Genomic DNA, 55,573 nt, shown 5'->3' on the forward strand with positions numbered 1-55,573 from the left:
CCTGGCGACGACTCCGCAGTGAGGGCCCGTCCCGGCTGGCCTGGTGCTGGTTCCTCATCGCCCTGTTCGCCTCGCTCGGCGCCAACGTCGCCACCGCCGGATTCCTCGACCTGGCCGACCCACCCGCCCTGCTCCGCCTCGGCATCGCCGGATGGCCCGCGCTCGCCTTCCTCGGCGGAACCCTCCTCGCGCACTCCGGGAACCACCGGATCCCGGATGCCTCGGCACCCGCCGCGGCCCCGGAACCCGATCTCGCCGACGACCGCGAACCGGCCCCCGAACCCATGCCGGACCCGGAGCCCGCCCCGGCCCCGTTGGAGGAGCCGCCGGCGCTTCCGCCCGCCGACCCTCCGCCCGCGGTTCCCGCCGTCCTCATCGACCACGCCCGCAAGGTCGCCGCCGACTACCGCGACCGCACCGGCGCCCCGATCGACACCGACACCCTGCGCGCCCGACTCGGCGTCCCGCCCCATCTCGCCGCCGCCATCGCCGCCCAGCTCGCCTGACCCGGAAGGAGAACCATCCGCAATGCCAGCCCGCGACCACTTCCACTCCGTGATGCGGATCGGCCCCGTGCAGATCGGCACCCACCGTGACCGCCACGGCCAGACCAAGTACGCCGCCGTCTGCACCGCCGACCGCTGCGGCTGGTCCGCCGACTACTCCAGCCAGAGTGCCGCCCAGCTCGCCGCCCGCACCCATCGCTGCCGCGTCCGCTAGGAGACACCGCCGTGCAGGTCCCCCTCTGGTTCGCCCTCGCCGTCGTCGGCTACCTCGGCGTCAAGTTCCTCCACCCGCCCTGGTGGCTCGTCGCCGTCCTCCTCCTCGGCGGATACCTCCTCGCCGACAGCGTCCTGGCCCCCGCCATCGACACCGCCCTCAGCAAGTAGCCACGAAGGGAGAACCGCCATGCTCCGCCCGAAGATCCCCACCATGCCCAGCCCGACCGGACTCATCACCCCGCCCACCGTCGTCGAGCCCACCACCGTGGTCCAGCACCACCCGACGCCCGCCCCTGCGCCGACCGCGTCGACCCGCCCGACGATCCAGCTCACCCCCGGCGCAGCCCTCGCCCTGGTGGGCGCTGGTACGGCCGTGGTCCTGGTCGTCGGCGCCGTCCTGGTCTCGATGCTCCTGGCCGTCGCCGTCACCGGGGCGTCCGTCGCCGTCTGCGCCGTGGTGATCCGCTCGCTCATCTCCTCGCAGCACCGCCGCTGATCGGTCCCAGGGGCGACGCACAAGCCGCCAAGCACGCCGCCGCTCCTGGGGCCGGGTTCCGTCAGCCAACCGCCATCGCCAAGGAGCAACGCCATGGACTTGCACATAGCCGCGAGCATCGTGCCGTTACTGGGCTGGGCCGTGCACGGCGGCATCCTCACCCGCCGTCTCGCCTGCGCCCGCCGCGACCCGCTCACCGGCCTGCACACCCGCGCCGGATGGACCGCCCGCGCCGAACACCTCATCCGCCGGCACCCGAACGCGGCCGTGCTCCTGGTCGACCTCGACCACTTCAAGACCTTGAACGACACCCACGGCCACGCCGCCGGGGACGCCGCCCTCGTCGCCACCGCCGACCGGCTGCGCGCCTGGTGCGGACACAACGGCACCGCTGGCCGCCTGGGCGGGGACGAATTCGTCGCCGTGATCCGGGACCTGGCCGCCGTCGACCTCGACGCGCTCACGGCAGCGCTGCACCGGCCGCTGCCCTATGACGGGACGTCTCTCCCGCTGGCCGCCTCAGTCGGCGTCGGCCCTGTCGCGGAGCTGCCGGTGCCCCTCCTGACGGACGCCCTCGCCGCTGCCGACGCCGCCATGTACGCGGCCAAGGGTCGCACCCGCCGGGGCTCCCACAGCACTCGCTGAGAGGCCACCGGGTGGCGCACAAGCCGCCAAGCACGCCGCCACCCGGGGCCGTTCCTTCCAACCGCAATCGAAAGGAACCACCATCATGGCCCACCACAGCTCGCCCCCGCCGAGGATCTGCCCGGCCTGCGACGGCTTCGCCTCCGTCGCCGTCACCCTCGGCGGCCGCGACCACCGTGGTCACCTGCGCACCATCACCGCCCACTGCCCGGCCTGCGACGGCCTCGGCGTCACCCGCACCCGCCCCGACCGGGAGGGCGCCCGTGCCTGAGCAGCTGCTCGACCGTGCCACCCTCGGCGACCTGCTGAGGGTGGCTTCGGCCTCTGACTACCACCGCTGGCACGAGCAGATCCGCCGCACCGGCGGCTGTGCCGACCCCATCCACCTGACCGGCTGGGTCCTGCACAAGGACAAGACGACCGGCGAGACCCTGCACCACTACTCCACCGAGGGCGAACCGGGCGGGCGACTCCGCCTCGCCTGCGGCAACCGCCGAGCCTCCCGCTGCCCCTCCTGCGCCTGGACGTACGCGGGCGACACCTACCACCTCATACGCGCCGGGCTCGCCGGGGACGACCGCCGCGACATCCCTGCCACCGTCCGCGACCATCCCCGCGTCTTCGCCACCCTCACCGCCCCCTCATTCGGCCGCGTGCACAACCGCCCGGACCGGGGCGTCTGCCGATGCGGCACCCGCCACACCCCCGAAGATCCCGCCCTGGGCACGGCCCTCGACCCGGAGACGTACGACTACGCGGGCACGGTGCTGTTCAACAATCACGCCGGACAGCTCTGGCAACGCTTCACCAACCGGCTCCGCCGTGAAGTCGCCGCCCGCGCCGGCCTCTCCCAGCGGGAGTTGAAGGAGTCGGCCCGGCTGTCGTACGGCAAGGTCGCGGAGTTCCAGAAGCGGGGTGCGCTGCACTTCCATGCCGTGATCCGCCTCGACGGACCGGACGGCCCTGGATCCCCGCCGCCGACCTGGGCCACGGTCGATCTCCTCTCCGACGCGATCCGGGCCGCTGCCGTGCACTCCTACACCTCGGTCTCCGTCCCGGCCGTCGCCGACCAACCGGCCCGGACCTTCCGCTGGGGCCGACAGCTCGACGTCCGGCCGATCAAGTCCTTCGGGGACGGCTCCGACATCACGGAACAGGCCGTCGCCTCCTACGTCGCCAAGTACGCCACCAAGGCCGCCGAGAACACGGGCACCCTAGACCGCCGCATCGGTGAGCTGTCCGAACTCGACCGTCACGGCGTCCCGGACCACACCCGACGCCTCATCGAGGCGTGCAAGCTACTCGACCCGCTGTACCCGGACCGGCGCCTGTGGGCCTGGGCTCACATGCTCGGTTTCCGCGGCCACTTCTCCTCCAAGTCCCGCCGCTACTCCACCACCCTCGGCGCCCTCCGGCAGGCCCGCGCCGACTACCGCGCCGCACAGGAACACGCCGCCCTCGGCCTCGACGACCAGGAGCCGGACACCGTCCTGGTCCTCGCCGACTGGCAGTACGCGGGCCATGGCCACACGCCCGGCGAATCCGTCCTGGCCGCCACCATCGCCCGCGGCCTCCAACTCAACCGCCAAACCGCTCGCGAAGCCCTGCAAGACCTGGCTCTGGAAGGAGTCGCCGCATGACCGTCCGCACCCTTCCGGAGCGGTACTTGACCCCGGCTGACGTCGCCGAGCTGCTCGGCGTTCCGGTCGAGACGCTGTACCAGTGGCGGCGGAAGCGCATAGGCCCTCCGGCCTTCCGGGTCGGCCGGCATCTTCGCTACGACCCCGTACGGCTTCGCCAGTGGGTCGACGGTCTGACCGAGGTGGCCGCCTGATGGCTGGGCACGTGCAGGATCGCTGGTACAAGACCGAGACAGGCCCGGACGGCAAGCCGGTGAAGGTGAAGACGGACCGCTACGGCAGCGGCCTCCGCTACCGGGCCCGGTACGTCGGGCCGGACGGCACCGAGAAGAGCCGGTCCTTCCCCGACCGCCAGAAGCGCCGGGCGGAAGAGTGGCTGGCCGAGACGGCCGCCGACATGTCCCGTGGCCAGTACGTCGACCCCAAGGCCGCCCGCATCACCTTCCAGCAGTACGCGGAACGCTGGATCGCCGGGCAGACGACCGACCTGAACACCCGTATCGGAGTGGAAACCCGGCTCCGCCTGCACGCCTTCCCTCGCATCGGGGCGCGTCCGCTTGGGTCCTTCCGCCCGGTCCACATCCGCGAGTTCGTGCGCGACCTGGAGAACGACTCGATAGGCGGCACCTACGCCCGCAACATCTACGCCAACGTCCGCGCGGTGCTGTCGGCCGCCGTGGATGACGGCCACCTCGCCCGGAACCCGTGCTCGGCAGCGTCTGTCCGCCCACCGGCCGTCTCGACTGCCCGGGTCGTGCCCTGGCTCCCCTCCCAAGTGCTCGCGGTCCGCGACGCCCTGCCCGAGCGCTACCGTGCCATGGTCGACGTGGGAAGCGGCTGCGGCCTCCGACAGGGCGAGATCATCGGCCTGGCCGAAGACGCCTTGCAGCTCGACAGCGACACCCTGCGAGTCACCACTCAGGTCAAGCTGATCCGTGGCGTCGCGGTCTTCGCCCCGCCCAAGGGCAACAAGGAGCGTGACGTGCCGCTGCCGTCCTCGGTCGCCTCGGCGCTGCGCCGGCACATGGATCGCTACCCGCCCGTGGCCATCAAGCTGCCGTGGGGCAGGCCGGACGGCCCGCTCACCGAACGGCGCCTGATCTTCACGAACACGATCGGCGGGATCGTCTGGCGGAGCAACTTCAACGTTCACGAGTGGAAGCGCGCCCTCGCCGCGGCCGGCCTCATCCCGACGCCGGAACCCGGCAAGCCGTACGCCTCAGCTCGGCAGCACGGGATGCACGCCCTTCGCCACTTCTACGCCTCGGTCCTCCTGGACGCGGGCGAGAGCATCAAGGCCGTGAGCGAATACCTGGGGCACGCCGACCCGGCGATGACGCTGCGGGTGTATGCCCACCTGATGCCCAGCAGCAGCGAACGAGCCCGCCGTGCCCTGGACGACGTCTTCGCTACGGCCCGGGAGCCCTGACGGCCCAGAGACGGCCCACCGGGTACGAGACGGCCCCCTGCTGGCGGAAAACCCGCTGGTAGGGGGCTTCTTCATGCCTGTAGGAGATCAGTTCTCCGGGTGCAGGCATAACCCATCCAGTGTGGCAGATCAACTGCGCCGGCCCAGCACTGATCGAGGACGCCGTGATCAGCGCCTTGTAAGCCCGGTGGCACGGGTGTACAACGACGTCGTGACGACTCAACCGACACGGGCGATGTGGTGGGCCGAATTGGCGGTCTTTCTCGCCGCGGCAGCAGCGACCCTCACGCTGATCATGTTCCTGTTGTCGCTGGCGGCCGGGCACCACCCGGTCTCCCTCGGCGTTGGGCCCTCATCCGTACTGCTCGCCCTGTCCGTCGGTGCCGGCATCTTCGGCAGCGGCAGGTTCAGGGCTTGGGGGCTGCGCCGCCGGGCTGCGTCCCTCGCCAGGAGATCTTGAAAACCGCGTCATGCCGGATCGCCTCGGCGTGACAGCCTCCCTACTGTCCCGCGTGCTCCAGCCGGTCCTTGAGGAGTTGCTCGTTGCGGGGCAGTTCCTTGCGGACCTGGGGGCGTACGACGAGCGGGACGAGGACCTTGCCTACGCCGTGGCCCTCGAAGTCGACCTCGATCGTCACGTGGGAGCGCCGTCCCTCGTCGAACGGCTCGACCTCGCCGTGCACCCGGGCCCGTACGGGGCCGTCGACACCCCGCATGCCCCAGCTGTGCGGCGGGTCGTACTCCGTGACCTCCATGGTCATCGGCATGACCCGGCGGCCGATGTGCCGGGTGACCCGCATCCGGGAGCCGACGGCGACGGGCCCCTCGTCGAGGCGTTCCGCGGACACGGCGCTCAGCTGCCACTCCGGCAGCCGCGGGGTGTCCATGACGTAGTCGTAGACGTCTTCGGGACGCCGGTCGACATCGATGGTCTGTCGAATGCTGGACATGATGCCCCCTTTGCTGCGTACACCTGAATCGTCCCACTTGGTGACGCCGCAGGCACCCCCGCACAAACGCCAGTGAGCCCCCGCCGGTCATCGGACGGGAGCTCACCACAGAAGCCGCAAAGGCTTTGGGAATTACAAAAGCCGTATCGCCTCAGCCGGACCCGACGAAGAGCACCAGCAGCAGCCACACCACCGGGGCCGTGGGCAGCAGCGAGTCCAGCCGGTCCATGATGCCGCCGTGCCCCGGCAGCAACGTGCCCATGTCCTTGATGCCCAGGTCCCGCTTGATCATGGACTCGCCGAGGTCGCCCAGCGTGGCAGTGACCGCGACCGCGAGGCCGAGCACCAGGCCCTGCCACCAGGCGCCGTCGTCGATGAGGAACTGCATGCACAGCGCGCCCACGACCATGGCGAAGGAGACCGCGCCGAGCAGACCCTCGCGGGTCTTGCCGGGGCTGATGCGCGGGGCCAGCTTGTGCCGGCCGAAGCGCCAGCCGACCGCATAGGCACCGGTGTCGCTGACGACCGTGAGCAGCAGGAAGGTGAGCACCCGCTGCGGCCCGTCGTCCGCCGTCAGCATCATCGCGACGAACGTCGCCAGGAACGGCACGTAGAACGCCGCGAAGACGCCCGCCGTGACGTCCCGGAGGTAGTTCTCGGGCGGTTCCGTCATGCGCCACACCAGCACCGCCAGTGCCGTGAGCCCCATGGCGACCCAGGCGCCCTCGGCGCCCCGGACGTACCCGGTGACGACCATCGCGGCGCCGCCGAGCGCGAGCGGCACGAGGGGCGCCCGGATGCCCTTGCGTTCGTCCAGCCGCTTGGTCAGCTCCCACAGGCCCACCACGACGGCGACCGCGACCACGCCGACGAACACGGCCTTGACGACGAACAGCGACGCGACGATCACCGTGCCGAGCCCGACCCCGACCCCTATCGCGGCACTCAGGTCGCGACCCGCGCTCTTCTTCTGCGGCTTGGGTGCCGGCTCTGCGGCGTCGGGCATGGGCTCCGGCTTCGTCTCGTTTCGGACCGGGGAGCCGCTCAGCGGAGCAGCCCCCCGGTCGTCATCCTGGTTTCCGCCGTAATCGGCTACGTCGGGCACGATGGGCATGGGGCGAGTCTGAGGCGCTTCATGCGCATCGTATGCGGGACCCGCCGGGGCGGCTCCCTGGACGTGCCCATGGCCAGGGCCGTGGGCACGTCCATGGCCAGGGCTCTGGGCGTGCCCACGGCCGTGCCCTTGGTCGGTGGGCCCCCAGTAACCGGCCTGCGGCGGCGCCCCCCAGGAAGAGTCGTTCATCAGACCTCGAGCAGCTCCGCTTCCTTGTGCTTCAGGAGCTCGTCCACCTGCGCCACGTACTTGTGGGTGGTGTCGTCGAGCTCCTTCTCCGCACGGCGGCCCTCGTCCTCGCCGATCTCGCCGTCCTTGATCAGCTTGTCGATGGCGTCCTTGGCCTTGCGGCGCACGGAGCGGATGGAGACCTTGGCGTCCTCACCCTTGCTCTTGGCGACCTTGATGTACTCACGGCGGCGCTCCTCGGTCAGCTCGGGGAACACCACCCGGATGATGTTGCCGTCGTTGCTCGGGTTGACGCCGAGGTCCGAGTCGCGGATCGCCTGCTCGATGTTGCGCAGCGCGCTCTTGTCGAACGGGGTCACCACGGCCATGCGCGGCTCGGGCACCGAGAACGAGGCCAGCTGGTTGATCGGGGTCGGCGCGCCGTAGTACTCGGCCACGATCTTGTTGAACATCGCCGGGTGCGCACGGCCGGTGCGGATCGCGGCGAAGTCCTCCTTGGCGACCACGACGGCCTTCTCCATCTTCTCCTCGGCCTCGAGGAGGGTCTCTTCGATCACCACTTGCTCCTGCGTGTCTTGAGTAGGCCCGGCTGCGGTTCCATGTGGGGCGGCGGCCGGCTGCGTCGCGTCTTCTTCCTGCACGGTTCCCGACCGGCGGGACATTGTCCATCCCCCGGCCCGGCTCCGTCCCGTCCGTCCCCCGGACGGGGTTGTTCTCGGGTCTCAGTCCCTGCTGCCGGGGTCCCCCACCAGCGTGCCGATCTTCTCACCCTTGACAGCGCGCCCGATGTTGCCCTCCGCCAGCAGCTCGAAGACCACGATCGGGAGCTTGTTGTCGCGGCACAGCGTCACGGCCGTGGCGTCGGCGACCTTCAGATCGCGCGTGATGACCTCGCCGTAGCCGAGGTGGTCGAACTTCACCGCGTCCGGGTTGGTCTTCGGGTCGGAGTCGTAGACCCCGTCCACGCCGTTCTTGCCCATCAGCAGCGCCTCCGCGTCGATCTCCAGGGCGCGCTGGGCGGCGGTGGTGTCGGTGGAGAAGTACGGCATGCCCATACCGGCACCGAAGATGACCACGCGGCCCTTCTCCAAGTGCCGCACGGCGCGCAGCGGGATGTACGGCTCGGCGACCTGGCCCATGGTGATGGCGGTCTGCACCCGGCAGTCCACCCCCACCTTCTCCAGGAAGTCCTGGAGGGCCAGGCAGTTCATGACGGTGCCGAGCATGCCCATGTAGTCGGAGCGGGCCCGGTCCATGCCGCGCTGCTGGAGCTCGGCACCGCGGAAGAAGTTGCCGCCGCCGATGACGACCGCGATCTGCGCACCGTCACGCACGACGGCCGCGATCTCGCGGGCGATCTTGTGCACCACGTCGGGGTCGACGCCCAGGCCCCCACCGCCGGAGAAGGCCTCTCCGGACAGCTTCAGCAGAAACCGGCCGCGCACTTTGCCGTCGTCGCTCTTCTGGGCCTTGGTGGTCATGGGGGATCCCGCCTCTTTCACGTGTTGCACATACGAAGAAGGCCATTGCCGGTGGGGCGTGGTTCGCATCCCATACGGCAATGGCCTCCTCGTCAGATCTGCTGTCGTCCGCCACCCCTGTGACGGCGTACCGGGACGACTGCTGCCGACCCTATCGGGGCCGGGCGTCGATCGCGGTACGGACTCAGATGCCGACCTTGATGCGCGAGAAGCGCTTCAGGGTGACACCGGCCTCGTCCAGCACCTTCTGGACGGACTTCTTGTTGTCGAGCGCGTAGGGCTGGCCGAGCAGCGTGGCGTCCTTGAAGAAGCCGTTGAGGCGACCCTCGACGATCTTCGGCAGGGCGGCCTCGGGCTTGCCCTCGGCGCGGGTGGTCTCCTCGGCGACGCGGCGCTCGGACTCGACGACCTCGGCCGGCACGTCCTCCTTGGAGAGGTACTTCGGCGCGAAGGCGGCGATGTGCTGGGCGACGCCCTTGGCGATCTCCGCGTTCGGCTTGTCCAGCTCGACGAGGACACCGATCTGCGGGGGCAGGTCGGGCATCGTGCGGTGCATGTACGCCGTCACGTAGCCGTCGGCGAACTGGGCGAAGCGGTCCAGGACGATCTTCTCGCCCAGGTTGGCGTTGGCCTCGTCCACGAACGCCTGGACGGTCTTGCCGGCCTCGATCTCGGAGGCGAGCAGGGCCTCGAGGTCGGCCGGGGAGGTCTTGGCGACGTGCTCGGCGATGGCCGTGGCCACGGCCTGGAACTTCTCGCCCTTGGCGACGAAGTCCGTCTCGCACTTCAGCTCGACGATGACGCCGGAGGAGTTGTCGTCGGCGATGATCGACACGACGGCGCCGTTCTCGGCGGAACGGCCCTCGCGCTTCGCGACGCCCTTCTGGCCCTTGATGCGGAGCGCCTCGACGGCCTTCTCGACGTTGCCCTCGGCCTCGTCCAGCGCCTTCTTGCAGTCCATCATGCCGGCGCCCGTGAGCTCACGGAGCTTCTTGACGTCGGCGGCGGTGTAGTTCGCCATGAGTCTGTGAATCTCTCTCGAAGTCTGGAAGATCGAAGATCTGCGGTGCGCTCCCCATGGAGACGGGGAGTCCTGTCCGGCCGCTGACCTACGGGTGAACGGCGGGAGCGGACTTCACACCGCGCCGGAGCGCCGGTGATGCAGTACCGCTCCCGCCGTCAACTCGGACTGACGGGTCAGGCCTGCTCGGCCTCGGCGGCCGTCTCGCCCTCGGCCGGCTTCTCGGCCTCGGCCTCGGCGGCGGGGGCGGCCTCGGCGGCCGGAGCAGCCTCGGCGGCCGGAGCGGCCTCAGCGGCGGGGGCAGCCTCGTCGGCCTTCTTCTCGCCCTCGAGCAGGTCGCGCTCCCACTCGGCCAGCGGCTCGCCCGCGGCCTTCTCGCCCTTGCCCTCGGTGGCGACACCGCTGCGGGCGATGAGGCCCTCGGCGACGGCGTCGGCGATGACGCGGGTGAGCAGGGTGACGGAGCGGATCGCGTCGTCGTTGCCCGGGATCTTGTAGTCGACCTCGTCGGGGTCGCAGTTGGTGTCGAGGATCGCGACGACCGGGATGTTCAGCTTCCGGGCCTCACCAACGGCGATGTGCTCCTTCTTGGTGTCCACGATCCAGACGGCGCTGGGCACCTTCTGCATCTCGCGGATACCACCGAGGGTCTTCTCCAGCTTGGCCTTCTCGCGCGAGAGCACGAGAAGCTCCTTCTTGGTCAGACCGGACGCGGCGACGTCCTCGAAGTCGATCTGCTCGAGCTCCTTGAGGCGCTGCAGACGCTTGTAGACGGTCGAGAAGTTGGTGAGCATGCCGCCCAGCCAGCGCTGGTTGACGTAGGGCATGCCGACGCGGGTGGCCTGCTCGGCGATGGCCTCCTGCGCCTGCTTCTTCGTGCCGACGAACATGACCGTGCCGCCGTGGGCGACGGTCTCCTTGACGAACTCGTAGGCGCGGTCGATGTACGACAGCGACTGGAGCAGGTCGATGATGTAGATGCCGTTGCGCTCCGTGAAGATGAAGCGCTTCATCTTCGGGTTCCAACGACGGGTCTGGTGACCGAAGTGGACGCCGCTCTCCAGCAGCTCCCGCATCGTGACGACGGCCATGGCCGTATCTCCTTGTGCTTCTCGGTTGTGCCGCGGATGCCGGATGGCCTCCGCGCCTGACGCCCACTGCGCGCCGTGCCACGAGGGACCGAGGGGCGCTGATACGGCCCGTTGCCGGGGTGCGTATCGGGGCGTGCGAAGTCGACCCGGTGACCCGGATCGCCACCAGAAGTGTACGGGACCCGCGGGGCACCGGGTGACGCCGTTGTCCACAACCGGGCGGCGGTCCACAGCCACGGCCGCTGACGGGCAGTGGTCCGGGACGCTTTCCGCATGCGAGCGAAGCGATGTGTGCGCGTGTGTGCGCGGCTGGTCCTGCTGCTGGTCGTGACGGTGACGGCCCTGCTGGCCCCACCGCCGCCCCTGTTCGCGGCCGGTGCCGCCCCACCCGTCCCGGATGCCGCCGTCCCGGCGGTGGGACGCGTGTGGCCGGTGGGGTTACGCCCCCGGGTCCTCCGCGGCTGGGAACCCCCGGCGTCGGCCTACGGCCCCGGCCATCGCGGCGTGGACCTGGCGGCAGCCCCCGGGACGCCGGTGCGGGCGGTGGCGGCGGGCCGGGTGGCGTTCGCCGGCAGGGTGGCCGGCAAGGGAGTCGTCTCGGTGGATCTCACGGGGACGGGCGATCCACTCTTGCGGACGACGTACGAACCGGTGACGGCATCCGTGGAGGAAGGCCAGGAGGTCGAACCGGGCGAGGTGATCGGGAGGGTGGACGCGCGGGGCTCGCACTGCACGACCACGTGCGTGCACTGGGGCCTGCGGCGGGACCGGACCTACCTGAACCCGCTGTCGCTCCTACCGCCCTGGCTCCTGCTCAGGGGCCCGTCGAGGCTCCTGCCGGTCTACGGGACTGCTTAGCCGCGGACAGTGGCAGTCGTGCCGCTCGGGCGATGGGTTCCCCCTGCTCGCGCGCAGCCGGGAGTTTGGTGGAGGGCGGGCGCAGCGGCACCCCGCTCCGCCGGGCTGCGCACTCACCTCCCCGGGCACCACTGCCGCTCAGCCCCGCACACCCCGCAGAGCCATACTCACCGCCGCGTCCGCGATGGCGCCCGGCTCCTCCGCGGCCCCCAGCTCGATCCGCCGCACCGCCGCGTCCACGATCCCCTGGACCAACATCGCCGCCAGCCGAGGCCGCTCATGCCCCATCTCGTCCAGCGCCTCGACGATCATCGCGACCAGACCGCCGTGCGCCGCCCGGATCTTCTCCCGGGCCCCGGCGTCCAGCTCACTCGCCGAGATCGCCACCACGGCCCGATGCCGCCGGTCCCCCACCAGCTCCAGCTGCTGCCGCACATACGCCTCGACCTTGGCCTCGGCCGTCCCCGCCCGCTCCATCGCCGCCGACACGTCCGCCGCCCAGACGGGAAAGTCGACCTCGCACAGCTCCTCGACCACGGCCGCCCGTGACCGGAAGTACTCGTAGACGGACGACCGCGCGAGCCCCGTCCGCTCGGCGAGGGCCGGGAAGGTCAGCGCCTCCGTACCGCCCTCGGACAACAAGGAACGAGCCGCGTCCAGCAGGGCGGCTCGCTGCATCGACCGGTGCTCGGCCACGGAGGCCGCTCGAATCCTTGGCACGTCAACCACTCTACGGACGCGCCGGGCCCGGCGGGAGTGGCTTCCGCCCACCCGTCGCCATCCGGCCAGGTCAGCGGCCGAAGCTCGCCAGTTTCGCCCTCAGCTGGAGCACCGACTTGGTGTGGATCTGGCTGACCCGGCTCTCGGTCACGCCCAGCACGTTCCCGATCTCGGCAAGGGTGAGTCCCTCGTAGTAGTACAGCGTGACCACGGTCTTCTCGCGCTCGGGCAGCGTGTTGATCGCCCGCGCGAGGAACCGGCGGAGCTCCCGGTCCTCGGCGACCTCCACGGGGTTGTCGGCGGCGGTGTCCTCCAGCGTGTCCATGACGCTCAGGCCGTCGCCGCCCTCGGCCCCGCAGTGCAGCAGCTCCTCCAGAGCCACCACGTTGGCCAGCGACAACTGGCTGAACACCGCGTGGAGTTCCTCCACCGCGATGCCCATCTCGGAGGCCACCTCGCTCTCGCTCGGCGTCCGCCGCAGCCGGGCCTCCAGCGTGGCGTACGCGCGCTCCACATTGCGCGCCTTCTGCCGCACGGACCGGGGGATCCAGTCCAGGGCCCGAAGCTCGTCGATCATCGCGCCCCGGATCCGGGTGATCGCGTACGTCTCGAACTTGATCTCGCGGTCGATGTCGAACTTCTCGATCGCGTCGATCAACCCGAACACCCCGGAGGAGACGAAGTCCGCCTGCTCGACGTTGGACGGCAGGCCCACGCTGACCCGGCCGGCGACGTACTTCACGAGCGGCGAGTAGTGCAGGATCAGCTGCTCCCGCAGCCGCTCGTCCCCCGTCGCCTTGTACGACCGCCACAGCTCGTCGAGCGTCGAGGGAGCGGGCGGCCGCACGCTGCCACCGTCACGGGCGGCTGGGGGGATCGCCGCCCGGTCGGACCCGGAGGTGTGCTGGGGCATTCGTCGCCTTGTGCCGTTCTGCTGCGGAGTGGTGCTGCTGGGGTGGGCTGTCTGTCTGATGTCGAGTTGCCTGTCCGTGTCGGGATCCTCGTGAGCGTAGCGTGACTGGGGTGTCGCGGTGCGCGAAGGACGGAGGGCAGGGCGGGCGCAGATACGTTCCGGAGGGCGTCCCACCGGGTCGGCGAGCTCGCTCGGTGTGATCACCGGAGGACCCCAACTGGGGGAATTTCCAAGGCGTGTCGGGGTTCCCCCGGACGGCCGAACCGGCGCGGTCAGCATGGCTCCGGACCGCCGCGGACCGACACCATCGCCTGGCGTGTCAACTTCCAGCCGTCGCCGTGTCGTTCGACGTAACCGAGTGCCCGGAGTTCGTACAGTCTCGCGATCGCGTCGTCCTGTGCGGTCTGCGCGCGGCGCGCGATCTCGTCCGGCCGGGCCGCCCGGCCGCCCGGCAGGGCGGCGAGCACCTGCCGGGTGGCCGGTGCCAGCAGGTCCCGGGGCAGGACGGGGCCGCGCCGGTCGGGGGCCAGCTGTCCGATGTCGCCGACCAGCTCGACGACGTCCGCGGCGTCGGTGACCAGGGCGGCCTCGCCGCGCAGCAGCTCGTGCACCCCGGCGGACAGCCCGCTGGTGGCCGGGCCCGGTACGCCCATGGTGTACCGGCCGAGGCGCTGTGCCGCCCGTGCCGTGACCAGGGAGCCGCTGCGGTGGGCGGCCTCGACGACCACGGTGCCGCGGGTGAGTGCCGCGATCACCCGGTTGCGCAGGATGAACCGGCTGGGTGTCGGGTGATCGCCGGGCGGCAGCTCGCCGATGACCAGTCCCTGGTCGGCGATTCTGCTGATCAGCTGGGTGTGTCCGCGCGGGTAGGGGCGGTCGACGCCGCAGGCGAGGACGGCGACGGTGGCGCCGCCCGCGCCGAGGGCGCCGCGGTGGGCGGCGCCGTCGACTCCGTAGGCGCCGCCGGACACCACGACCCAGCCCTGCTCGGCGAGGCCGGCGGCGAGGGTGGCCGCCATGTGCGCCCCGTACTCGGTGCAGGCGCGGGCGCCGACGACGGCCACCGACCTCAGCGCCCACATCCGCAGACTGGCCCGCCCCCGCACCCACAGCCCCAGCGGCCGGGCGTCCCCGAGATCATCGAGCTGCCCGGGCCACTCCGCGTCGCCGGGGCGGACGAACCGCACCCCGGCTTCCCGGGCGACGGCGAGGTCCGCACGCGGCCGGGCCACCTCGGCCCTCGCCAGCAGGCCCTGCCACCGCTTCCCGCCCACCCCGGCCAGGGGCAGTCCGCCCTCCGCCAGCCGCCGGGCCACCTCCCGCACCCCGTGCTCCCGCACCCACCGCCCACCGATCTCGTCACCGGGCTCGATGACACGGGTGAGGAAGACCCGGGCGAACAGCTCCTCGTCCGGTTCGTCGGCGACGCTCATGTCAGCGCCCCGATGGCCATCGGGACGCCCCTCGGGACGCCGGTGCGCAGCTGGAGCGCGAGGGCGACGTCCGTCGCGTCGGGCCGGTCGTGGCCGACGAGATCGGCGATCGTCCAGGCCACGCGCAGGACGCGGTCGAGGCCGCGGGCGGTCAGGACGCCTCGCTCCAGGTTCCGCTCGGCCTCGTCCATCGCCCCGGGCGCGGCGTACCAGCGGCTGCGCAGCTCGCGGCCGGGGACCTCGCTGTTCGTCCGCCACGGAGTGCCGGCGAGGCGCTCCGTGGCCCGCTCCCGGGCCGCCCGTACCCGGTCGGCGACCGTCGCGGTGGACTCGCCCCGCGCGCCGGAGGAGGTCAGCTCGGTGCGGGTGACGCGGTCGACTTCCACGCGCAGGTCGACCCGGTCGAGCAGCGGGCCGGAGAGCCGGGCCTGGTAGCGGCGGACCGCCGAGGGCGGACACTCGCACAGGTCGTCCCGCTGCGAGAACCGGCCGCAGGGGCACGGGTTGGCCGCGAGCACCATCAGGAACTTCGCCGGGAAGCGGACCACTCCCGCACTGCGCGCGATGACGACATGCCCCGCCTCCAGCGGCTGGCGCAGGGCGTCCAGGGCCTGGCTGTTGAACTCGGGGGTCTCGTCCAGGAAGAGGACTCCCCGGTGGGACAGCGACACCGCGCCGGGCCGCGCGATGCCCGGGCCGCCGCCGACGAGGGCCTGCATGGTGGCCGAGTGGTGCGGGGCGCAGTACGGGGCGACGTCGATCAGGGGCTTGCCCGGGGGCAGCAGGCCCGCCACCGAGTGGACCGCGGTGACCTCCAGTGACTCCTGCCGGCCGAGCCGGGGCAGGATGGCGGGCAGCCGCTCCGCGAGCATCGTCTTGCCGGCGCCGGGAGGCCCTTCCAGGAACAGGTGGTGTCCGCCCGCGGCGGCCACCTCCACCGCTGTGCGTGCGGAGGTCTGCCCGACGACGTCCGCCAGGTCATGGCCGGGCTCGTGCTGGGCCGCGCCGACGCTGTGCATGCCCGTGGCGGCGCCCGTGCCCGGCATGCGCAGGCCGGCCAGGAGCGGATCCGGGCGGCCCTGCTCGTCCGGATCCTCGTCGGGCACGGGTTCGTCGGCCAGGATGGCGATCAGCTGGCGCAGGCTCCGGACGCCCAGTACGGACACCCCGGGCACGAGGGACGCCTCGGCGGCGGCACACTCCGGCACCACCACCTGCTCGTACCCGGCATCCGCCGCCGCCAGCACCGCCGGCAACACCCCCCGCACCGGCCGCACCCGCCCGTCCAGCCCCAGTTCGCCGATCATCACGATGTCGGCGAGGACCCGGGGATCGATGCGCTCCGCCGCGCCGAGGACCGCTGCCGCGACGGCCAGGTCGAAGCCGCTGCCGGACTTGGGGACGGAGGCCGGGCTCAGGCCGACCGTGAGTTTCTTCTGGGGCCAGGCCGCGCCCGAGTTGACGACCGCGGCACGCACCCGGTCCCGGCTCTCCGTCAGGCTCTTGTCGGGCAGTCCCACCAGCGTGAACGCCGCGACGCCCGGCTCCAGGTCGGCCTGGACCTCGACGACCACGCCCTCGACGCCCACCAGCGCCACCGAACACGTACGGGCGAATCCCATCAGGCCACCCCTCGCACATGCTCGACCACGGCCGCGCCGCGGGCCGGCAGCAGGACCCCTACCACGTCGATGCGGACCCCTCCGGGCGGTGCGCCCCCGTGTGTCTGGATCCACCGCTCGGCGAGGTCCCGCAGCCGCTCCGCCTTCTGTGGGGTCACGGCGGCCATCGGATGCTCGAAGGGACCCTCCCTGCGGGTCTTCACCTCGCAGACGACCAGGACGTCCCCGTCCCTGGCCACGATGTCGATCTCACCGGCCCGGCCCGAGCGCCAGTTGCGCTCCAGGACCGTCAGTCCGGTCTCCGCCAGCCGCCGGGCCGCCAGAGTCTCTCCGTACCTGCCCATCGCACTGCGTGCGTTCATGTCGGCACCACCTCCGGCGCCAACGATCACGCAGCCGTCCCCACGAAGTGGATCTTGGTGGACAGCTCAGCGGCTGTGGAAAACTCCGTCACCCTTCCAGGTGAAGGTCACCCGATGTCACCCGCTCGGCAGTTCGAGATCGCTCTTGTTCAGCTCCTCGATGTTCACGTCCTTGAACGTCAGGACCCGGACCTGCTTCACGAACCGCGCCGGCCGGTACATGTCCCACACCCAGGCGTCCGCCATGGACACCTCAAAGAACACCTCACCCTGGACCGAGTGCACCTGCATCTCGTAGTCGTTGGTCAGGTAGAAGCGCCGCTCGGTCTCGATCACGTATTTGAACAGACCGACGACATCGCGGTACTCCCGGTAGAGCTTCAGCTCCATCTCGGTCTCGTACTTCTCGAGGTCCTCGGCGCTCATGGCATGTTCCCCTTCAGCCGTGCGATCCCACCATTGTGCGCCAGTCCCGTGTGCCCCTAGACGATTTCCGGGTCAAGGATCACGGGCCTGGCCGGGGGACCTTCGTCGAGCAGCGTGCGCAGCAGCCCGGCGAGTCTCGTCGGATACACCGTCTCATGTGCCCGGCAAAGTTCCGGACACGTCCACCAGCGCGCTCCGGCGACACTGCGCCGCTCCAGCTCGGTCAGCCCCACGGCCTCGACCGCCGTTCGGTCCGTCCGAGCCAGGTAGTACCACTCGTCCTGGTCCCAGCGGCGGCCCGCGAACGGGAACGAGCACATCCGCCGCCACAGCACCGGGCCCAGCTCGACCTCGGTGATGCCCGTCTCCTCGGCGAGTTCCCGCAGGGCGGCCTCTTCACGGGTCTCCTCGCCCTCCACACCGCCGCCCGGGGTGAACCACCAGTCGTCGGCCGGATCGTCCGGCTCGTGCCCGTGCAGCAGCAGGATGCGGTCCCGCGGGTCGAGCAGCACGACCCGGGCGACCTTGCGCAGCCCGCCCTCGTAGGTGTCCTGGCCCGCCCCCACGGCCTCAGCGGACACCTGCGGGCTCCGCGCTCGCTCGCCGGGCCCGGGACGCGCCCGCACGCTTGGCGACGGGACCGTAGGCGCCCCCGCCCAGGACGAGCACGGCGCCGGCGATCACCAGGGCGGTGATCGTCCGAAGCGGGCCGGGCGAGGACAGGGTGCCGAGCGCCTCGAAGCCGGTGGGCCGCTCCAGCATGCCCTTCATGGGCCAGACGACCGAGTCGACACGGGCGTCCACGGCGGAGCGTGCCACCGTGCCGCTGGCGGCGTCGGTCAGGTGGGCGGTGGAGTCCACGGAGTTGCCACGCTCGTCACCGAGCAGGAAGAGACGGCCCTTGGGGACGGTCACGGTCGGGAAGTTGCTCATCTCCGCCGGTGTGCCCTTGGGCAGGTACGTCTCGTCGATCTCCTTGCCGTTGACCTTCAGCTTGCCGTCCTGGCAGCAGGAGACCGTGTCGCCGCCGACGGCGACCACACGCTTGACCATCGGGGCGTTGGCCCAGGTGGCGTCCTTGAAGACGACGACGTCACCGCGGCGCACCTCGCCACCGTCGACGCGCTGCGCCAGGATCCGGTCGCCCGCGTCGATCGTCGGGGTCATCGAACTGGTGGGGACCGTGTACGGCCGGTAGACCACCGCTCCCCAGGCGAAACCCCCGAGGAACAGCACAAGGCCCAGTGCGACGGCCAGCCCGGACAACCGCTGTCCGGTCCGGCTGCCCACCGGGCCCGAGCCTGTGCCACCGCTGCGCGGGGCCGTGTGCGTCATGCTCTCGCCACCCATGGGTCCGCACCCTACCCGGGGGTACCGACCGGGGTCAGCCCACCGTCGGGATCACTGCTTCCTGCGGCGCCACAGCACCACCGGCACCACACCCAGCAGCGCCAGCCCCGGCGGCGCCAGCGCCGGACCGACCGCGTTGAGACCGGCCTGGTCGAAGGTGTCCGGCACCGGCAGGTTGTCCCAGCGGTTGATCGGCCAGGCGATGACGATGGCCCGGCCGACGACGTCCTTCACCGGGACCATGCCGTGGTGCTCGTCCGACTGGTTGTAGCGGGAGTCCCGGGAGTTCTGCCGGTGGTCGCCCATGACCCAGATGTAGCCCTTGGGAACCTTTACCTTGAATTGACCGCCCTGGTCGTCCACGCTGCACGGCGTGTTGCCCGCGTAGACGTACGACCGCTCGTCCAGCGCCTTGCCGTTGACCGTCAGCGGGCCCGTGCCCTTGCACTCGACCGTGTCGCCGCCGACGCCGACGACCCGCTTGATGAGGTCCTTCTCCTCCGCGGACGGCATGAGGCCGATCCAGCTGAGGAACGTCTGCAAGGCGTTCGGATCCGCTGTCGGCTCGCCCGCCAGCCAGTTGTCCGGGTCGTGGAAGACGACGACCTCGCCGCGCTCGGGCTCGGAGCCGAACCAGGGGGTCAGCTTGTCGACCAGGACACGGTCGCCCTGCTGGAGGGTGTTCTGCATCGAGTCGGAGGGGATGGAGAACGCCTGCACCAGGAAGGTCTTGATCAGCAACGCGAGCACCAGCGCGATGCCGATCAGGATAGGCAGCTCCTTCCAGAAGGAGCGTTGCTTCTTCGGCGTCCTGGCCGTGCCTCCCGGCCCCTCGCCCTCGGCTGTGCTGTGCTCGCCTGTCACCCTGTCGTCCTCGGCTGCCCCGGAGTCATTCCCGGAGGTCACGGCGCTGTCCGCGGCCGGGACGGCGGATTGCGCGGGGCGTCCGCGGTGCTCCTCGCCGTCGTGTCCGGACCGTGCGCCAACCGCCACATCCCCCACGCCAACTCCTCACTCTGTGCCGCCGCCTGCCCCACACACGACGCAGGCCCACCACTCCCATAACGAGCGGGAGTTCCGCAGGGGTCGGGAGCTGGATCGTTCCGTTCGAATCGTCGGAGGCAACCCTATGCGACAGTTCGGCAGCGGCGGTCGACCCGGGGGCCGAGTCGGACACCGAGGCGTAGGTGTTCGGTTCCTCCAGGGTGCTCCAGTGCCCGAAGGGCCAGGCGATGACCATGGCGCGGCCGACGACCTCTTCCTCGGAGACGGTGCCGCCGTAGTCGGTGTCCTGGTGGGCGCGGGAGTCCGCGGAGTTGTTCCGGTGGTCGCCCATCACCCACAGCCGGCCCGGGGGGACGGTGATGTCGAACGGCGTGTCGGACGGGGCGTTGCCGGGGTAGAGGTAGTCCTCGTTCAGCGGGATGCCGTTGACGGTCACGCGCCCCTGGGTGTCGCAGCACTTGACGCGGTCTCCGCCGACGCCGACGACCCGCTTGATGAGGTCCTTCTCGTTGTCGGACGGCAGCAGGCCGATGAAGGTGAGCCCTTCCTTGACCTGCTTGATGACGATGGGGTCGTCCTTCGGAAGGCTGGTCTGCTCGTCCTGGAGCCAGCCGCCGGGGTCCTTGAAGACGACGACGTCCCCGCGCTGCGGCTTGGAACCGAACCACGGGGTGAGCTTGTCGACCAGGACGCGGTCGCCGATCTGGATCGTCTGCTCCATGGAGCCGGACGGGATGACGAAGGCCTGGACGAGGAACGTCTTCAGCACGAGCGCGATGAGGACGGCGACGCCCACGAGGAGCGGTATCTCCTTGACGGCACCGCGCCTGCGGCGCCGCTTGACCTTCTTCTGGAGCTTGCGCCGCTCGGCGCGCGTACGGCCGCTGGACGGACCGGCGGCGCGCCGGGCGCCGGTGGGCAGCAGGTTTTCGGCGGGGCCGGCGGGGACGCCGCGCGGTTTGCCGCGGTTACCCATGGGCGCCCGCCCTTCCGGCGGCGGCAGCGGGCACGCGCGCGTAGGCGTCGGGGCGGTGCAGACGGGTGGCGTGACCGAAGGGCCAGACGATCCAGTCGGCGCGGCCGATCACCTCGTCGACCGGGATCATGCCGCCGCCGGGCGAGCCGAGGTGGTCGCGGGAGTCGCTGGAGTCGGCGCGGTGGTCGCCGAGGAGGAACAGCGTGCCGACGGGCACGACGACGTCGAAGGGCACGGTGGAGGGGCTGTCGCCGGGGTACAGGAAGCCCGACTCGTCGACCGGCCGGCCGTTCACCTGGATCCTCCCCTCCTCGTCGCAGCAGACCACGTGGTCTCCCCCCACGCCGACAACGCGTTTGATGTAGTCCGCGTGCCCGAAGTACCCGGTCCCGTCGAACACGACGATGTCTCCCCGCTGCGGCTCGGCTCCGAAACGGTACGCCAACTTATTTACGAGAACCCGGTCCCCGATCCTCAATCCCTGTTCCATGGATCCGCTGGGGATCTGGAACGGCCGCAGCACGAACGTGCTGAGCAGCAGCAGGAAGAGCAGGCAGGCCAGCAGCGTCAGAGTGATCCGGCCGCCCGGGACCCACTCGGTGACACGCGACAACGCGAAACGCGACCGTTCCTCCGGCCGTCCGGGCTCCGAGGCGTCCTCGGAGTCGGTAGGGCGGGAGGAGCGGTCGCGCTCCGTCGGCTGAGCTTCGGTGTCCATCGGAGCCAGATGCTATCCGGCCCCGATGTGAACTCCGGAGAGCGCTCAGTTCTCGCGCTTCTCCTTGATCTTCGCGGCCTTGCCGCGCAGCTCGCGCAGGTAGTACAGCTTGGCGCGGCGGACGTCACCCTTGGTGACGAGCTCGATCTTCTCCACGATCGGGGTGTGCACCGGGAAGGTGCGCTCGACGCCGACGGAGAAGGAGACCTTGCGGACCGTGAAGGTCTCGCGGACGCCGGCACCCTGGCGGCGGATCACCACACCCTTGAACTGCTGCACACGGGAGCGGTTGCCCTCGATGACGCGGACGTGCACGTTGACCGTGTCGCCCGGGCGGAAGGCGGGGACGTCGCTGCGCAGCGACGCGGAGTCGACGGTGTCGAGCAGGTGAGACATTTCGTCTGCTTTCCTCGCTGATGCCACAGGTCATCAACGGAAACTAGGTGTTCTGGATCAGGGCTGTGCGGGTCGGAGCGGGCGTCGTCTCCCCCTGTGGCAGGGGCGCGCGCCGGACGGACGCACAACAGCTGGCTATTCTTCCACGCCGTCGGTCCTGCGCCAAAATCGGCCGTACGGCTCCCCCTCGGGGTCCGGTTCCCAGCCCAGGATGGACAGCATCTCGCGGTCCTTCTTGTCGAAGGCCTTGGGGTCGCACCGCTCGATGAGGTCGGGCCGGTGGGCCGTCGTGCGCTTCAGGGCCTCGTCGCGCCGCCAGCGGGCGATCTTCCCGTGGTGGCCGCTGAGGAGCACATCGGGGATGTCCCGGCCGCGCCACTCGGGCGGCTTGGTGTAGACGGGACCTTCCAGCAGGCTCGCCATGGCGCCGGGCGCGAAGGAGTCGTCCCGGTGGGACTCGGCGTTGCCCAGGACGCCGGGCAGCAGCCGCGCCACGGCCTCCGTGACGACGAGCACGGCCGCCTCGCCGCCGGCCAGGACATAGTCGCCGATCGACACCTCGTACACCGGCATCCGCGTCGCGTACTCGTCGACGACGCGCCGGTCGATGCCCTCGTAGCGGGCCGGCGTGAAGATCAGCCAGGGCCGCTCGGAGAGGTGGACGGCGAGCTCCTGGGTGAAGGGGCGGCCGCTGGGCGTGGGCACGATGAGGGCGGGCGCTTGGGAGCCGGTCTCGTAGCCGTCGGCCAGGACGGAGTCCAGTGCCTCTCCCCAGGGCTCGGTCTTCATGACCATGCCGGGTCCGCCGCCGTAGGGCGTGTCGTCGACGGTGTTGTGGCGGTCGTAGGTCCAGGAACGCAGGTCGTGTACGTGTACGTTCAGCTGTCCACGCGCGCGTGCCTTGCCGACGAGGGAGACGTTCAGCGGTTCCAGGTACTCGGGGAAGATCGTGACGACGTCGAGGCGCATTACGACTCTTCCCCGACGGTCTCTTCCCCGCTGGTCTCTTCCCCGCCGGCGGTCCCTTCCCGGCTGGACGCGATCTCCGCGCGATCGTCGATCAGGCCCGGCGGCGGGGTGATGACGGCCCTCTGCTCCTCCAGGTCGATCTCGGTGACGATCTCCTCGACGAAGGGGATCATCACCTCGCTGCCGTCGGGACGCTCCACGATGAACAGGTCCTGGGTGGGCAGGTGCGAGATCTCCGTGATCCGGCCGACCTCCGTGCCGTCCGCGGTGACCACGTCGAGGTCGATGAGCTGGTGGTCGTAGTACTCGTCCTCGCCCTCGGGCAGTTCCTCCGGGTCGATCTCGGCGATCAGGAGGGTGTTGCGCAGGGCCTCGGCGCCGGTGCGGTCGCTGACGCCCTCGAAGCGCAGCAGGAGACGGCCGCTGTGGACGCGGCCCGTCTCGATGGTGAGGGGTCCCGCGGCGGCGGGATCGGTGGCGAGTACGGCGCCGGGGGCGAGCCTGAGCTCAGGCTCGTCGGTCCGTACCTCGACGGTGACCTCACCCTTGATGCCATGGGCACGGCCGATCCGTGCGACTACCAGCTGCACGTGTCCAAGTCTCCTGTCATACAGCTACGGGCCGGGGACGGCCGTCAGGCCCTCCCCGGCCCGAGCCGGTTGCGATAAGCGTCAGCGGACGTGGTCCACGTCGACGAGGTCGACGCGGACACCGCGACCGCCGATGGCGCCCACGACGGTACGCAGGGCGCGTGCGGTGCGGCCGTTGCGGCCGATCACCTTGCCGAGGTCGTCCGGGTGGACCCGGACCTCGAGCACTCGCCCGCGGCGCAGGTTGCGCGAGGCGACCTGCACATCGTCAGGGTTGTCGACGATGCCCTTCACGAGGTGCTCGAGAGCCTCCTCGAGCATGCTCAGGCCTCGGTCGAAGCGGACTCGGCGGCGGCCTCGTCCTTCTTCTCAGCCTTCTTCTTCTGGGTGATGGCCTCACCCTTGCCCTCGTCGTCACCGCCGAGAGCCTCGAACGACGGGCGCGCGGCCTTCTCGGGCTGCGTCAGCAGCGGAGCCGGGGCGGGCTCGCCCTTGAACTTCTGCCAGTCGCCGGTCTTCTTGAGGATGGCCATCACGGGCTCGGTCGGCTGGGCGCCGACACCGAGCCAGTACGCCACGCGCTCGGCGTCGACCTCGATCACCGACGGGTTGTACGTCGGGTGGTACTTGCCGATCTCCTCGATCGCACGACCGTCACGACGGGTACGGGAGTCGGCGACGACGATGCGGTAGTGAGGCGAACGGATCTTGCCCAGACGCTTCAGCTTGATCTTGACTGCCACGGGAGTGGGTTCTCCTGGTTTTGACGTGGTTGGGCACGGCGAGGAAAGCCGCGTGGGGTTGCGGTACCCGAGTGCCCGATGGACGCGTCAGCCGGAGGCGAGAGGGTTCCTGTGCGGCTGTCGAGTACAGCTAGCCATTGTGCCACACCCCGCCGGGCGGCTCTGACCGCGGGGTATCGCCGCCGCGCGGGCAGGCTGAGGGGGCACCCGGCGTGGAGGTGAGGTACGTCGGGTGCCCTGCCCGGCAGTGGCGGGTGCTGTCCCGACCGGCAGCCACGAGATGCCGGTGCGGACGTCAGCCGGCCACGGCTCCCACCACGTCCGGGATCCGGAACGGCTTGCCGCAGCCGCCGCAGACGATCGGCGCCTGGGCGAGGACCGACGGCACGACGCGTACGTTGCGGCCGCAGTCGCAGACCGCCTTGACGCGGACGCCGCCGCCGGAGGACCCGTGCCGGGCGGCCGGGCCCCGGAAGGTGCGGGAGGTGTCGGAGGAGGTGGCGGCCGTGTGGGCCTTCAGGGCGCGCTGGAGGCGCTCCATCGTCGGGCGGTAGCGGCGCTTCGCCTCGGGGGTGAGCGTGACCAGGGAGAAACCGCTGCTGGGGTGCGGTTCCTCGGGGTGGTCCAGGCCCAGCTCCTCGGCGATCGCGAGGAATCTGCGGTTGTGGTAGCGGCCGGCACGGGAGGTGTCGCGGACGCCGCGGGCGGCGGCGATGCCATGGACTGCCTCATGGAGCAGTCGCTCGAAGGAGAGCTCGTGACCGCACGCGGACGACGACTCCCCGATCAGGGACTCTGGCGCGGCAAGGTCGGGCAACTCGGGGTGGTACCGCTGAATGTCGGCCCACGCCTGTGCCAGCTCTGCGGCGAGAACAGGTGGTGTCTGTGTCGTGCTCACGTAATGACAACGAGCCGGGGTGCCCCAGTGTTCCGATTCCGGGGCATCCCAAATAATTTGCACGTACCCGTCAGTTGCCTCTGATGCGTCCCGACGAGGGCGGGTGCGCTGATCTGTGGAGAAGCTTCACAGCTCACCACAAGGTGGTGCGTAGCCCCGCGTACGCCCCGGCGCGTACACGATGTCCGCGCGCCGGGGAAGCAGGGGTGCGCGGTTACGCAAGAGGCGTTTCGGTCGCCTTGCGCCCCACTCGGTGAGCGCGTGCGCCTACTCAGTAAGCGCGTGCGACGACCGCGACGTTACCGGGTGCGTCGTCGGCGTCCGGCACCGACCCGTCCCCGGCGACCAGACACCGTACGGTCACCGCGTGATCGGCCAGCTTGGCTTCGCCCTCCTCACCGAGCACCGCCCACGGGATGCGCGCCCAGCCGCCGGCGCCCGCGACCTCGACGGCCTCGTCGATCGTCGAGACCTCGGCGGTACGGGACTCCCGGCGCTCCCGGGACTGCTGCAGCAGCAGGGCCTGGTCTTCTTCGAGGACCTGCGGCAGCAGCGACACCAGGGTCTCCAGGGAGACCGGCTCCTTGCCGCCCGGGATGCGGCGGGCGAGCATCGCGGTGCCGTTCTCGAGGTCGCGGGGGCCGACCTCGATCCGGACCGGCACGCCCTTGAGCTCCCAGTCGACGGCGCGGCGGCCGAAGGGGGTGTCGGTGCGGTCGTCCACGTGGACGCGGATCCCGGCCGCCTTCAGCCGGTCGCCGAGCTCGCGGACCTTGGCCAGAACCGCCTCGTCGCCCTTGATCGCGAGCACCACCGCCTGGATCTGCGCCAGCCTCGGCGGGACGCGCAGGCCGTTGTCGTCGCCGTGCATCATCACCAGGGCGCCGATCATGCGGGTGGTGGAGCCCCAGGAGGTCTGCCAGACCAGTTCCTGCTTGCCGTCCTTGGACAGGTACTGCGTGTTGAAGGCCTTGGCGAAGTTCTGGCCCAGTTCGTGGCTGGTGGCCATCTGGAGGGCCTTGCCGTCGCCCATCATGCCTTCGAGCGTGAGGGTGTTGACGGCGCCGGCGAACCGCTCCTTGACGGTCTTGCGGCCGGGGACGACGTCCATCGCGAGGACGTTCACCATGAAGTCCTCGTAGACCTTCCGGTGAATGTGCGCGGCGAAATCGCGCGCCTCCTCGTACGTGGCGTGCGCGGTGTGGCCCTCCTGCCAGAGGAACTCGGTGGTGCGCAGGAACAGACGGGGACGCAGCTCCCAGCGCACGACGTTCGCCCACTGGTTGATGAGCAGCGGCAGGTCGCGGTAGCTCTGAACCCACTTCGAGAAGTAGTCGTTGATGATCATCTCGGAGGTGGGCCGGACCACGGCGGGTTCTTCGAGTTCCTTGCCGCCGCCGTGCGTGACCACGGCCAGCTCGGGCGCGAAGCCCTCGACGTGGTCCGCCTCGCGCGTGAGGTACGACTGCGGGATCAGAAGCGGGAAGTACGCGTTCTGGGTGCCCGTCTCCTTGATGCGGGCGTCCATCTCGCCCTGCATCCGCTCCCACAGCCCGTATCCGTACGGTCGGATGACCATGGTGCCGCGCACCGGACCGTTGTCGGCGAGCTCCGCCTTGGTGATCAAGTCCTGGTACCAGCGCGGGAAATCGTCCGCCCGGGGGGTGAGAACGGGTGCCTTCGCCATGGCGAGATGGTACGGGCCCACGTTGCCGGAATGTGAAATCTCGCCATAGGCACATGACAACTCATATGCCGGGGCGCATTCCACTGGACGACAGGTCGAGGGGGGAGTTTCCTGGCATACGGGGGTAGTGCGAGCGCACTGTCACGGGGGCCATGGAATCGGGCAAGAGGCAACTCTCGGCGGATTGGGGCGCTTACTTATGACACCTACGCTCGTGCGGCAGCACCTGCCTCACGCGGGGGCCGCACCCCGCGTGGACCTGCGTGCACGCGCGCGTGACTGGTCCGAAATCCAGGAGCGGATGCTCGTACCGCTCTACGAGGCCGTCTACGAGCGACTGGACGTGGGTCCCACGACGCGGCTGCTCGGCCTCGGCTGCGGTTCCGGACTCGCCCTGCTGATGGCCGCCGCCCGGGGAGCGGCGGTCACCGGTGTCGACGCTTCCCCCGAAAGAATGGCCCTCGCACGGGAGCGACTGCTGCCCGAGGCCGGGGCCACGCGCGCGCGGGCCGGCAACCGGCTGGTCGACGGCTCACCGCGGGACACCGCGGAGCCGGGCGCTCCCGCGTACACCCTGGTGACCGCCTTCGAGCCGATCGGGTGCCTGGCGGGCGACTCGGAGGGGCTGGGCGGGCTGCTCGCGGAGGCGACGCCGCTGGCGGGGCGCGGAGCGGCCGTGGTGCTGGCCGGCTGGGGTCCGCCGGAGCGGTGCGCCACGACGTCCGTGCTGCGGGTCGCCACCAAGCTGGCGGAACCGCTGCGCAGCACGGGCAACTGGCGCCTCGCCCTCCGTGACGACCTGGAGGATGTCGCCCAGCGGGCCGGCCTCAGGCCGGACGGGTCCGGGCGGGTGGCGTGCCCCTTCGGATACGCCGATGTGGACAGCGCGGTGCGCGGGCTCAAGTCGACCGGGCTGTTCGACGCGGCGATCACGGCGACGGACCAGGTGCAGGTGGACAAGGAGCTGACCGAGGCTCTGCATCCGCACCAGCGGCCGGACGGGACGGTGTGGATGCCGAACGTGTTCCGGTATCTGATCGCCCGGACTCCATAGCGAACAGATCTTCGGTGCAGGTGTGAATGGTGTGAAGAAAGCACCATGGCGTGCTTTTGGTTTCACCAAGTGGATCATGAACGCTTAATGTGATCCACCGCTCGGGGGACCTACACATCTGCATACAGGAGCTGTTGTGCCGCACCACAAGACCGCGCTGCGTCTCGTCGCGCCCGTCGCCGTCCTCGCTCTGGCGCTCACCGCCTGCGGTGGCGGCGGCGACAAGGCCGACGCGAAGAGCCCGGACACCGAGAAGGCCAAGGTCTTCCCTTCGCCGGAGCCGGCCTCCGGCGGTGAACTGGAGACCGGCGAGAGCGCCACGGGCAAGGTCGCGGAGGACCCGGGCGAGGTCACCTACGAGGTCGTGGCGCAGAAGGTCGACGTGGGCACCGAGGCGGAGGCGGCCAAGGTCGTCTCGGAGCCGGACAAGGTCAAGGGCAAGGTGCTGGCCGTCGCCCACGTGAAGTACACGCACAAGAGCGGCCCCGCCCTCACCGACGGCTCCGACGTGCACGACGGCACCACGGTCTTCGCCGACGGACAGCGCGGCAGCGTCCTCATCGGCGCGTCCGAGGACGCGACGGGCTGCGAGGACCCGTACGACGTCGAGAGCTGGAAGCAGGGCGAGAGCCACGTCTTCTGCGAGACGTACGTGATCCCGGCGAACGCAAAGAACGTCGAGGTCCACTGGTCCGAGGAGGACGGCGAGCCCTACATCTGGACGTTCCCGAACGCCTGACCGGCGAGCCGCCGGCGAACCGCCGAGGGCGCCCCCTTGCGAAAGGGGGCGCCCTCGGCGTCGTGCGGTACGGGCCGTCAGCCCATGAACTTCTTGAACTCGTCGGGGAGTTCGAAGTCCTTGGCGCCCTGCTGCGGCAGCCCGAAGGCGTTGCCGCCCTCGGCGGCGGCCGCGCGGCGGGCGGCCTCCTCCTGCTCCTGCTGCTTGCGCTTCATCGGGTTGCCGGAGCGCTGCTTGCCCTTGGCCTGCTTCTGCTTCTTCTTGGTCCTGCCGGGACCGCCGCCCATGCCCGGCATCCCGGGCATCCCCGGCATGCCGCCGCCCTGGGCCATGCGGGACATCATCTTGCGGGCCTCGAAGAACCGCTCGACCAGGTTCTTCACCGCGCTGACCTCGACGCCGGAACCCCGCGCGATACGGGCGCGGCGCGAGCCGTTGATGATCGTCGGTTCCTGGCGCTCGGCCGGGGTCATCGACTTGATGATGGCGGCCGTGCGGTCGACGTCCCGCTCGTCCAGGTTGTTGATCTGGTCCTTCATCTGGCCCATGCCCGGGAGCATGCCGAGCAGCTTGGAGATGGAGCCCATCTTCCTGACCTGCTCCATCTGGGCCAGGAAGTCGTCGAGGGTGAAGTCCTGGCCCTTCTTGGAGGCCAGCTTCTCGGCCATCTTCTGGGCTTCGGCCTGGTCGAAGGTCTTCTCCGCCTGCTCGATCAGGGTGAGCAGGTCACCCATGTCGAGGATGCGGGAGGCCATCCGGTCCGGGTGGAAGGCGTCGAAGTCGTCGAGCTTCTCGCCGTTCGACGCGAACATGATCGGCTTGCCGGTGATCTGCCGGATCGACAGGGCCGCACCACCGCGGGCGTCGCCGTCGAGCTTGGAGAGCACCACGCCGTCGAAGCCGACGCCGTCACGGAAGGCCTCGGCGGTGTTGACGGCGTCCTGACCGATCATCGCGTCGACGACGAACAGGATCTCGTCGGGGCCGACCGCGTCCCGGATGTCCGCGGCCTGCTGCATCATCTCCTGGTCGATGCCCAGGCGGCCGGCGGTGTCCACGATCACGATGTCGTGGACCTTGGACTTGGCGTACTCGATGGAGTCCTTGGCGACCTTGACCGGGTCACCGACGCCGTTGCCCGGCTCCGGCGCGTAGACGCCGACGCCCGCGCGCTCGGCGACGACGCTGAGCTGGTTCACGGCGTTCGGGCGCTGGAGGTCACAGGCGACCAGCAGCGGCGAGTGGCCCTGCTCCTTCAGCCAGCGGCCGAGCTTGCCCGCGAGGGTGGTCTTACCGGCACCCTGCAGACCCGCCAGCATGATCACGGTGGGGGGCTGCTTGGCGAAACGCAGCCGCCGGGTCTCGCCGCCGAGGATGGTGACCAGTTCCTCGTTGACGATCTTGAGGACCTGCTGGGCCGGGTTGAGCGCCCGGCTGACCTCGGCGCCGAGTGCGCGCTCCTTGACGTTCTTGATGAACGTACGGACGACCGGCAGGGCCACATCCGCCTCGAGGAGCGCGATCCGGATCTCGCGCGCCGTGGCGTCGATGTCCGCCTCGGAGAGCCGTCCCTTGCCGCGCAGGTTCTTGAAGGTCGCTGAGAGGCGATCGGAAAGAGTATCGAACACGGCGCTCGCGGTCCTCGGGGTCGGAGTCAGACTGGGGAATCGCCCTCCAGGGTATCCCGGCGTGACAAGTCGCCGGGTCGCCCTCACCCACGCAGTGTCTCCTCCAGCTTCCGCGCCACCGACTCGGCCTCGTCACCGGGCAGCGGCGCGCCCTCCGGACCGGTCACGTAGAAGGCGTCCACGGCGTTGGCGCCGAGCGTCGAGACGTGCGCGCTGCGCACCAGCACGCTCGCGTCCTCCAGGGCGCGGCCGATGCGGAACAGCAGGCCCGGCGCGTCCTGGGAGCGGACCTCGATGACCGTGGCCAGCCGGGAGGCGGCCGGGTGGACCGACACCCGGGGCGGCGGGGCCACCACGCCCCGGCGGCGCGGATAGGCCGCGTCCCGTTCGGCGAGGCGTCCGGCGATGTCCAGGGAGCCGTCCAGCGCCCGCACCAGGTCGGCGCGCAGGCGGGCGGCCTGCGGCAGGGAGCCGTACTCGGCGGCGACCCGCCAGTCCAGCAGCAGGACGGAGCCGTCGACGCCGTCCGGGAGGGTCAGGGACCGCAGCTCCGCCGTTCGTACGGTCAGCCGGTGCATGGCGAGGACACCGGCAACCGCGGGCAGCACACCCGGCTGGTCGGGGACGGCGATGAGCAGTTCCACGCCGAGCGGCTCGGGGTCGCCGGAGGGCTCCTGTCCGGCGGGCGGCTCGGTCTGTGCCCGCAGGGAGAGGACCGGGCTGCCCGTCGCGACCGCCTCGATGGCGAGCCGCTCCTGCTCGGCGGTCGGCGCGGCGTCCTCGGGATCGTCCGGGGCGTCCCCGGCGAGCACCGCCGAGACCCGCTCGACCAGGTCGGCGACGAGCGAACCGCGCCAGGACGACCAGGCGGCCGGGCCGGTGGCCAGGGCGTCGGCCTCGGTGAGCGCGTGCAGCAGTTCCAGGGTGCCCTGGGAGCCGACGGCCTCGGCGACCGAGCGCACGGTGGCCGGGTCCTCCAGGTCACGCCGGGTGGCCGTCTCGACGAGCAGCAGGTGATGCCGGACGAGGGTGGCGACGACCGTCACGTCGTGGCGGTCGAAGCCGATGCGCGCGGCCACGTCCTTGGCGATGATCTCGCCGGCCACCGAGTGGTCGCCCGGCCAGCCCTTGCCGATGTCGTGCAGCAGCGCGGCGACCAGCAGCAGGTCGGGGCGGCTCACCCGGCGGGTGAACTCGGAGGCGCGCACGGCGGTCTCGATGAGATGCCGGTCGACGGTCCACAGGTGCACGGCGTTGCGCTGCGGGCGGCAGCGCACCCGCTCCCAGTCGGGCAGCAGCCGGGTGATCAGCCCTTCGGCCTCCAGTGCCTCCCAGACCTCGATGGTCGGGCGGCCGGAGCCGAGCAGGGTGACGAGCTGTTCGCGGGCCTCGGCGGGCCAGGGTGTGGGCACCGGGCGCACGGTGGCCGCCATGCGCCGTACGGCGTGCAGGGAGAGCGGGAGTCCGGCCTGCGCGGCGGCGGCCGCGGCGCGCAGCGGCAGCACGGGGTCGCGCTCGGGGCGTGCGGCACGGGCGAGCACCACCTCGCCGTCCTGCTCCACTACGCCCTCGGCCAGCGGAGAACGCTCGGCGGTCGGCTTTCCGCCGCCCAGCATGGCGCGCAGCCGGGGCCGCACGGCGCGCGACCGCAGTACGCGCCCCACCTCGCGCCAGGTGACGTCACTGGCGTACGAGATGAGCCGCGCCGCCTCGTACACCTGCCGCAGCAGCGTGTCCGCGTCGAGCAGGCCGAGCTCGGCGGCCACCTGGTCCTGCTCCTGGAGCGCGAGCCGGTCGGTGGCCCGCCCGGTGGCCAGGTGCAGGGCGTCCCGGACGTCGAGGAGCCGGCGCCGGGCGTCGGCGAGGCCCTCGCGCGGGGCGTCGGCGAGCCAGGAGGCGGCGACGGCGCGCAGCGCGGTGGCGTCACGCAGCCCGCCGCGGGCCTCCTTCAGGTCGGGTTCCAGGAGGTACTGCAGCTCGCCCTGGCGCTCGGCGCGTTCGGCGCACAGTTCCTGCAGTTCGGGGAGGCGTTTGGGCGCCTGGTTGCGCCAGTCGGCCAGCACGGCCGTACGCAGTCCGGCGGTGAGGCCGAGGTCACCGGCGAGGTGCCGGGCGTCCAGCAGGCCGAGCTGGACCTTGAGGTCCTCCCCCGCGGTCCTGCGGGCCTCGGCGGGCGTGCGGACGGAGTGGTCCAGGGCCAGGCCCAGATCCCACACCGGGTACCAGAGCCGGTCGGCGAGGGCGGCGACCGCCTTGGCGTCGCTGCCGTCGTGCAGCAGGAGCAGGTCGAGGTCGCTGCGCGGGGAGAGCTCGCCGCGGCCGTAGCCGCCGACGGCGACCAGGGAGACCCCGCGCAGCCCTTCCGCGCCCGCGGCGAACAGGCCGGTGAGCCAGTCGTCGGTCAGTTCGGCCAGGGCCGCACGGCGCGGCGGCCCGGACCGCGCCTCCTCGGTGAGGAGACGCAGCCGGGCCGCCGCGTAGCCGCTGGGTCCCGAATCCTCTGCTTCCTTCTGCACGTCCGTACCCGTCACCCAGCGACTCCTGTTCTGTTTGCCTGCCTCAGAGCGCGTCGGGGCCGCGCTCGCCGGTCCGGACCCGTACGGCCGTGTCGACCGGGATGGACCAGACCTTGCCGTCACCGATCTTGCCGGTGCGGGCCGCCTTGACGACGACGTCGATCAGCTGCTCGGCGTCGTCGTCCTCGACCAGGACCTCGATGCGGATCTTGGGGACCAGGTCGACCGTGTACTCGGCACCGCGGTAGACCTCGGTGTGGCCCCGCTGACGACCGTAGCCGCTGGCCTCGGTGACCGTCAGGCCGTGCACTCCGAATGCCTGGAGGGCTTCCTTGATCTCGTCGAGCCGGTGCGGCTTCACGACGGCGGTGATGAGCTTCATGCGTCCACCTTCTTGCTCTCGGCTCCGGCCACGGCGGCCGCGACGGCGGCGGTCTTGGCGGCACCGCCACCGGCGCCGCTGAAGTCGTATGCGGTCTCGGCGTGCTCGGCCTGGTCGATGCCGGCGACCTCGTCGTCCTCGGTGACCCGCATACCCATGGTCTTGTCGAGGATGAAGGCGAGGAGCGCGGAGACGATCAGCGAGTAGGCCAGCACCGCGAAGACACCGGCGCACTGCTTCCAGAACTGGGTCAGGCCGCCGCCGTAGAAGAGGCCCGCGACGTCGGACTGGCCGTGGCCGCTGGCGAAGAAGCCGATCAGCAGGGAGCCGACGACACCGCCGACCAGGTGGACGCCGACGACGTCGAGCGAGTCGTCGTAGCCGAACTTGTACTTCAGGCCGACGGCCATGGCGCACAGCACACCGGCGATGGCGCCGACGGCGATCGCGCCGAGCGGGCTGACCGCACCGCCGGACGGGGTGATGGCGACCAGACCGGCGACCGCGCCGGAGGCGGCGCCCAGCGTGGTGAACGCGCCGTGGCGGATCTTCTCGTAGATGAGCCAGGCCAGCATGGCGGCGGCGGTGGCGATCTGCGTGTTGACGAACATCAGCGCGCCGACGCCGTCGTCGTTGCCGAGCCAGGAGCCGGCGTTGAAGCCGAACCAGCCGAACCACAGCAGACCGGCACCGAGCATGACCAGCGGCAGGCTGTGCGGGCGCATCGGGTCCCGCTTGAAGCCGACGCGCTTGCCGATGACGAGGATCACGCCGAGGGCGGCGGCACCGGCGTTGATGTGGACCGCCGTACCACCGGCGAAGTCGATCACACCCAGCTCGAAGGCCCAGCCGCCGGCGCCCCAGACCCAGTGCGCGACCGGGAAGTAGACGACCGTGGCCCACAGGGCGACGAACAGCGCCCACGCGCTGAACTTCACGCGGTCGGCGAGGGCACCGCTGATCAGGGCGGGCGTGATGATCGCGAACATCAGCTGGAAGACCATGAACACGAAGATCGGGATGGTGTAGCCGTCCCACAGCTGGGTCAGGCCGATGTTGCTGAGGCCGACCCAGTCGGAGTTCCAGCCGATGAGGCTGCCGGAGTCGGTGCCGAACGCCATGGAGAAGCCGTACAGCACCCACAGGATGGTGACGATCCCCAGGCTGATGAAGCTCATCATCAGCATGTTCAAGGTGCTCTTGACGCGGACCATGCCTCCGTAGAAGAAGGCCAGGCCCGGGGTCATGAGCATCACCAGGGCGGAACAGATGAGCATGAACCCTGTGTTGGCGGCAGACAGCTTGGGTGCTTCTGCGGCAAGGGTGATGGCTGGTGCCATCGGCGTCTCCTCGTCGTTGGTACGGCCCCGTGCGGGCGAAGCCTCGAGCGGAATGAGGGGTGGGCCGGTTATGCGCCACGAGATTGGCGCAGCGCGGTTTCGGTGGAAGCCCCTCGTTGTTTCGCCGCCGTGACGAAGGCGCTCTGTGTGTTACGCCTCGATGAACTGCCGGATGCCGGCCGCGTCGATCGTTATCGTGACGCAATCTTCCGCGAGGAAGCAGGTCCGGCCGCGGTCGGCCTTCCGATGACCTGGCATGGGGGAGCCGAGTCGGGCAGTTCGGGAGGGCCGGCCGCGGCCGGGGTTCAGGGGATGGGCGGATTCTGGGAGGACGGCAGCTCAGACGGCCTCGGCCGTCTCGGGCAGCTCGGCTGCGAGCCGCTCGGTGAGGTCGACGACCTCGCCGAGGTCACCGAAGTCGCGTGCGGCCGTGTCGACCGTCTTTCGGATACGAGTGTTGACCCGCTCGGAGCGGACCTTCTTGGCGACCTGCATGGCCTGTGAGGCGTACACGGTGCACTGCTCGGGCTCGCGCTGGAGGAGGTTCACCGTGGCCATGCCGATCAGGTTCAGTGCGTACGACCGCTGGTGCTCGCCGTCCTCGGAGAAGAGCTCCACGGCCCGCTTCATCAGGGGCTCGGCCAGCGAGGCGTAGGTCGGGCTGCGGCCGGCGACATAGGCCAGGTCGCGGTACGAGTGCGAGTTCTCGCCGTACAGCTCGGCCTCGGAGAAGAAGCGGATCCAGTCGGGGTCGGGCTCGTCCCACTCGTCGGCCTCGGCGAAGGTGTCCTCGGCCATCCGGACCGCCCGCTTGCACTTGCCGGGCTGGCCCATGTTGGCGTAGGCGCGGGCCTCCATCGCATACAGCATCGACTGGGTCCGCGGGCTCGCGCAGTCCCGGCTGCCGTACTGCGCGAGGTGGATCAGCTCCAGCGCGTCGTCGGGCCGGCCGAGGTGGATCATCTGCCGGCTCATGCTGGACAGCACGTACGAACCGAGGGGCCGGTCACCGGCCTCCTTCGCGGCGTGCAGCGCGAGGACGAAGTACTTCTGGGCCGTCGGCTGGAGCCCGATGTCGTACGACATCCAGCCGGCCAGCTCGGCGAGCTCGGCGGCGACCTTGAACAGGCGCCGGGTGGTGGTCTCGGGCTGGGGCTCCTGGAGGAGGTCCGTCACCTCGTGCAGCTGGCCGACGACCGCCTTGCGGCGCAGGCCGCCGCCGCACTGGGCGTCCCACTGCCGGAACATCACGGTCGTGGACTCCAGGAGGTCCAGCTCCGGCTTGGAGAGCCGGCCGCGGGCCCGCCCGGAGGCGCCGGCCGCGGGCTCGGGCTCCGACCGCGGTGCCGGGGGCGAGGGCACGAGCCAGCGCTGCATGGGCTCGATGAGGGCCGGGCCCGCAGACAGGACCAGCGAGCTCCCGAGGAAGCCGCGCCGCGCCAGCATCAGGTCGCTGCGCGAGAACTCGCTGAGCAGGGCCACGGTCTGCGGGCCCGTCCAGGGCAGGTCGACGCCGGTCGCGGAGGGTGACTGGCGCGCGGTGCGCAGCCCCAGGTCCTCGACGGAGACGACGACGCCGAAGCGCTCCGAGAACAGCTCGGACAGGATCCTGGGGATCGGCTCGCGGGGGTTCTCGCCGTCGAGCCAGCGGCGCACGCGCGAGGTGTCCGTGGAGATGTGGTTGGCGCCCAGCTGGCGGGCCCGGCGGTTGACCTGGCGGGCGAGCTCGCCCTTGGACCAGCCGCTGCGCACGAACCAGGAGGTGAGCAGCTCGTTCGGGCGCTTGTCAGCGTGCGTCGCGTTTGCAGCGTTCGTCCCGCTTCCGCCGTTGCCGCTCACTGGAACGCCCCCATCCCTGAGACCACTTGTCGCCGAGTGCGCCAAGCCCTATCAGCATGCCGGTTCGTACGGCCGCCCGTCCGGTCCTTGTCACCCTTCGAACGGAATACCGACTTGCCTCCGGCATACCCACGAGTGCATGTGCCCCCAGGACTCGTGCACACAAAGTAATCCTACGATCACCCGTCCAGCCACGGCTCACACGGAAACGCCACCATTCGCCACCCCTTCGAATGAACTCACGTCCACGCGACCGCGATTGACTTGACACAGGACAACCAGGAGCGGGTGCAGCGATGCACTCAGGGGCGCGTGTCGCCAGGCGCACCACCCTGGGTGCTTCCGGGCGCGGAGTGAACCGATCGCCGCCGGGAAGGCGGAAACAGAGAGTCACGCACCGCGTCCGCAGCGTAACCACCGGTGCGTCGGACCCGTTGGAGGGGGCATGGGCTTCACGATCGGCATCAGCCGGGGCATGCGCGACATCCGGTCCGGCTCCCGCCGCCGCGGCCGCACGTCGGACGGCACGGCCGTGGCCGAGTACACCGGCCTGTGGGGATGGGACGTGGTGCCGGGCGCCCGGGCCGCGGCGGGCGCCTGCTCCTGCGGCCGCCGTGACTGCCCGGCGCCGGGCGCGCATCCGCTGGACTTCGCGCCGGTGATCCCCGCGGGGGCGACGCTGGACGACGTTACCGAGACCTGGGGCGAGTTCCCGGGCGCCTCGGTGATGCTGCCGGTCGGCCGGGCGTTCGACGTCATCGAGGTGGCCGAACCGGCCGGCTGCCGCGCGCTCGCCCGGCTGGAACGCATGGGCCTGCCCGTCGGCCCGGTCGCGGCGACGCCGGACGGCCGCGCCCACTTCTTCGTCGCCCCCGGCGCCGCCGCCGACCTGCCCGGCCTGCTCTACCGCATGGGCTGGGACGACCCGGCCGCCCTCGACCTGCGCGGCCTCGGCCCCGGCGCGCACATCACGGCACCGCCCTCCGACCGCGGCGGCCTCGGCCCAGTGCGCTGGCTGCGCTCCCCCGCCCTGGACTCGGCGTCCAGGCCCCCGGAGGCCCGCCTGGTGCTGGGCACGCTGGCGTACGTGGCGCACCGTTCACGCGCCTAGGGCCTGTCGTTTGGATCACGCCGGTGAACAGCACGGTCGCTTTCCTGCGACCTGATCCAAACGACAGGCCCTAGGCGCATCTGGGACGGACACAGCGAAGCGCCCGACCCGACGGTGTATCGGGGCGGGCGCTTCGTACCGCATACGAAATTCCGGATGTGGCTGCCGGGCGGTTGCCGCAGCTCACTCTCCGATAAGAGCGTCAACGAACGCCTCCGGCTCGAACGGTGCCAGGTCGTCCGCACCCTCGCCGAGCCCGACCAGCTTGACCGGGACGCCCAGCTCGCGCTGGACCGCGACTACGATGCCTCCCTTGGCCGTGCCGTCCAGCTTGGTGAGGACGATGCCGGTGATGTCGACGACCTCGGCGAAGACCCGGGCCTGGACCAGGCCGTTCTGGCCGGTGGTGGCGTCGAGCACGAGCAGCACCTCGTCCACCGGGGCCTGCTTCTCCACGACCCGCTTGACCTTGCCGAGCTCGTCCATGAGGCCGGTCTTGGTGTGCAGACGGCCGGCGGTGTCGATGAGCACGACGTTCGCGCCCATCTCCTTGCCCTCCTTGACCGCGTCGAAGGCGACGGAGGCCGGGTCGCCGCCCTCCGGTCCGCGCACGGTGTAGGCACCGACGCGCTCGCCCCAGGTCTGGAGCTGGTCGGCGGCGGCGGCACGGAAGGTGTCGGCGGCACCGAGAACCACGCTCTGGCCGTCGGCCACCAGGACGCGGGCGAGCTTGCCGGTGGTGGTGGTCTTACCGGTGCCGTTGACGCCGACGACCAGCACGATGCCCGGCTTGCGGTCCTCCGGCTCGGTCCTGACCGTGCGGTCCATGTCCCGGCCGACCAGCGTGACCAGTTCCTCACGCAGCAGGGTGCGCAGTTCGTCGGGGGTGCGCGTGCCGAGCACCTTCACGCGCTCGCGCAGGCGCTCGACCAGTTCCTGGGTGGGCTGCACACCGACGTCGGCGGTGAGCAGGGTGTCCTCGATCTCCTCCCAGGTGTCCTCGTCGAGGTGCTCGCGCGACAGCAGGGTCAGCAAACCCTTGCCGAGAGCGTTCTGCGAGCGGGAGAGCCGGGCCCGCAGCCTGACCAGGCGGCCTGCGGTGGGCTCCGGGATCTCGATCTCGGGAGCCTCGGCGGGCGGCTCCTCGACGACGACCGGAGCCGATCCGTCCGGGAGATCCACCTCCTCTATCGTGCGCCGCGGTTCCTCCCGCGGCGTCTCGGCCTCGTCGCCGACGTGCGGCTCGGCCGGTGGGGCGGTGATGTCGGGCGCTGCGGGCGGGGGCGGGGGCAGCTGCTTCTTGCGCCGGCTGCCGACGATGAGCCCGCCGAGCGCGCCGAGCACGACCACGGCGATGACTACAGCAAGGATGACGATGTCCATAACGGGTCCAGTATCAGTCATGGGGCCCCGGGTCACGCGGCTTGTGCCGCCCTCCCGGCACCGGGGCCGCCGGATCTCCACACCCCTGGATGTCTGACGCCCCGTCAGCTAACGTCCTCCGGACACCCGCCCGGTGGAGGGAGACATCCCATGCCCGTCTCGGTCGTACGCTTCAACCTCGTCGCTCCCGGGGCCGCCCCCGCCGAGCTCGGCGCCCGTTACCGGGCGGCCCTGGAGATGGCGTCGTACGCCGACGACCAGGGCGTGACCACCGTGCAGACGGAGGAGCACCACGGGGCCGGCAACAACTGGCTGCCGTCGCCGTTCGCCTTCGCGGGGGCCGTCTTCGGCGCCACTCGGCGTGTCGCGGTCACGGTCTCGGCGATCATCGGCCCGCTGCACGACCCCCTGCGGCTCGCCGAGGAGATCGCCGTGCTGGACCTGCTGAGCGGCGGCCGGCTGGTGACGGTCGCCGGGATCGGGTACCGGCCCGAGGAGTACGACCTGTTCGGCGTGGACTTCACCCGGCGCGGGCGGCTCCAGGACGAGCTGCTGGAGACGCTGCTGAAGGCATGGACCGGCGAGCCCTTCCGCTACCGGGGCCGCACGGTCCGCATCACTCCGCGTCCGTACACCCAGCCGCACCCGCTGCTCCTGGTCGGCGGCTCTTCCAGGGCCGCCGCCCGCCGGGCCGCCCGGCTCGGCCTGCCCTTCTTCCCCAGTGCGCATCTGCCGGAGCTGGAGGCGTATTACAAGGAGCGTCTCGTCGAGTACGGCACCGAGGGCTGGGTGATGATGCCCGCCGCCGAGACACCGCTGCTGCATGTGGCCGAGGACCCGGACCGGGCGTGGGCACAGTACGGGGAGCACTTCCTGCACGAGGCGCGGACGTACGCCTCCTGGCAGTCGGGCGGGGTGCGCTCGGCGGTGAAATCGGCGGCGACGACGGTCGGGGACCTGCGCGCGGAGGGCGTCTACCGGATCCTCGCGCCGGAGCAGTGTGCGGGGCTGGGGCTGGACTCCTTCGTCCTGCATCCGCTCGCGGGCGGGATGCCGGTGGAGGAGGGGTGGCGGAGTCTGCAGCTGTTCTGCGAGCAGGTGCTGCCGCGGTTGGCGGGCTGACGCGCCCGATTTCCGCTGGAACGCCACCGCCCGTCGATGATGCACTGCGCGCATGACCTTGTCGGTGGATGTGTTCGTGCGCGACGCGAACGGAGAGTGGCGGGTCCTCGACGTCCCGGAGGGGTGCGACGACTCCGCCGGCTTCGAGGCCTGGCGCCGAACGGTGTGGGGCTCCGGGACGGTGCGCTCACTGGGCGCGCGCCACCTTCCGGTCCTGGCCGAGGACAACCTGTTCGTCGAGGCCGACGAGGTGCCCGGTTTCCTGCGGGAGGTGGCACTGCTGCGGGCAAAAGAGTCGTGCCGGCGTCCTGATCTGGTGAACGACGGACCGCCGCCCCGGCTCGGGCAGTGGCCGAACCGGGGCGGCGGCGGGTTACGGGGAGAGGGGCAGCGGGGACTTTGGCCCTCCTCCCCGAGTGTGCGGGACGGGCTCAGCCCATCTCCTCCAGGGCCTTGCCCTTCGTCTCCTTGACGAACTTCAGGACGAACGGGATGGAGAGCGCGGCGAACGCCGTGTAGATCACGTAGGTCGCGGACAGGTTCCAGTCGGCCAGCGACGGGAAGCTCGCGGTGATCGCCCAGTTGGCGATCCACTGCGCGGCCGCGGCCACGCCCAGGGCGGCGGCACGGATCTTGTTGGGGAACATCTCGCCGAGGAAGACCCAGACGACCACGCCCCAGGACAGGGCGAAGAAGAGGACGAAGATGTGCGCGGCGATCAGGGCGATCCAGCCCTGCGTGGCGGGCAGCTTGCCGTCGACCAGGTGGTACGAGAACGCCCAGGCCTCCAGCGCCAGGCCGATGACCATGCCGACCGAGCCGATGATCGCGAGCGGCCGGCGGCCGATGCGGTCGACGAAGATCATCGCGATGACGGTGCCGACGATGTTGATGATCGACGTGGTGAAGGAGTAGAAGAACGAGTCCGTCGGGTCGACGCCGACCGACTGCCACAGCGTCGAGGAGTAGTAGAACGCGACGTTGATGCCGACGAACTGCTGGAAGACCGACAGTCCGATACCGACCCAGACGATCGGCTTGAAGAAGAAGCTGCCGCCGAGCAGGTCCTTGAAGCTGGACTTGTGCTCGCTCTTCATGGCGTGCTCGATCTCGGTGACACGGGCGTCCAGGTCGACGTCCTTGCCCTCGACCTCGGTGAGGATCTCCCGGGCGCGCTCGTGCCGGCCGACGGAGATGAGGAAGCGCGGGGACTCCGGGATGACGAAGGAGAGCAGCCCGTAGAGGACGGCCGGGACGACCATGACGCCGAGCATGACCTGCCAGGCTTCCAGGCCCATCAGCTTGCCGCGCTGGTCGCCGTCGGCGGCGTTCAGTACACCCCAGTTGACCAGCTGCGACACGGCGATGCCGATGACGATCGCGGCCTGCTGGAAGGAGCCGAGCCGGCCGCGGTAGGCGGGCGGGGCGACTTCGGCGATGTAGGCCGGGCCGATCACCGAGGCCATACCGATGGCGAAGCCGCCGACGACGCGCCAGAAGGCGAGGTCGTACAGGGCGAAGGGCAGCGCCGAGCCGACGGCGCTGATCGTGAAGAGGACCGCGGCGATCTGCATGCACCGGATGCGGCCGATGCGGTCGGCTATGCGGCCGGCGGTCGCGGCGCCGATGGCGCAGCCGATGAGGGCGATGGCGATGACCTGGGCGAGGGCTGCGGAGCCGACGTCGTAACGGTCCCGGATGGCCTCGACGGCGCCGTTGATCACGGAACTGTCGTAGCCGAAGAGGAAACCGCCCATCGCGGCCGCTGCCGCGATGAAGATGACATGCCCGAGATGCTCGGGATGAGCCGCCCTGGCTCCGGACTTGGGTGCCTGCGCTGTGCTGGTCACGTGTACTCCTCGGGCCACCGGCAACGCTGCCGGAGCGAATCAGCCTTCGAGGTGCCACCTGAAGGTACCTGAAGGTAAAAGGAACGTTGCCGAGACTATGTCTTCAAGTTTCGAAGTCAATAGGTCCCAGCCTGTGAATCTGAGGCAGAGGTGTGTCAGTGATGTGTTCAAGAATTGAAGGCTCGAAGAGCCGCAGGTGAGACAGGTGTAGAGCACACCTATCTAGCGGAGGCGCTGGCTGATGACCTTCGACACACCGTCGCCCTGCATGGAGACGCCGTACAGCGCGTCGGCGACCTCCATCGTGCGCTTCTGGTGGGTGATCACGATCAGCTGGGAGGCTTCCTGGAGCTCCTGCATGATCCGGATGAGCCGCTGGAGGTTGGTGTCGTCGAGGGCGGCCTCGACCTCGTCCATGACGTAGAACGGACTGGGCCGTGCCTTGAAGATCGACACGAGCAGCGCCACGGCGGTCAGCGACCGCTCCCCTCCGGAGAGCAGTGACAGCCGCTTGACCTTCTTGCCCGGCGGACGGGCCTCGACGTCCACGCCCGTGGTGAGCATGTTGTCGGGGTCGGTCAGGATCAGCCGCCCCTCACCACCCGGGAACAGCCGGCTGAAGACGCCCTCGAACTCCCGGGCCGTGTCCCGGTAGGCCTCGGTGAAGACCTGCTCGACACGCTCGTCGACCTCCTTCACCACCTGGAGGAGATCCGCCCGCGTCTTCTTGAGGTCCTCCAGCTGCTCGCTGAGGAACTGGTGACGTTCCTCCAGCGCCGCGAACTCCTCCAGGGCGAGCGGGTTCACCTTGCCGAGCTGCTGGTAGGCGCGCTCGGCCGACTTCAGGCGTTTCTCCTGCTCGGAGCGGACGAAGGGCCTCGGCCGGTTGCGCGGGTGCTCCGGATCCTCCGGCAGCTCCTCGCCCTCGGCGGGGGGCGAGGGCGGCACGAGCTGGTGCGGTCCGTACTCCGCCACGAGCCCGGCCGGTTCCACACCCAGCTCCTCCAGCGCCTTCGTCTCCAGCTGCTCGATCCGCAGCCGCTTCTCGGCGCCGAGTACCTCGCCCCGGTGGACCGAATCCGTCAACTTGTCGAGTTCGGCCTTGAGATCGCGTCCCTCGGTGCGGGCGCGGGCGAGTTCCTGTTCGCGGCGGGCCTTGGCGGCCTCGGCCGCGGTGCGCTCCTCGTCGGCGCGGGCGAGGGAGACCTCGACGTGGGCGAGCAGCTGCCGGGCGCCCGAGCCGACGGCCTCGGCGACGGCCGCCTCGTGCCGCAGGCGGTTGCGCCGCTGCTCGGCACGCGCGCGTGCCTCGCGTTCCGCGCGGGCGGCCCGGTCCAGGGAGTCGGCCCGTCCGGCCAGTCCCTTGACCCGTTCCTCGTGCGTACGGACCTGGAGGCGGGCCTCCATCTCGGTCTGGCGCGCGTTGGCGCCGTCGGCGGCGAGCCGGTCCCTTACTGAGGTGTCGGGCTCCTCCTCGATCGGCATCTCCTCGGCGACGGCGAGCCGCTCCGCGAGTTCCTCCACCTCTTGCAGCGCCTTGTCGAGGGCCTCCTGGGCACGGGCCGCGGCGGCGGTGGAACGCTCGGCCTCCCCCGCCGCGCCCCGGGCCTGCCCGGCGAGCCGGCCGAGCTGCTGGGCCACGGCCGACTTCTCCCGGTCGGCGGCCCGGCGCCGCTCCCCCAGCTCCTCGACCAGCGCGGCACACTCCCTGCGGCGTTCCACCGCCGCCTGCTGGGCCTCGGTCAGCTCCTCGCAGCGGACGGCGAGCTCTTCCAGCTCGGCTGCGGCCTCGTCGACGGAGGCCTGTACTTCGAGCAGGCTGGGGGCGCCGGCGGAGCCGCCGTGGGCGAAGTGGGCGCCGAGGAGGTCGCCTTCGGCCGTCACGGCGGTGAGGTCGGGGTGGGCGTAGAGGACGTCTTCGGCGTCTTCGAGGGTGCCGACGACGACGATGCCGTGGAGCAGCCGTCGGACGGCAGGCATGAGGTCGGTGGGGCCGCGGACCAGGTCGGCGGCGTAGGTGTGTCGTGCGTCTGCGGGTTCGTCGGGGCTGGTCGCGCCCACGCGGCGGCAGCCGCATGTCTGACACAGCCCCGCGCCCCCGGGGCGGGGGTCTCCTGCCAGGAGCAGAGTCGCACGGCCTCCGTCCTGTTTGCGCAGGAGTCGGATCGCGTCTGCCGCCGACGACGGGCTCGTCACCGCGATCGCGTCCGCCGCGGCTCCGAAGGCTGCCGCGAGGGCGACTTCGTGGCCCGGGGTCACCGTCAGGAGTTCCGCCGCCGGGCCGAGGATGCCGGAGAGACGGTCCTGCGCCGCGAGCAGTATCCCGGTGCCGTCCTTGCGGCGCAGGCCGAGCGCCAGGGCCTCGTGGCGGGCCTGGGTGGCGGCGCGCTTGCGCTCCGCCGCAGTGGTCGCCTCGCGGGCTGCCGTGAGGGCGGCCTCGGCGTCGGTGAGCTGCTGCTTCGCCGCCTCGTGCTGCTCGGCGAGTTCGACGTCGCCGGCGTCGAGGCCGTCGACCTCGGCCTGGAGGGCCTCGTACTCCTCCTGGGCTGCGACGGCACGTTCCTGCGCCTCGTCGCGGGCGGCGGCCAGGCGTTCGATCTCGGCCTGGGCGGAGGCCGCGCGGGAGCGGGCCGCGTTGACCTGGCCGCTGAGCCGGGCCAGTCCCTCGCGCCGGTCGGCGATGGCCCGGGCGGCGTCCTTCAGGCGCCGTTCCTCCTGGGTCAGGGCACGCTCCAGCTCGGCGCGGTGGGAGACCGTGTCCTCCAGGGCGTGTTCGGCCGCCTCCAGGGCCGCTTCCAGCTCGGCCTCCTGCTCGCGGATGCGGGCGGCCTCGCGCTCCATGTCCTCGGGGTCGCGGCCACGCCGTTCCTCGGGGGGCGCGGAGGTGGCGCTCTTCACGCGGGCGTCGGCCAGCGAGATCGTGCCGCGCACCCGCTCGGCGAGCTGGGAGAGCTCGTACCAGGTCTGCTGGGCGCGCTGCAGGCGCGGCGTGAGCTGCCGTACCTCGTCCTCCAGGAGCGCCTCGCGCTGGAGCGCCTTGCGCAGCTCCTGCTCGGCGGCCTCCTTGCGCTCCTTCAGCGCGGCCTCGTCGGCGACCTCGGCCTTGAGGGCTTCCCGCAGCCGTACGAGGTCGTCGGCCAGCAGGCGCAGCCGGGCGTCGCGCAGGTCGGCCTGGATGACGGCGGCCCGGCGCGCGACCGCGGCCTGGCGGCCGAGGGGCTTGAGCTGCCGTCTGAGTTCGTCGGTGAGGTCCTGCACGCGTGCCAGGTTGGCCTGCATCGCGTCCAGCTTGCGCAGCGCCTTCTCCTTGCGCTTGCGGTGCTTGAGGACGCCGGCGGCCTCCTCGATGAAGGCCCGGCGGCCCATGGGGTCGGCGTGCAGCACGGAGTCGAGCTGGCCCTGCCCGACGATGACGTGCATCTCGCGGCCGATGCCGGAGTCGGAGAGGAGCTCCTGGATGTCGAGGAGGCGGCAGGTGTCGCCGTTGATCTGGTACTCGCTGCCGCCGTTGCGGAACATGATCCGCGTGATGGTGACCTCGGCGTACTCGATGGGCAGGGCCCCGTCGGAGTTGTCGATGGTCAGGGACACCTCGGCCCGGCCCAGCGGGGGGCGGCCGGTGGTGCCGGCGAAGATGACGTCCTCCATCTTGCCGCCGCGCAGCGACTTGGCGCCCTGCTCGCCCATGACCCAGCTGAGCGCGTCCACGACGTTGGACTTGCCCGAGCCGTTCGGTCCGACGACGCACGTGATGCCCGGCTCGAACCGGAGTGTGGTCGCCGATGCGAACGACTTGAACCCGCGGAGGGTCAGGGCCTTGAGGTGCACGCCGCTGGACTCTACCGCCCGGGTTCGTCTCACTCCATGAACCCACGGTTTCGCCGCTGAACGCGCAGGGCACATCAGACGTTAAAGACAGTGAAAGGATGCGCGGGGGAAAGAAAGAAGGGACGCCTAGGGCGTCCCTTGCACTTCTGACAACTCAGCGGTTGTGACGGGCGGCCCAACCACTGCGGTGCTGTTGTGGAGCGGTGCAGTGATCAGGTGAGCGCAGGCTCCGCCTGGTGTGCGTCAACGCTCTCCATGATCCTGTCGTGAGAAGCGGCAGCCGTCAGCGCTTCGTTCTCCGCCTGGATCCGTACGAGCTCGGATTCCAGGTCCTGGACGCGCTGCTGGAGCCGTCGCATCTCGGCGAGGAGTCGAGGGTCGGAGCCGCCGACGTAACCGAGAAGCGCCTTTGCCATGATGGATGGTCCTCCACAATGAGTGACCGACCGATGCGGTGTGGGTCGTGAGGGATTCCGCACCCGCAGTCTTGGCAGGGCCTGGAGTTGTGCTGCCGTTCAGCCATGCCAAACAGCTAGGTGCGCGGGGTGCTTTCAGCGTCTCACCAAAAAGTTTGACGGTCAACACGATCACGCCCCGTATTGGCGGCAACCCGGGCGCGCACGGCCTGGAACGGCGGTGTCGGCGCTTCTGCGGGGCCTTCGGGGCGTGGCGATCATCCTTGCGTGTGCGGTCTGCCAAGGCAAGTGATTCTCGGCAATCACCAGCAAGTTTCCGTTCGGGGAGGCCCCCGGCGGCCGGTCCGCGGGCGGGCCCGGGGGCCGTCCGGCGGTGTGGAGTCAGCGGATGGCGAAGCCCTCGTAGCCTCCGCGAGGTGTGTCCCAGATCTCGGTGACGCCGTCCACGCGGCCGGGCGTGTCGTCACTCTGGAGCCACTGCAGCAGGCCTTCACAGCCCTCTCGCGCGCCCTCCGCGACCACTTGGACGCGTCCGTCGCCCAAATTGAGAGCAAAACCACTCAGGCCGCCGATCTCCAGGGCCTTGGCCCGCGTGAACCAGCGGAAACCCACACCTTGGACGCGTCCACGCACCCAGGCGACCAGTCGCACATCCTCACTCATGACTGCAACCTAACCGCCCGATCTCGCTCGCGGCACTTCCTCCACTTGCGCCATGCGGTACCGTCCCCACCCAACGAATCTCATATGAAACTCACACGATCGAGTGAGTTTGGTGTTGATCTCGAGGACGAGTCGACCGCCAGGACGAGGAAGGCCAGGACATGGGACGCCACCGACGCTCCGCCGCCGGCCGCGCCGCCACGGGCCGCGCCACGGGGATCACGCAGGCCGACGGCTCCGTCGCAGGCCGCGACCCGCTGCACTCCCCCGCGGGGGACGGCCCGACGATGGGCATCGCGCCCTACCTGAACCCCGAGGCGTACGCCGGCACCTACGCGAAGAGCGAGGCCTACCTGTTCGCCACGGGCGCCTCCGAGCCGGGTGACGGCTACGACAACCAGAACGCCGGCACGGCCCACTTCGCCGGTGACAGCTTCACTCCCGACGGCGGCGCCCGGCGTTCCGGCTCACACCGCCGCCGGAAGAAGGCTGCCGCACGGCCGATGCGCACCGGGCTGCTCGGCGTGTCCGCCGCGGTCGCCATCGGCACGGTCGCGGTCGCCACGGGCGCGGTGCCCGGCCTCGAGAACTACCGGCTCGGTGGTGGCGGCGGCGCCGACAAGGTGCAGGCCGGGGACACACCGACGAACAGCCCGATCGAGCAGGGTGGCACCACCGGCAGCGCCGACGGCCGGGACGGCGCGCCCACGAGCCGGGACGCCGAGCGCTCCCTGTCGCCGTCGCCGTCACCGTCCGCCTCGAAGTCGTCGGCCGCGCCGACGAAGACGCCGGAGAAGACGGCGACGCCGGAGAAGCCGGAACAGACGCCGGAGAAGAAGGCACCGGCGGCCACCCCTCGCGAGAAGCAGGACGACACCCCCTCCCGTACGGCCACGAAGGCGCCGCAGAAGCCCAGCGCGCCCGCCGCCCTCTCCGAGGAGTCCGCCGCCGCTGCCCAGGTGCTCAAGCTCGTGAACGAGGAGCGGGCCAAGGTGGGGTGCAGTGCGGTCGCCGCGAACAGCGCGCTGACCGAGCTGGCGCAGGACTACAGCGAGGACATGGCCGCGCGGGGCTTCTTCGACCACACCGACCCGGACGGCAGGACGCCGTGGGACCGGGCCGGGAAGGCCGGGATATCCAACCTCGGCGGGGAGAACATAGCCCGCGGCCAGGCCGACGCCGCGGCGGTGATGGACGCCTGGATGAACAGCCCCGGCCACCGCGCCAACATCCTGAACTGCGACTTCAAGACGCTGGGCGTCGGTGTCGAGTTCGGGTCGGGCGGCCCGTGGTGGACCCAGAACTTCGGCTACTGAGCCGGATGCTGAGCCCTGCGGTGCGCTAACCACCGGTTAGCGCAATCTGTCGGTTAGCGCTGCGCTGGCGTACGCTGGGCATATGACCACGACCCAGGAGCTCACGGCGGGGCTGGACGACCTCCCGTACAACGTGTTCGCCAAGGCCTGCCCTTCGCGCGGCACGCTGGAGCACGTCACGGGCCGCTGGGGCGCGCTGACGCTGGGCGCCCTGTACGAGGGCTCGCTGCGCTTCAACGAGCTGCGTCGCCGCGTCGACGGCGTCAGCGAGAAGATGCTCTCCCAGACGCTGCACGCGCTGGAGCGCGACGGCCTGGTGCACCGCGAGGCCCAGCCGACCAATCCGCCCCGCGTGGACTACGAACTGACGCCGCTGGGACGCGGCGTGGCCGAGCGGCTGCTCGCTCTGATCCACTTCGTGGAGGGCAGCATGGACGACGTACTGACCGCGCGCGAGCGGTACGACGCCGCTAGGGCGTGATCCGCGGGGGCCGCTGGCACTTGGGGCAGTAGTAGCTCGACCGGTTCATCCAGGGCCGTCGGCGTATCGGGGTGCCGCAGCGCCGGCAGGGCAGGCCCTCGCGGCCGTACGCGTCGAGGGACCGGTCGAAGTAGCCCGACTCGCCGTTGACGTTGACGTACAGGCTGTCGAAGCTGGTGCCGCCCACCGCGAGGGCCGCGTTCATGACGTCCCGCACATGGCCGAGGAGCAGCAGGGTGCGCGGGCGCGTGAAGGTCGCGGTCGGGCGCTCGTAGTGGATGCGGGCGCGCCACAGGGCCTCGTCCGCGTAGATGTTGCCGACGCCGCTGATCAGCGACTGGTCGAGCAGGGCCCGTTTGATCGTGGACCGCTTGCGGCGCAGCGCCCGGTGGAAGGCCTCGTCGTCGAAGAGCGGATCGAGCGGGTCGCGGGCGATGTGCGCGATGACGTCGGGCAGGCCGTCCGGGGTGTTGTCGTGCAGCGACAGGCCGCCGAAGGTGCGCTGGTCGACGAAGCGGAGTTCGGTGTCCAGGGTGTCGGTGAAGCGGACGCGGATGCGCAGGTGCTTCTCGTCCGGGGCCGTGTGGGGCTGCACCAGCAGCTGGCCGCTCATGCCGAGGTGGGCGAGGATCGACTGATCCGTGTCCTCCAGGGGCAGCCACAGGTACTTGCCGCGGCGGCTCGGGACGCCGATGCGGTGGCCCTTGAGCCGGTGCGCGAAGTCGTCGGCGCCCGCGAGGTGGCGGCGCACGGCGCGCGGGTGGAGCACCTCGGCCTCGGCGACGGTCCGGTGGGCGACCCACCGCTCCAGACCGCGCCGGACGACCTCGACCTCGGGCAACTCGGGCATGGGGGTCCCCCGTCACAAACGTGCGGATGACCCGAGCGCCCGACCCCGGGCAGGGGCGGGCGCTCGGGTGCGCTGTGCTGTGCCGGCCGCCGGGTGAGGGCGGCCGGCTTGTCAGCCGTCGACGCTGCTGCCGTCGACGGCCGTGTGGGCGGCCTGAGCCGCCGCCGTCTGCGTCGCCTCGGCGGCCTTGGCCGCCTTGGCGCGCTCGTCCGCCGCGGCCCGGATGGACCGCCACGCGGACTCGGCGGCCTGCTGCTCCGCCTCCTTCTTGCTGCGGCCGGTGCCGGTGCCGTACGAGACGCCTCCGACGCGGGCGGCAGCAGTGAAGGTCTTCTCGTGGTCGGGGCCGGTCTCCGTGACCAGGTACTCGGGCACGCCGAGCCCCTCGGTCGCGGTGAGCTCCTGGAGGCTGGTCTTCCAGTCCAGGCCGGCTCCGAGGTTCGAGGACTTCTCGATCAGGGGGTCGAACAGGCGGTGCACCAGCTCCGCCGCCGAGTCCAGGCCCTGGTCGAGATAGACCGCGCCGATCACCGCTTCCAGGGTGTCGGCGAGGATGGACGCCTTGTCCCGCCCGCCCGTGCCCTCTTCACCGCGGCCGAGCCGGATGAAGGAGCCCAGGTCGAGCCCGCGGCCCACCTCGGCGAGCGCACGCGAGTTCACCACCGCGGCCCGCAGCTTGGCCAGCTGGCCTTCAGGCAGGTCGGGGTGGGTGCGGTACAGCGTGTCCGTGACGACCAGGCCGAGCACGGAGTCCCCGAGGAACTCCAGACGCTCGTTGGTCGGCAGACCGCCGTTCTCGTATGCGTACGACCGGTGGGTCAGTGCTCGCACCAGAAGGGCGGACTCGACCTTGTAGCCGAGCCGCCCTTCCAGAAGCGTGTGGGACGAGGCCTGGTTGTCCGCCGTTGTGCTTCCGCTCACGCGGGAAGGCTTGTTCTTAGGCGTGGACACAGTGCCTCTCACCAGCCGCTCAGACCTCGAGGACCTGGCGCTTGTTGTAAGTGCCGCAAGAGGGGCACGCGATGTGCTGCTGCTTGGGCTCGTGGCAGCGCTCGCACGCAACCAGGGTGGGGACCGCAGCCTTCCACTGCGACCGGCGGTGGCGCGTGTTGCTGCGCGACATCTTCCGCTTCGGAACAGCCACGGCTACTTCTCCTGCTTCTCGTCGACGCCCGGTTCGGCGCCGCTCATCTCGTCCTTCTCGCCGTCCTTCATGGTGCCGGCGAGTCCCTGCAATGCCGCCCAACGGATGTCGACGGCGTCATGGTGGTGGTCCGGGTCGTCCGCCAGCCGTGCGCCGCACTCGGCACACAGACCAGGGCAGTCTTCCTGGCACACCGGCTGCATCGGCAGTGCGAGCACCACCGCATCACGCAGCACGGGCTCGAGGTCGAACAGGCCGTCCTCGAGGAAGAGCCTGTCCTCGTCGTCCTCGGCGTCGTCGCCCGGCTCCGCGATCACGCGGCCCCGGTCGTCGGCGTCAGGGTACGAGAACATCTCCTGGAACTCCGCTTCGACGTCGAGCTGAAGCGGCTCCAGACACCTTACGCACTCCCCCTCGGCAGCGGCACGGGCGGTGCCTGTGACGAGCACACCTTCCATGACCGACTCCAGGCGGAGTTCGAGCTCCACCGGGGCGCCTTCCGGCACTCCGATGACTCCCTTAATACCGAGGTCCTGGGGAGCGTCGACCGTGCGGGTCAGGCGCTGTAGCGCACCAGGCCGCCGACCCAGCTCGTGTGTGTCGAACACGAGGGGGTTGCGGTGGTCGAGGCGGGCGTTCAGGGCCATTCCTGCTTTCGGTCTGCTGAGCTGAGGGAGACGCCGCCCTTCGGTGTTCCCGGGCAGCGGTGATCGCGGACGTACGCGCGACCGAAGAGCCAGGATACTGGACCTTTGCCTGTCGGCCCAATCCGGTGCTCAGCCGTTGCCGCGGCCCTGCTCATAGGCCCGGAGCTGCTCGGCGCTGATCATGCCGGTGTCGAAGAGGCTGGTCTCGTCCAGGGCGTATGCCTGGTGCCCCTGATGCTCGTGTTGCCCGGGCTGGGCCTGTTGCGCCTGCTGGGCCTGGTTCTGGTCGTACGCGGCCTGCTGGGGGTCGTAGCCCTGGTAGGCGTAGGGATCGGCGTGCTGGTAGCCGTACGGGTCCTGCTGGGCGGCGTACGGCTGTTGCGGGTAGCCGCCGCTGTAGGGGTCGGGCTGCTGCTGGTAGGCGTAGGCCGGCTGCGGCTGGCCGTAGTCCTGCTGCTGGGCGGGCTGCTCGGCCGGGGGCTTCTCCTCCGCGAGGGCGGCCAGGCCGGCGAGGTAGTCGGCGTCGCTGGAGTGCTGGACGGTGCTGTTGTCGTCGGCGAGGGCGCCGAGGTCGTCGGTGGCGATCCGGCCGTGCAGCTTCTGCCGGCCGCGGCCGACGGCGTCCAGGGTCTTGGCGAGGACCGCCTCGAAGGCGCCGAGCTTGACGTCGACGTACTCGTCGGCGGTGCGGCGCAGGGTCTCCGGGTCGTGGCTGCGCTCGGGGGCGTCCTCGTCCTCGTAGCCCTGCTCGTCGGTGCCGGGGCCGGTGCCGAGGAGCTTCTCGCGGCCGCGGCCGACGGAGCCGAGGGTCTTGGTGAGGACGACCTCGAAGTTGGCGAGCTTGGAGTCGACGTAGTCGTCGGCCTCGGCGCGGATCTCCTCGGCCTCCTGGCGGGCCTCGGCGAGGATCCGGTCGGCCTCGGCCTGGGAGCGGCGGGCGACCTCGGTGTCGGAGATCAGTGAGCCGCGCTCGGCGTGCGCGGTCTGGATGATGCGCTCGGCCTCCTGGCGGGCCTGTTCGACCATCTGCTCGCGGTCGCCGATCAGCTCCTGGGCCTGGGCGAGGGAGCCGGGCAGCGCCGCGCGCACCTCTTCCAGCATGGAGAGCAGTTCGGCGCGGTTGACCACGCACGAGGCCGACATGGGCATGGACCGGGCGCCGGAGACCGCGGCGACGATCTCGTCGAGCTTCTTCTGCACGTCCACCGTGTGCTCGCCACTCTCTACAGATGCGTTGGAGACGGACGGGACGACTGTACGGCCAGGGGGATGCCGGGGAACACCGGGTGACGGCCTGTCAGGCTCCGGTGGGGTGTCCGAGGCTGGTTCAGTCCCGCCCCAGGCGCTCGGTCAGGGCCTGGAGGACCTCCGCCGGAACCAGGTGGGAGACGTCGCCGCCCCAGGTCGCGACCTCCTTGACCAGGGAGGACGACAGGAAGCTGTAGGTGGGGTTGGTGGGGATGAAGAGGGTCTCCACGCCCGAGAGGCCGTTGTTCATCTGGGCCATCTGGAGCTCGTAGTCGAAGTCGCTGACCGCGCGCAGGCCCTTGACGATGGCCGGGATGTCGCGCTGCTTGCAGAAGTCCACGAGCAGGCCGTGGAAGGCCTCGACGCGGACGTTGCCGTACTCGGCGGTGACCCGGCGGATCAGGTCGATCCGCTCCTCGATCTCGAACAGGCCCTTCTTCGACTGGTTGATCATCACCGCGACGTAGACCTCGTCGTACAGCCTGGAGGCGCGGGAGATGATGTCGAGGTGTCCGTTGGTGATCGGGTCGAACGACCCGGGACATACGGCGCGGCGCACTTGTGATCCCTCGCTCTCCGGTCCGGTCATCGTGCGTCTTCGCACGTAGAGGCGGCGCGACCGTACCAAAACGTTCCCTCGCCGTAACGACGGGCCCGGAGGGCTTCGAAACCCTCGGGCCACCGGAATTCACCGCCCCTGGTGCTGCGCTCCACGGTGACGAGGGCTTCTTCGGCGAGCCAGCGTTCCGCGCGGAGTGTGAGCAGGATCTCGCGAAGATCGTCGTCCGTGACGGCGTACGGGGGATCGAGGAAGACAAGGTTGTACGGGTCGCCGGGGGGTGTCGTGCGGATGATCTGTTCCGCTTTGCCTGATCTGACCTCGGCGCCGGGGAGTCCGAGGGACTTCACGTTGTCGCGGACCGTGCGGGCCGCTCGCGCGTCGGCCTCGACGAGGAGGGCGTGGCCCGCGCCTCGGGAGAGGGCCTCCAGGCCTACGGCTCCTGATCCCGCGTAGAGGTCGAGGACGCGTTCGCCTTCCAGGGGGCCGCCCAGGAGGGATTGCCAGGTGGAGAAGAGGCCCTCTCGGGCGCGATCCGATGTGGGGCGGGTTCCTGTTCCTGGCGGGACGGCCAGGCGGCGTCCGCCGGCCGTGCCGGCGATCACGCGGGTCATCTGTGGTCCTTGGGTGTGGGCGGCTTCAGGTTCATTGTGGCTGGTCGTGCCCGCGCGGCGGTAGCCGCATATGGACTACAGTCCCGCGCCCCTTGGGGGCAATACCTGTCACCCCTTTTCCAAGTACTGCTCCCTTTCCTCGTCCAAGAGGGCGTCCAGTGCTGTCCGCAGGGCCGGGAGGTGGGTCAGCTCCGGGTCCTCGGCCACCACCGCTGCCGCCTCTTCCCTCGCCTCGGCGATGATCTCCTCGTCCTCGATGACCGCGAGCATCCTCAGGCTGGTGCGGGCGCCCGACTGTGCCTGGCCCAGGACGTCGCCCTCCCGGCGTTGTTCCAGGTCGATGCGGGAGAGTTCGAAGCCGTCGAGGGTCGCGGCGACGGCGTTCAGGCGCTGGCGGGCCGCGCTCGCCTCGGGCATCTCACTGACCAGGAGGCACAGGCCGGGGGCCGAGCCGCGGCCCACGCGGCCGCGCAGCTGGTGGAGCTGGGAGACGCCGAAGCGGTCGGCGTCCATGATCACCATGACCGTGGCGTTGGGGACGTTGACGCCGACCTCGATGACCGTCGTGGCGACCAGGACGTCCGTCTCCCCGGCGGCGAAGCGGCGCATGACCGCGTCCTTGTCGTCGGGGTGCATGCGGCCGTGCAGCACCTCGACCCGGAGGCCTTGGAGGGGTCCTTTGACCAGCTGGTCGGCCACATCGAGGACGGCGAGCGGCGGGCGCTTCTCCGCGGCGTCCTCGGGGGACCCGGGGGCTTCGGAGGACTTCTTCCTGCCGGCCTTCTTCGGGTCGTCCTCCTCGTCGCCGATGCGGGGGCAGACCACGTACGCCTGATGGCCGTTGCCCACTTCCTCGCGGACCCGTTCCCAGGCGCGGGCCAGGAAGTGCGGCTTGTCGGCGGCCGGGACGACATGGCTGGCGATCGGCGAGCGGCCGGCCGGGAGCTGGTCGAGGACGGAGGTCTCCAGGTCGCCGAAGACCGTCATAGCGACCGTGCGCGGAATGGGCGTGGCCGTCATGACCAGGAGGTGCGGGGGCTGTTTGCCCTTGCCGCGCAGGGCGTCGCGCTGTTCGACGCCGAAGCGGTGCTGTTCGTCGACCACCACCAGGCCCAGGTCGTGGAACTGCACCTTGTCCTCGATCAGCGCATGCGTGCCGATGACGATGCCGGCCTCGCCCGTGGTGAGGTCGAGCAGGGCCTGGCGGCGGGCGGCCGCGCCCATGGATCCGGTGAGCAGCACCACCTTGGTGGCCTGGTCGGCCCCGCCCAGCATGCCGCCCTCGGCCAGCTCGCCCATCATCTCGACGATCGACCGGTGGTGCTGCTGGGCGAGCACTTCGGTGGGCGCGAGCATGGCGGCCTGGCCACCGGCGTCCACCACGGCGAGCATGGCGCGCAGGGCGACCATGGTTTTTCCCGATCCGACCTCTCCTTGCAGCAGCCGGTGCATCGGGTGGTCGGTCGCCAGGTCCTCGAAGATCTCCCGGGAGACCCGCTGCTGGCCCTCGGTGAGGGTGAACGGGAGGCGGGCGTCGAAGGCCGTGAGAAGGCCGTCGGGGCTGGGTGTGCGGGGGACCGCGGGGAGCTGGGCGTCCGCGTGGCGGCGGCGGGCGAGGGCGACCTGGAGGACGAAGGCCTCGTCCCATTTCAGGCGGGCGCGGGCGTCCTCGATGTCCGCCTTGGTGTGCGGGCGGTGGATCTTCAGGAGGGCCTCGGGGAGGGGCACCAGGCCGCGGCCCCGGCGCAGGGATTCCGGCAGCGGGTCGGCGGCCTCCTGGGCGGTGGGCAGGACCGTCTGGAGCGCCTTGCCGATCTTCCAGGACTCCAGCTTGGCGGTGGCCGGGTAGATCGGGATCAGGGCGCCGGCCCACGTCTCGACGGACTCGGCGGGGTCTTCGGAGTCGCCCCGCAGCAACTCGTAGGCCGGGTGGGCGAGTTGGAGACGGCGGTTGAAGACGGAGACCTTGCCCGCGAACATCGCGCGGGTGCCCGGCAGGAGCTCCTTGTGGGGCTTGTGAACGCCGTTGCCGAAGAAGACCAGTTGGAGGCGGCCGCTGCCGTCCGTGATCGTGACCTCCAGGCGCTGGCCCTTGCCGCGCGGGGCCCTGGCGGAGGCGAAGGTGTGCAGGCGGGCGTCGGCGACCTGGGCGACCACCGTGACGTGCTCGTCCATGGGGAGGTCGGCGAGGTGTGTGAGCTGGCCGCGCTCCTCGTATCTGCGCGGGTAGTGGTGGAGCAGGTCACCGACGGTGCGCAGGCCGAGGTGCTCGGCCATCACCTTCGCGGTGGCGGGGCCGAGCACCGACTTCAGTGGTTGTTGCAGCGGTTCGTGAAGTGCGGGCACGAGATCCATTGCACACCACACCACTGACAATGCCGTAGAGGCCATGGCGCAGG

59 protein-coding genes (1 of these 59 only partly in view) are annotated in these 55,573 nt (G+C 70.8%); 17 read left to right on the forward strand and 42 right to left on the reverse strand.

Annotated elements, in window-relative coordinates:
* The 10 genes from ACH4G3_RS38835 to ACH4G3_RS38880 form a co-directional block, all read left to right on the forward strand.
* On the forward strand, window positions 1-506 hold the 3' portion of the coding sequence (locus ACH4G3_RS38835) for a DUF2637 domain-containing protein (protein ID WP_397628897.1). It extends 163 nt beyond the left edge of the window; the window shows 506 of its 669 coding nt (coding positions 164-669); its start codon lies off the left edge, out of view; it ends in the stop codon at window positions 504-506.
* Window positions 507-528: 22 nt separating this feature from the next.
* Window positions 529-720 (forward strand): mobile element transfer protein, encoded by a 192-nt coding sequence (locus tag ACH4G3_RS38840; RefSeq protein ID WP_161368208.1) that lies wholly within the window; start codon window positions 529-531, stop codon window positions 718-720.
* Between the two features lie 11 nt (window positions 721-731).
* Entirely contained in the window at window positions 732-890 is a 159-nt protein-coding gene (locus ACH4G3_RS38845; RefSeq protein ID WP_397628898.1) for a hypothetical protein, read from the forward strand.
* A 19-nt stretch (window positions 891-909) separates the two neighbouring features.
* Window positions 910-1,218, forward strand: a complete 309-nt coding sequence (locus ACH4G3_RS38850) for a SpdD-like protein (RefSeq protein ID WP_397628899.1) — start codon at window positions 910-912, stop codon at window positions 1,216-1,218.
* 93 nt (window positions 1,219-1,311) lie between these two features.
* A complete protein-coding gene (locus tag ACH4G3_RS38855) occupies window positions 1,312-1,863 on the forward strand; it encodes a GGDEF domain-containing protein (protein ID WP_397628900.1) in 552 nt (183 codons plus the stop codon).
* A gap of 85 nt (window positions 1,864-1,948) precedes the next feature.
* Window positions 1,949-2,134 carry a hypothetical protein gene (locus tag ACH4G3_RS38860; RefSeq protein ID WP_184564806.1) on the forward strand — a complete coding sequence of 62 codons (186 nt, stop codon included), beginning with the start codon at window positions 1,949-1,951 and terminating at the stop codon, window positions 2,132-2,134.
* The gene (gene repSA, locus ACH4G3_RS38865; protein ID WP_397628901.1) at window positions 2,127-3,503 is read left to right on the forward strand and encodes a replication initiator protein RepSA; all 1,377 of its coding nucleotides are present in this window, start codon (window positions 2,127-2,129) and stop codon (window positions 3,501-3,503) included. The genes ACH4G3_RS38860 and repSA overlap by 8 nt, the downstream gene beginning before the upstream one ends.
* The gene (locus ACH4G3_RS38870) at window positions 3,500-3,697 is read left to right on the forward strand and encodes a helix-turn-helix domain-containing protein (RefSeq protein WP_397628902.1); all 198 of its coding nucleotides are present in this window, start codon (window positions 3,500-3,502) and stop codon (window positions 3,695-3,697) included. Before repSA ends, ACH4G3_RS38870 begins: the two co-directional genes overlap by 4 nt.
* Window positions 3,697-4,932, forward strand: coding sequence for a tyrosine-type recombinase/integrase (locus ACH4G3_RS38875; RefSeq protein ID WP_397628903.1), 1,236 nt, complete (start codon window positions 3,697-3,699; stop codon window positions 4,930-4,932). The genes ACH4G3_RS38870 and ACH4G3_RS38875 overlap by 1 nt, the downstream gene beginning before the upstream one ends.
* Before the next feature lie 211 nt (window positions 4,933-5,143).
* Window positions 5,144-5,392, forward strand: a complete 249-nt coding sequence (locus ACH4G3_RS38880; protein WP_397628904.1) for a hypothetical protein — start codon at window positions 5,144-5,146, stop codon at window positions 5,390-5,392.
* A 40-nt stretch (window positions 5,393-5,432) separates the two neighbouring features.
* Here ACH4G3_RS38880 and ACH4G3_RS38885 read toward each other — a convergent pair whose 3' ends face one another.
* From ACH4G3_RS38885 to rpsB, 6 genes are all read right to left on the reverse strand, one after another.
* Entirely contained in the window at window positions 5,433-5,882 is a 450-nt protein-coding gene (locus ACH4G3_RS38885; protein WP_397628905.1) for an SRPBCC family protein, read from the reverse strand.
* A 151-nt stretch (window positions 5,883-6,033) separates the two neighbouring features.
* Window positions 6,034-7,185, reverse strand: coding sequence for a phosphatidate cytidylyltransferase (locus ACH4G3_RS38890; protein ID WP_397628906.1), 1,152 nt, complete (start codon window positions 7,183-7,185; stop codon window positions 6,034-6,036).
* Window positions 7,185-7,742, reverse strand: a complete 558-nt coding sequence (gene frr, locus ACH4G3_RS38895; RefSeq protein WP_037669428.1) for a ribosome recycling factor — start codon at window positions 7,740-7,742, stop codon at window positions 7,185-7,187. Before frr ends, ACH4G3_RS38890 begins: the two co-directional genes overlap by 1 nt.
* Before the next feature lie 165 nt (window positions 7,743-7,907).
* Entirely contained in the window at window positions 7,908-8,666 is a 759-nt protein-coding gene (gene pyrH / locus ACH4G3_RS38900) for a UMP kinase (protein ID WP_010044452.1), read from the reverse strand.
* Between the two features lie 184 nt (window positions 8,667-8,850).
* Window positions 8,851-9,687: a translation elongation factor Ts gene (gene tsf / locus ACH4G3_RS38905; protein WP_020272900.1), complete on the reverse strand. Its 837-nt coding sequence runs from the start codon at window positions 9,685-9,687 to the stop codon at window positions 8,851-8,853.
* A 176-nt stretch (window positions 9,688-9,863) separates the two neighbouring features.
* Entirely contained in the window at window positions 9,864-10,778 is a 915-nt protein-coding gene (gene rpsB, locus ACH4G3_RS38910; protein WP_397628907.1) for a 30S ribosomal protein S2, read from the reverse strand.
* Between the two features lie 273 nt (window positions 10,779-11,051).
* On the opposite strand from rpsB, the gene ACH4G3_RS38915 reads away from it, so the two are divergent.
* On the forward strand, window positions 11,052-11,636 hold the full coding sequence (locus tag ACH4G3_RS38915; protein WP_397628908.1) for a murein hydrolase activator EnvC family protein: 585 nt from the start codon (window positions 11,052-11,054) through the stop codon (window positions 11,634-11,636).
* 138 nt (window positions 11,637-11,774) lie between these two features.
* On the opposite strand, the gene ACH4G3_RS38920 is transcribed toward ACH4G3_RS38915, so the two are convergent.
* The 18 genes from ACH4G3_RS38920 to proS form a co-directional block, all read right to left on the reverse strand.
* The gene (locus ACH4G3_RS38920; RefSeq protein WP_397629063.1) at window positions 11,775-12,332 is read right to left on the reverse strand and encodes a TetR/AcrR family transcriptional regulator; all 558 of its coding nucleotides are present in this window, start codon (window positions 12,330-12,332) and stop codon (window positions 11,775-11,777) included.
* A 94-nt stretch (window positions 12,333-12,426) separates the two neighbouring features.
* Complete coding sequence (gene whiG / locus ACH4G3_RS38925; RefSeq protein WP_397628909.1) at window positions 12,427-13,269, reverse strand: RNA polymerase sigma factor WhiG; 843 nt, start codon at window positions 13,267-13,269, stop codon at window positions 12,427-12,429.
* A gap of 272 nt (window positions 13,270-13,541) precedes the next feature.
* The gene (gene dprA / locus ACH4G3_RS38930) at window positions 13,542-14,702 is read right to left on the reverse strand and encodes a DNA-processing protein DprA (protein WP_397628910.1); all 1,161 of its coding nucleotides are present in this window, start codon (window positions 14,700-14,702) and stop codon (window positions 13,542-13,544) included.
* On the reverse strand, window positions 14,699-16,324 hold the full coding sequence (locus tag ACH4G3_RS38935) for a YifB family Mg chelatase-like AAA ATPase (protein ID WP_397628911.1): 1,626 nt from the start codon (window positions 16,322-16,324) through the stop codon (window positions 14,699-14,701). Before ACH4G3_RS38935 ends, dprA begins: the two co-directional genes overlap by 4 nt.
* Complete coding sequence (locus ACH4G3_RS38940) at window positions 16,324-16,716, reverse strand: YraN family protein (RefSeq protein WP_063610741.1); 393 nt, start codon at window positions 16,714-16,716, stop codon at window positions 16,324-16,326. The genes ACH4G3_RS38935 and ACH4G3_RS38940 overlap by 1 nt, the downstream gene beginning before the upstream one ends.
* 87 nt (window positions 16,717-16,803) lie before the next feature.
* Complete coding sequence (locus ACH4G3_RS38945; RefSeq protein WP_003993268.1) at window positions 16,804-17,112, reverse strand: DUF2469 domain-containing protein; 309 nt, start codon at window positions 17,110-17,112, stop codon at window positions 16,804-16,806.
* Window positions 17,113-17,168: 56 nt separating this feature from the next.
* On the reverse strand, window positions 17,169-17,693 hold the full coding sequence (locus ACH4G3_RS38950; RefSeq protein ID WP_397628912.1) for an NUDIX hydrolase: 525 nt from the start codon (window positions 17,691-17,693) through the stop codon (window positions 17,169-17,171).
* Window positions 17,683-18,462, reverse strand: a complete 780-nt coding sequence (gene lepB / locus ACH4G3_RS38955) for a signal peptidase I (RefSeq protein WP_354745400.1) — start codon at window positions 18,460-18,462, stop codon at window positions 17,683-17,685. Before lepB (ACH4G3_RS38955) ends, ACH4G3_RS38950 begins: the two co-directional genes overlap by 11 nt.
* Window positions 18,463-18,513: 51 nt before the next feature.
* Window positions 18,514-19,464 (reverse strand): signal peptidase I, encoded by a 951-nt coding sequence (lepB, locus tag ACH4G3_RS38960; protein WP_397628913.1) that lies wholly within the window; start codon window positions 19,462-19,464, stop codon window positions 18,514-18,516.
* Complete coding sequence (gene lepB / locus ACH4G3_RS38965) at window positions 19,352-20,443, reverse strand: signal peptidase I (RefSeq protein ID WP_397628914.1); 1,092 nt, start codon at window positions 20,441-20,443, stop codon at window positions 19,352-19,354. Before lepB (ACH4G3_RS38965) ends, lepB (ACH4G3_RS38960) begins: the two co-directional genes overlap by 113 nt.
* Window positions 20,436-21,161 carry a signal peptidase I gene (gene lepB / locus ACH4G3_RS38970; protein WP_397628915.1) on the reverse strand — a complete coding sequence of 242 codons (726 nt, stop codon included), beginning with the start codon at window positions 21,159-21,161 and terminating at the stop codon, window positions 20,436-20,438. The genes lepB (ACH4G3_RS38965) and lepB (ACH4G3_RS38970) overlap by 8 nt, the downstream gene beginning before the upstream one ends.
* 45 nt (window positions 21,162-21,206) lie before the next feature.
* A complete protein-coding gene (gene rplS / locus ACH4G3_RS38975; protein ID WP_010044485.1) occupies window positions 21,207-21,557 on the reverse strand; it encodes a 50S ribosomal protein L19 in 351 nt (116 codons plus the stop codon).
* A gap of 135 nt (window positions 21,558-21,692) precedes the next feature.
* On the reverse strand, window positions 21,693-22,526 hold the full coding sequence (gene trmD / locus ACH4G3_RS38980; protein ID WP_351412653.1) for a tRNA (guanosine(37)-N1)-methyltransferase TrmD: 834 nt from the start codon (window positions 22,524-22,526) through the stop codon (window positions 21,693-21,695).
* Window positions 22,526-23,116 carry a ribosome maturation factor RimM gene (gene rimM / locus ACH4G3_RS38985; RefSeq protein WP_397628916.1) on the reverse strand — a complete coding sequence of 197 codons (591 nt, stop codon included), beginning with the start codon at window positions 23,114-23,116 and terminating at the stop codon, window positions 22,526-22,528. The genes trmD and rimM overlap by 1 nt, the downstream gene beginning before the upstream one ends.
* Before the next feature lie 81 nt (window positions 23,117-23,197).
* Window positions 23,198-23,437: an RNA-binding protein gene (locus ACH4G3_RS38990; RefSeq protein ID WP_003973401.1), complete on the reverse strand. Its 240-nt coding sequence runs from the start codon at window positions 23,435-23,437 to the stop codon at window positions 23,198-23,200.
* Between the two features lie 2 nt (window positions 23,438-23,439).
* Complete coding sequence (gene rpsP / locus ACH4G3_RS38995) at window positions 23,440-23,859, reverse strand: 30S ribosomal protein S16 (RefSeq protein WP_020270730.1); 420 nt, start codon at window positions 23,857-23,859, stop codon at window positions 23,440-23,442.
* 295 nt (window positions 23,860-24,154) lie between these two features.
* Window positions 24,155-24,757: a hypothetical protein gene (locus ACH4G3_RS39000; protein WP_020270731.1), complete on the reverse strand. Its 603-nt coding sequence runs from the start codon at window positions 24,755-24,757 to the stop codon at window positions 24,155-24,157.
* Between the two features lie 271 nt (window positions 24,758-25,028).
* The gene (gene proS, locus ACH4G3_RS39005) at window positions 25,029-26,444 is read right to left on the reverse strand and encodes a proline--tRNA ligase (RefSeq protein WP_397628917.1); all 1,416 of its coding nucleotides are present in this window, start codon (window positions 26,442-26,444) and stop codon (window positions 25,029-25,031) included.
* Window positions 26,445-26,643: 199 nt separating this feature from the next.
* Here proS and ACH4G3_RS39010 point away from each other — a divergent pair, with 199 nt between their 5' ends.
* Both ACH4G3_RS39010 and ACH4G3_RS39015 read left to right on the forward strand, forming a co-directional pair.
* The gene (locus ACH4G3_RS39010; RefSeq protein WP_397628918.1) at window positions 26,644-27,498 is read left to right on the forward strand and encodes a methyltransferase domain-containing protein; all 855 of its coding nucleotides are present in this window, start codon (window positions 26,644-26,646) and stop codon (window positions 27,496-27,498) included.
* Window positions 27,499-27,634: 136 nt separating this feature from the next.
* Window positions 27,635-28,237, forward strand: coding sequence for a hypothetical protein (locus ACH4G3_RS39015; protein WP_397628919.1), 603 nt, complete (start codon window positions 27,635-27,637; stop codon window positions 28,235-28,237).
* 77 nt (window positions 28,238-28,314) lie between these two features.
* On the opposite strand, the gene ffh is transcribed toward ACH4G3_RS39015, so the two are convergent.
* The 5 genes from ffh to nsdA form a co-directional block, all read right to left on the reverse strand.
* Window positions 28,315-29,865: a signal recognition particle protein gene (ffh, locus tag ACH4G3_RS39020; protein ID WP_397620199.1), complete on the reverse strand. Its 1,551-nt coding sequence runs from the start codon at window positions 29,863-29,865 to the stop codon at window positions 28,315-28,317.
* Between the two features lie 83 nt (window positions 29,866-29,948).
* Window positions 29,949-32,396 carry a [protein-PII] uridylyltransferase gene (locus ACH4G3_RS39025; protein ID WP_397628920.1) on the reverse strand — a complete coding sequence of 816 codons (2,448 nt, stop codon included), beginning with the start codon at window positions 32,394-32,396 and terminating at the stop codon, window positions 29,949-29,951.
* A gap of 28 nt (window positions 32,397-32,424) precedes the next feature.
* Window positions 32,425-32,763: a P-II family nitrogen regulator gene (locus ACH4G3_RS39030; RefSeq protein WP_003993253.1), complete on the reverse strand. Its 339-nt coding sequence runs from the start codon at window positions 32,761-32,763 to the stop codon at window positions 32,425-32,427.
* The gene (locus ACH4G3_RS39035) at window positions 32,760-34,103 is read right to left on the reverse strand and encodes an ammonium transporter (RefSeq protein WP_397628921.1); all 1,344 of its coding nucleotides are present in this window, start codon (window positions 34,101-34,103) and stop codon (window positions 32,760-32,762) included. The genes ACH4G3_RS39030 and ACH4G3_RS39035 overlap by 4 nt, the downstream gene beginning before the upstream one ends.
* Window positions 34,104-34,442: 339 nt before the next feature.
* A complete protein-coding gene (nsdA, locus tag ACH4G3_RS39040) occupies window positions 34,443-35,942 on the reverse strand; it encodes a transcriptional repressor NsdA (RefSeq protein WP_397628922.1) in 1,500 nt (499 codons plus the stop codon).
* 445 nt (window positions 35,943-36,387) lie between these two features.
* Here nsdA and ACH4G3_RS39045 point away from each other — a divergent pair, with 445 nt between their 5' ends.
* On the forward strand, window positions 36,388-37,053 hold the full coding sequence (locus tag ACH4G3_RS39045; RefSeq protein WP_354745427.1) for a bifunctional DNA primase/polymerase: 666 nt from the start codon (window positions 36,388-36,390) through the stop codon (window positions 37,051-37,053).
* 183 nt (window positions 37,054-37,236) lie between these two features.
* On the opposite strand, the gene ftsY is transcribed toward ACH4G3_RS39045, so the two are convergent.
* Complete coding sequence (ftsY, locus tag ACH4G3_RS39050) at window positions 37,237-38,436, reverse strand: signal recognition particle-docking protein FtsY (RefSeq protein WP_397628923.1); 1,200 nt, start codon at window positions 38,434-38,436, stop codon at window positions 37,237-37,239.
* A gap of 150 nt (window positions 38,437-38,586) precedes the next feature.
* Here ftsY and ACH4G3_RS39055 point away from each other — a divergent pair, with 150 nt between their 5' ends.
* Window positions 38,587-39,558 (forward strand): LLM class flavin-dependent oxidoreductase, encoded by a 972-nt coding sequence (locus tag ACH4G3_RS39055; protein WP_397628924.1) that lies wholly within the window; start codon window positions 38,587-38,589, stop codon window positions 39,556-39,558.
* Between the two features lie 431 nt (window positions 39,559-39,989).
* On the opposite strand, the gene ACH4G3_RS39060 is transcribed toward ACH4G3_RS39055, so the two are convergent.
* The 4 genes from ACH4G3_RS39060 to ACH4G3_RS39075 all read right to left on the reverse strand — a co-directional run bounded on the left by ACH4G3_RS39060 (window position 39,990) and on the right by ACH4G3_RS39075 (window position 46,315).
* A complete protein-coding gene (locus ACH4G3_RS39060; protein WP_397628925.1) occupies window positions 39,990-41,408 on the reverse strand; it encodes a sugar porter family MFS transporter in 1,419 nt (472 codons plus the stop codon).
* Window positions 41,409-41,630: 222 nt separating this feature from the next.
* Window positions 41,631-45,236, reverse strand: coding sequence for a chromosome segregation protein SMC (gene smc / locus ACH4G3_RS39065; protein WP_397628926.1), 3,606 nt, complete (start codon window positions 45,234-45,236; stop codon window positions 41,631-41,633).
* A gap of 212 nt (window positions 45,237-45,448) precedes the next feature.
* Window positions 45,449-45,652: a hypothetical protein gene (locus tag ACH4G3_RS39070; RefSeq protein ID WP_003993245.1), complete on the reverse strand. Its 204-nt coding sequence runs from the start codon at window positions 45,650-45,652 to the stop codon at window positions 45,449-45,451.
* A 381-nt stretch (window positions 45,653-46,033) separates the two neighbouring features.
* Window positions 46,034-46,315 carry an acylphosphatase gene (locus ACH4G3_RS39075; RefSeq protein WP_397628927.1) on the reverse strand — a complete coding sequence of 94 codons (282 nt, stop codon included), beginning with the start codon at window positions 46,313-46,315 and terminating at the stop codon, window positions 46,034-46,036.
* A gap of 161 nt (window positions 46,316-46,476) precedes the next feature.
* Between ACH4G3_RS39075 and ACH4G3_RS39080 the strand changes: the two genes are divergently transcribed.
* Together ACH4G3_RS39080 and ACH4G3_RS39085 are read left to right on the forward strand one after the other, a co-directional pair.
* Window positions 46,477-47,631, forward strand: a complete 1,155-nt coding sequence (locus ACH4G3_RS39080) for a CAP domain-containing protein (protein WP_397628928.1) — start codon at window positions 46,477-46,479, stop codon at window positions 47,629-47,631.
* Between the two features lie 82 nt (window positions 47,632-47,713).
* Window positions 47,714-48,112, forward strand: coding sequence for a winged helix-turn-helix transcriptional regulator (locus tag ACH4G3_RS39085; protein ID WP_243379253.1), 399 nt, complete (start codon window positions 47,714-47,716; stop codon window positions 48,110-48,112).
* On the opposite strand, the gene mutM is transcribed toward ACH4G3_RS39085, so the two are convergent.
* From mutM to recG, 8 genes are all read right to left on the reverse strand, one after another.
* Window positions 48,102-48,962, reverse strand: a complete 861-nt coding sequence (gene mutM, locus ACH4G3_RS39090; protein ID WP_397628929.1) for a bifunctional DNA-formamidopyrimidine glycosylase/DNA-(apurinic or apyrimidinic site) lyase — start codon at window positions 48,960-48,962, stop codon at window positions 48,102-48,104. The two genes, ACH4G3_RS39085 and mutM, sit on opposite strands and share 11 nt — an antisense overlap.
* Before the next feature lie 111 nt (window positions 48,963-49,073).
* Window positions 49,074-49,883, reverse strand: coding sequence for a ribonuclease III (rnc, locus tag ACH4G3_RS39095; RefSeq protein ID WP_397628930.1), 810 nt, complete (start codon window positions 49,881-49,883; stop codon window positions 49,074-49,076).
* Window positions 49,884-49,932: 49 nt separating this feature from the next.
* A complete protein-coding gene (gene rpmF / locus ACH4G3_RS39100) occupies window positions 49,933-50,106 on the reverse strand; it encodes a 50S ribosomal protein L32 (protein WP_003951102.1) in 174 nt (57 codons plus the stop codon).
* Window positions 50,107-50,108: 2 nt separating this feature from the next.
* Window positions 50,109-50,753 carry a YceD family protein gene (locus ACH4G3_RS39105; protein ID WP_397628931.1) on the reverse strand — a complete coding sequence of 215 codons (645 nt, stop codon included), beginning with the start codon at window positions 50,751-50,753 and terminating at the stop codon, window positions 50,109-50,111.
* 129 nt (window positions 50,754-50,882) lie between these two features.
* Window positions 50,883-51,959: an ATP synthase F0 subunit B gene (locus ACH4G3_RS39110; protein ID WP_397628932.1), complete on the reverse strand. Its 1,077-nt coding sequence runs from the start codon at window positions 51,957-51,959 to the stop codon at window positions 50,883-50,885.
* Between the two features lie 121 nt (window positions 51,960-52,080).
* Window positions 52,081-52,560, reverse strand: a complete 480-nt coding sequence (gene coaD, locus ACH4G3_RS39115; RefSeq protein WP_397629064.1) for a pantetheine-phosphate adenylyltransferase — start codon at window positions 52,558-52,560, stop codon at window positions 52,081-52,083.
* A gap of 26 nt (window positions 52,561-52,586) precedes the next feature.
* Entirely contained in the window at window positions 52,587-53,174 is a 588-nt protein-coding gene (gene rsmD, locus ACH4G3_RS39120; RefSeq protein WP_397628933.1) for a 16S rRNA (guanine(966)-N(2))-methyltransferase RsmD, read from the reverse strand.
* Between the two features lie 108 nt (window positions 53,175-53,282).
* Window positions 53,283-55,529: an ATP-dependent DNA helicase RecG gene (recG, locus tag ACH4G3_RS39125; RefSeq protein WP_397628934.1), complete on the reverse strand. Its 2,247-nt coding sequence runs from the start codon at window positions 55,527-55,529 to the stop codon at window positions 53,283-53,285.
* Window positions 55,530-55,573 lie beyond the last annotated feature (44 nt).

Source organism: Streptomyces afghaniensis (genome assembly GCF_044327915.1).
In the GTDB taxonomy this organism is placed as follows: domain Bacteria; phylum Actinomycetota; class Actinomycetes; order Streptomycetales; family Streptomycetaceae; genus Streptomyces; species Streptomyces afghaniensis.

Bases quoted from the DNA above. Each gene is read 5' to 3' on its own strand.
- proS (WP_397628917.1), bottom strand. From the start codon at position 26,444: ATGGCGAAGGCACCCGTTCTCACCCCCCGGGCGGACGATTTCCCGCGC.
- ACH4G3_RS38915 (WP_397628908.1), top strand. From the start codon at position 11,052: ATGCGAGCGAAGCGATGTGTGCGCGTGTGTGCGCGGCTGGTCCTGCTG.
- ACH4G3_RS39045 (WP_354745427.1), top strand. From the start codon at position 36,388: ATGGGCTTCACGATCGGCATCAGCCGGGGCATGCGCGACATCCGGTCC.
- lepB (WP_397628914.1), bottom strand. From the start codon at position 20,443: ATGGGTAACCGCGGCAAACCGCGCGGCGTCCCCGCCGGCCCCGCCGAA.
- whiG (WP_397628909.1), bottom strand. From the start codon at position 13,269: ATGCCCCAGCACACCTCCGGGTCCGACCGGGCGGCGATCCCCCCAGCC.
- ACH4G3_RS38885 (WP_397628905.1), bottom strand. From the start codon at position 5,882: ATGTCCAGCATTCGACAGACCATCGATGTCGACCGGCGTCCCGAAGAC.
- ACH4G3_RS39105 (WP_397628931.1), bottom strand. From the start codon at position 50,753: ATGGCCCTGAACGCCCGCCTCGACCACCGCAACCCCCTCGTGTTCGAC.
- ACH4G3_RS38890 (WP_397628906.1), bottom strand. From the start codon at position 7,185: ATGAACGACTCTTCCTGGGGGGCGCCGCCGCAGGCCGGTTACTGGGGG.
- ACH4G3_RS39080 (WP_397628928.1), top strand. From the start codon at position 46,477: ATGGGACGCCACCGACGCTCCGCCGCCGGCCGCGCCGCCACGGGCCGC.
- ACH4G3_RS38860 (WP_184564806.1), top strand. From the start codon at position 1,949: ATGGCCCACCACAGCTCGCCCCCGCCGAGGATCTGCCCGGCCTGCGAC.
- ACH4G3_RS38875 (WP_397628903.1), top strand. From the start codon at position 3,697: ATGGCTGGGCACGTGCAGGATCGCTGGTACAAGACCGAGACAGGCCCG.
- ACH4G3_RS38945 (WP_003993268.1), bottom strand. From the start codon at position 17,112: ATGAGCGCCGAGGACCTCGAGAAGTACGAGACCGAGATGGAGCTGAAG.
- ACH4G3_RS38855 (WP_397628900.1), top strand. From the start codon at position 1,312: ATGGACTTGCACATAGCCGCGAGCATCGTGCCGTTACTGGGCTGGGCC.
- tsf (WP_020272900.1), bottom strand. From the start codon at position 9,687: ATGGCGAACTACACCGCCGCCGACGTCAAGAAGCTCCGTGAGCTCACG.
- mutM (WP_397628929.1), bottom strand. From the start codon at position 48,962: ATGCCCGAGTTGCCCGAGGTCGAGGTCGTCCGGCGCGGTCTGGAGCGG.
- ACH4G3_RS38840 (WP_161368208.1), top strand. From the start codon at position 529: ATGCCAGCCCGCGACCACTTCCACTCCGTGATGCGGATCGGCCCCGTG.
- ACH4G3_RS39030 (WP_003993253.1), bottom strand. From the start codon at position 32,763: ATGAAGCTCATCACCGCCGTCGTGAAGCCGCACCGGCTCGACGAGATC.
- ACH4G3_RS38990 (WP_003973401.1), bottom strand. From the start codon at position 23,437: ATGCTCGAGGAGGCTCTCGAGCACCTCGTGAAGGGCATCGTCGACAAC.
- trmD (WP_351412653.1), bottom strand. From the start codon at position 22,526: ATGCGCCTCGACGTCGTCACGATCTTCCCCGAGTACCTGGAACCGCTG.
- ACH4G3_RS39035 (WP_397628921.1), bottom strand. From the start codon at position 34,103: ATGGCACCAGCCATCACCCTTGCCGCAGAAGCACCCAAGCTGTCTGCC.
- ACH4G3_RS39075 (WP_397628927.1), bottom strand. From the start codon at position 46,315: ATGAGTGAGGATGTGCGACTGGTCGCCTGGGTGCGTGGACGCGTCCAA.
- rplS (WP_010044485.1), bottom strand. From the start codon at position 21,557: ATGTCTCACCTGCTCGACACCGTCGACTCCGCGTCGCTGCGCAGCGAC.
- recG (WP_397628934.1), bottom strand. From the start codon at position 55,529: ATGGATCTCGTGCCCGCACTTCACGAACCGCTGCAACAACCACTGAAG.
- ftsY (WP_397628923.1), bottom strand. From the start codon at position 38,436: ATGGACATCGTCATCCTTGCTGTAGTCATCGCCGTGGTCGTGCTCGGC.
- ACH4G3_RS39070 (WP_003993245.1), bottom strand. From the start codon at position 45,652: ATGGCAAAGGCGCTTCTCGGTTACGTCGGCGGCTCCGACCCTCGACTC.
- ACH4G3_RS38935 (WP_397628911.1), bottom strand. From the start codon at position 16,324: ATGGGATTCGCCCGTACGTGTTCGGTGGCGCTGGTGGGCGTCGAGGGC.
- ACH4G3_RS38850 (WP_397628899.1), top strand. From the start codon at position 910: ATGCTCCGCCCGAAGATCCCCACCATGCCCAGCCCGACCGGACTCATC.
- ACH4G3_RS39085 (WP_243379253.1), top strand. From the start codon at position 47,714: ATGACCACGACCCAGGAGCTCACGGCGGGGCTGGACGACCTCCCGTAC.
- ACH4G3_RS38870 (WP_397628902.1), top strand. From the start codon at position 3,500: ATGACCGTCCGCACCCTTCCGGAGCGGTACTTGACCCCGGCTGACGTC.
- dprA (WP_397628910.1), bottom strand. From the start codon at position 14,702: ATGAGCGTCGCCGACGAACCGGACGAGGAGCTGTTCGCCCGGGTCTTC.
- pyrH (WP_010044452.1), bottom strand. From the start codon at position 8,666: ATGACCACCAAGGCCCAGAAGAGCGACGACGGCAAAGTGCGCGGCCGG.
- ACH4G3_RS39055 (WP_397628924.1), top strand. From the start codon at position 38,587: ATGCCCGTCTCGGTCGTACGCTTCAACCTCGTCGCTCCCGGGGCCGCC.
- rpsB (WP_397628907.1), bottom strand. From the start codon at position 10,778: ATGGCCGTCGTCACGATGCGGGAGCTGCTGGAGAGCGGCGTCCACTTC.
- ACH4G3_RS39010 (WP_397628918.1), top strand. From the start codon at position 26,644: ATGACACCTACGCTCGTGCGGCAGCACCTGCCTCACGCGGGGGCCGCA.
- lepB (WP_397628915.1), bottom strand. From the start codon at position 21,161: ATGGACACCGAAGCTCAGCCGACGGAGCGCGACCGCTCCTCCCGCCCT.
- rsmD (WP_397628933.1), bottom strand. From the start codon at position 53,174: ATGACCCGCGTGATCGCCGGCACGGCCGGCGGACGCCGCCTGGCCGTC.
- lepB (WP_354745400.1), bottom strand. From the start codon at position 18,462: ATGGGTGGCGAGAGCATGACGCACACGGCCCCGCGCAGCGGTGGCACA.